This window comes from Paenibacillus sp. sgz302190 (assembly GCF_059820445.1).
The window spans coordinates 115,344-173,014 of sequence record NZ_JBZYAO010000015.1 but is presented as its reverse complement, the minus strand read 5'-3'; the positions used below and the strand labels follow the sequence as shown (position 1 = coordinate 173,014).

Annotated in this window: 40 protein-coding genes (2 of these 40 cut by a window edge); 33 read left to right on the top strand and 7 right to left on the bottom strand. The window is 52.5% G+C overall.

The annotated features are described in order from the left end of the window. Positions 1-1,316, top strand: partial view of a beta-N-acetylhexosaminidase gene (gene nagZ, locus AC6RNO_RS18285; RefSeq protein ID WP_497106285.1) — the 3' portion only. The gene continues 79 nt to the left of window position 1, outside the view; 1,316 of the gene's 1,395 nt are visible here — the last part of the coding sequence; its start codon lies off the left edge, out of view; the stop codon is at positions 1,314-1,316. 157 nt (positions 1,317-1,473) lie between these two features. On the opposite strand, the gene AC6RNO_RS18280 is transcribed toward nagZ, so the two are convergent. Beyond that, positions 1,474-2,571: a YheC/YheD family endospore coat-associated protein gene (locus AC6RNO_RS18280; protein ID WP_474680649.1), complete on the bottom strand. Its 1,098-nt coding sequence runs from the start codon at positions 2,569-2,571 to the stop codon at positions 1,474-1,476. Between the two features lie 213 nt (positions 2,572-2,784). Here AC6RNO_RS18280 and AC6RNO_RS18275 point away from each other — a divergent pair, with 213 nt between their 5' ends. From AC6RNO_RS18275 to AC6RNO_RS18240, 8 genes are all read left to right on the top strand, one after another. Then, the gene (locus AC6RNO_RS18275) at positions 2,785-3,966 is read left to right on the top strand and encodes a glycosyltransferase (RefSeq protein WP_497106284.1); all 1,182 of its coding nucleotides are present in this window, start codon (positions 2,785-2,787) and stop codon (positions 3,964-3,966) included. Positions 3,967-4,052: 86 nt separating this feature from the next. After that, entirely contained in the window at positions 4,053-12,557 is an 8,505-nt protein-coding gene (locus tag AC6RNO_RS18270; protein WP_497106283.1) for a WIAG-tail domain, read from the top strand. A gap of 177 nt (positions 12,558-12,734) precedes the next feature. Continuing rightward, positions 12,735-13,781 (top strand): mannose-1-phosphate guanylyltransferase, encoded by a 1,047-nt coding sequence (locus tag AC6RNO_RS18265; RefSeq protein WP_488434718.1) that lies wholly within the window; start codon positions 12,735-12,737, stop codon positions 13,779-13,781. Between the two features lie 86 nt (positions 13,782-13,867). Next, positions 13,868-16,498 (top strand): glycosyltransferase, encoded by a 2,631-nt coding sequence (locus tag AC6RNO_RS18260; protein ID WP_488434717.1) that lies wholly within the window; start codon positions 13,868-13,870, stop codon positions 16,496-16,498. A gap of 47 nt (positions 16,499-16,545) precedes the next feature. After that, complete coding sequence (gene galU / locus AC6RNO_RS18255; RefSeq protein ID WP_474680644.1) at positions 16,546-17,424, top strand: UTP--glucose-1-phosphate uridylyltransferase GalU; 879 nt, start codon at positions 16,546-16,548, stop codon at positions 17,422-17,424. Beyond that, the gene (locus AC6RNO_RS18250) at positions 17,421-18,377 is read left to right on the top strand and encodes an NAD-dependent epimerase/dehydratase family protein (protein WP_488434716.1); all 957 of its coding nucleotides are present in this window, start codon (positions 17,421-17,423) and stop codon (positions 18,375-18,377) included. The genes galU and AC6RNO_RS18250 overlap by 4 nt, the downstream gene beginning before the upstream one ends. A gap of 20 nt (positions 18,378-18,397) precedes the next feature. Further along, entirely contained in the window at positions 18,398-19,807 is a 1,410-nt protein-coding gene (locus tag AC6RNO_RS18245; RefSeq protein WP_488434715.1) for a UDP-glucose dehydrogenase family protein, read from the top strand. After that, positions 19,795-20,571: a HipA family kinase gene (locus AC6RNO_RS18240; protein WP_488434714.1), complete on the top strand. Its 777-nt coding sequence runs from the start codon at positions 19,795-19,797 to the stop codon at positions 20,569-20,571. Before AC6RNO_RS18245 ends, AC6RNO_RS18240 begins: the two co-directional genes overlap by 13 nt. Positions 20,572-20,642: 71 nt before the next feature. Here AC6RNO_RS18240 and AC6RNO_RS18235 read toward each other — a convergent pair whose 3' ends face one another. The 3 genes from AC6RNO_RS18235 to AC6RNO_RS18225 are packed head-to-tail and all read right to left on the bottom strand — an operon-like array spanning position 20,643 to position 23,599. Continuing rightward, positions 20,643-21,758 (bottom strand): glycosyltransferase family 61 protein, encoded by a 1,116-nt coding sequence (locus AC6RNO_RS18235; RefSeq protein ID WP_488434713.1) that lies wholly within the window; start codon positions 21,756-21,758, stop codon positions 20,643-20,645. A 12-nt stretch (positions 21,759-21,770) separates the two neighbouring features. Continuing rightward, entirely contained in the window at positions 21,771-22,901 is a 1,131-nt protein-coding gene (locus AC6RNO_RS18230) for a glycosyltransferase family 61 protein (protein WP_488434736.1), read from the bottom strand. A gap of 5 nt (positions 22,902-22,906) precedes the next feature. Next, complete coding sequence (locus AC6RNO_RS18225; RefSeq protein ID WP_497106282.1) at positions 22,907-23,599, bottom strand: galactosyltransferase-related protein; 693 nt, start codon at positions 23,597-23,599, stop codon at positions 22,907-22,909. A gap of 93 nt (positions 23,600-23,692) precedes the next feature. On the opposite strand from AC6RNO_RS18225, the gene AC6RNO_RS18220 reads away from it, so the two are divergent. From AC6RNO_RS18220 to AC6RNO_RS18165, 12 genes are all read left to right on the top strand, one after another. Further along, positions 23,693-24,904 (top strand): glycosyltransferase, encoded by a 1,212-nt coding sequence (locus AC6RNO_RS18220; protein WP_497106281.1) that lies wholly within the window; start codon positions 23,693-23,695, stop codon positions 24,902-24,904. 62 nt (positions 24,905-24,966) lie between these two features. After that, on the top strand, positions 24,967-26,055 hold the full coding sequence (locus AC6RNO_RS18215; protein WP_497106280.1) for a glycosyltransferase: 1,089 nt from the start codon (positions 24,967-24,969) through the stop codon (positions 26,053-26,055). Positions 26,056-26,081: 26 nt separating this feature from the next. After that, a complete protein-coding gene (locus AC6RNO_RS18210) occupies positions 26,082-27,197 on the top strand; it encodes a glycosyltransferase family 4 protein (RefSeq protein ID WP_474680636.1) in 1,116 nt (371 codons plus the stop codon). Next, positions 27,194-28,312 (top strand): glycosyltransferase, encoded by a 1,119-nt coding sequence (locus AC6RNO_RS18205; RefSeq protein ID WP_474680635.1) that lies wholly within the window; start codon positions 27,194-27,196, stop codon positions 28,310-28,312. Before AC6RNO_RS18210 ends, AC6RNO_RS18205 begins: the two co-directional genes overlap by 4 nt. 10 nt (positions 28,313-28,322) lie before the next feature. Next, complete coding sequence (locus AC6RNO_RS18200) at positions 28,323-29,657, top strand: nucleotide sugar dehydrogenase (RefSeq protein ID WP_497106279.1); 1,335 nt, start codon at positions 28,323-28,325, stop codon at positions 29,655-29,657. A gap of 123 nt (positions 29,658-29,780) precedes the next feature. Then, on the top strand, positions 29,781-31,217 hold the full coding sequence (locus AC6RNO_RS18195) for a glycosyltransferase (protein ID WP_497106278.1): 1,437 nt from the start codon (positions 29,781-29,783) through the stop codon (positions 31,215-31,217). Positions 31,218-31,245: 28 nt separating this feature from the next. Further along, the gene (locus tag AC6RNO_RS18190) at positions 31,246-32,061 is read left to right on the top strand and encodes a glycosyltransferase (protein WP_497106277.1); all 816 of its coding nucleotides are present in this window, start codon (positions 31,246-31,248) and stop codon (positions 32,059-32,061) included. A gap of 4 nt (positions 32,062-32,065) precedes the next feature. Continuing rightward, positions 32,066-33,139 (top strand): glycosyltransferase, encoded by a 1,074-nt coding sequence (locus AC6RNO_RS18185; protein ID WP_497106276.1) that lies wholly within the window; start codon positions 32,066-32,068, stop codon positions 33,137-33,139. Next, positions 33,136-33,864 carry a glycosyltransferase gene (locus tag AC6RNO_RS18180; RefSeq protein ID WP_497106275.1) on the top strand — a complete coding sequence of 243 codons (729 nt, stop codon included), beginning with the start codon at positions 33,136-33,138 and terminating at the stop codon, positions 33,862-33,864. The genes AC6RNO_RS18185 and AC6RNO_RS18180 overlap by 4 nt, the downstream gene beginning before the upstream one ends. Before the next feature lie 90 nt (positions 33,865-33,954). Continuing rightward, a complete protein-coding gene (gene rfbD, locus AC6RNO_RS18175; protein ID WP_497106274.1) occupies positions 33,955-34,848 on the top strand; it encodes a dTDP-4-dehydrorhamnose reductase in 894 nt (297 codons plus the stop codon). Continuing rightward, positions 34,845-36,002, top strand: a complete 1,158-nt coding sequence (locus AC6RNO_RS18170; RefSeq protein ID WP_497106273.1) for a glycosyltransferase family protein — start codon at positions 34,845-34,847, stop codon at positions 36,000-36,002. Before rfbD ends, AC6RNO_RS18170 begins: the two co-directional genes overlap by 4 nt. A 17-nt stretch (positions 36,003-36,019) precedes the next feature. Next, on the top strand, positions 36,020-36,361 hold the full coding sequence (locus AC6RNO_RS18165; RefSeq protein WP_474680627.1) for a hypothetical protein: 342 nt from the start codon (positions 36,020-36,022) through the stop codon (positions 36,359-36,361). Here the strand turns inward: AC6RNO_RS18165 and AC6RNO_RS18160 are convergent. The 3 genes from AC6RNO_RS18160 to AC6RNO_RS18150 form a co-directional block, all read right to left on the bottom strand. After that, positions 36,358-37,353, bottom strand: coding sequence for a beta-ketoacyl-ACP synthase 3 (locus tag AC6RNO_RS18160; protein ID WP_497106272.1), 996 nt, complete (start codon positions 37,351-37,353; stop codon positions 36,358-36,360). The two genes, AC6RNO_RS18165 and AC6RNO_RS18160, sit on opposite strands and share 4 nt — an antisense overlap. 174 nt (positions 37,354-37,527) lie before the next feature. Next, on the bottom strand, positions 37,528-39,525 hold the full coding sequence (locus AC6RNO_RS18155) for a beta-galactosidase trimerization domain-containing protein (RefSeq protein ID WP_497106271.1): 1,998 nt from the start codon (positions 39,523-39,525) through the stop codon (positions 37,528-37,530). A 140-nt stretch (positions 39,526-39,665) separates the two neighbouring features. Next, a complete protein-coding gene (locus AC6RNO_RS18150) occupies positions 39,666-40,550 on the bottom strand; it encodes a helix-turn-helix domain-containing protein (protein ID WP_497106270.1) in 885 nt (294 codons plus the stop codon). A 454-nt stretch (positions 40,551-41,004) separates the two neighbouring features. On the opposite strand from AC6RNO_RS18150, the gene AC6RNO_RS18145 reads away from it, so the two are divergent. From AC6RNO_RS18145 to AC6RNO_RS18090, 12 genes are all read left to right on the top strand, one after another. Beyond that, positions 41,005-42,312, top strand: coding sequence for an extracellular solute-binding protein (locus tag AC6RNO_RS18145; RefSeq protein WP_497106269.1), 1,308 nt, complete (start codon positions 41,005-41,007; stop codon positions 42,310-42,312). An 87-nt stretch (positions 42,313-42,399) separates the two neighbouring features. Further along, on the top strand, positions 42,400-43,284 hold the full coding sequence (locus AC6RNO_RS18140) for a carbohydrate ABC transporter permease (protein WP_474680622.1): 885 nt from the start codon (positions 42,400-42,402) through the stop codon (positions 43,282-43,284). Between the two features lie 18 nt (positions 43,285-43,302). Next, complete coding sequence (locus AC6RNO_RS18135) at positions 43,303-44,130, top strand: carbohydrate ABC transporter permease (protein ID WP_474680621.1); 828 nt, start codon at positions 43,303-43,305, stop codon at positions 44,128-44,130. Between the two features lie 48 nt (positions 44,131-44,178). After that, positions 44,179-45,204, top strand: a complete 1,026-nt coding sequence (locus AC6RNO_RS18130; RefSeq protein WP_497106268.1) for a substrate-binding domain-containing protein — start codon at positions 44,179-44,181, stop codon at positions 45,202-45,204. A gap of 70 nt (positions 45,205-45,274) precedes the next feature. Further along, positions 45,275-46,228 carry a PfkB family carbohydrate kinase gene (locus tag AC6RNO_RS18125; RefSeq protein WP_497106267.1) on the top strand — a complete coding sequence of 318 codons (954 nt, stop codon included), beginning with the start codon at positions 45,275-45,277 and terminating at the stop codon, positions 46,226-46,228. Beyond that, positions 46,228-47,598, top strand: a complete 1,371-nt coding sequence (locus tag AC6RNO_RS18120) for a family 4 glycosyl hydrolase (protein ID WP_474680618.1) — start codon at positions 46,228-46,230, stop codon at positions 47,596-47,598. Before AC6RNO_RS18125 ends, AC6RNO_RS18120 begins: the two co-directional genes overlap by 1 nt. Then, positions 47,598-48,881, top strand: a complete 1,284-nt coding sequence (locus tag AC6RNO_RS18115; protein ID WP_497106266.1) for a glycoside hydrolase family 125 protein — start codon at positions 47,598-47,600, stop codon at positions 48,879-48,881. The genes AC6RNO_RS18120 and AC6RNO_RS18115 overlap by 1 nt, the downstream gene beginning before the upstream one ends. 19 nt (positions 48,882-48,900) lie before the next feature. Next, on the top strand, positions 48,901-51,939 hold the full coding sequence (locus tag AC6RNO_RS18110) for a glycoside hydrolase family 2 TIM barrel-domain containing protein (RefSeq protein ID WP_497106265.1): 3,039 nt from the start codon (positions 48,901-48,903) through the stop codon (positions 51,937-51,939). Between the two features lie 58 nt (positions 51,940-51,997). Continuing rightward, positions 51,998-52,939 carry an aldo/keto reductase gene (locus tag AC6RNO_RS18105; protein ID WP_497106264.1) on the top strand — a complete coding sequence of 314 codons (942 nt, stop codon included), beginning with the start codon at positions 51,998-52,000 and terminating at the stop codon, positions 52,937-52,939. After that, positions 52,936-53,691, top strand: coding sequence for a sugar phosphate isomerase/epimerase family protein (locus AC6RNO_RS18100; RefSeq protein WP_488434693.1), 756 nt, complete (start codon positions 52,936-52,938; stop codon positions 53,689-53,691). Before AC6RNO_RS18105 ends, AC6RNO_RS18100 begins: the two co-directional genes overlap by 4 nt. 24 nt (positions 53,692-53,715) lie before the next feature. Next, the gene (locus AC6RNO_RS18095) at positions 53,716-56,850 is read left to right on the top strand and encodes a glycoside hydrolase family 38 N-terminal domain-containing protein (protein ID WP_497106263.1); all 3,135 of its coding nucleotides are present in this window, start codon (positions 53,716-53,718) and stop codon (positions 56,848-56,850) included. 707 nt (positions 56,851-57,557) lie between these two features. Then, a protein-coding gene (locus AC6RNO_RS18090; RefSeq protein WP_474680612.1) for a hypothetical protein crosses the window boundary here: on the top strand, positions 57,558-57,671 show its beginning. It continues 429 nt past the right edge of the window; the window shows 114 of its 543 coding nt (coding positions 1-114); it begins with the start codon at positions 57,558-57,560; its stop codon lies beyond the right edge, outside the window.

Below are 57,671 nucleotides of genomic sequence, written 5' to 3'. Positions count from 1 at the left end.
TTAGTGTTATTTTAACTAGTGTTACTTTAATTAGCGTTACTTTAACTGGTGTTACTTTGAATGGCGTTACTTTGGCTGGTGCTGCTTTGACCCGATACGTTCGCGTGCTGAGCTGCATGACGATAAGCATGGTGCTCCTGACGGGTTGTCTGAAATCCGATCGTCCCGGCGGGACAGCGGCTTCCAGCCCGGTGGCGCTTCCTGCGCCCGGGACGGTCTCCGAGAAATTGGCCGCCATGAGCCCCGAAGAAAAAATCGGGCAAATGATCATCGCGGGCATTGACGGGCAGGACGTAAGCCGTTCTACGCAGGAATTGATCGGAACCTATCATGTAGGCGGCATTATTTTGTATAAAAATAATATTCAAAATTCGGCTCAGCTCGTGGGGCTTGTCAACAAACTGAAACAAGCGAATCAAGGCGGCAGCCAGACGCCTTTGTGGCTGAGCGTGGACGAAGAGGGCGGCAGGGTGACCCGGCTTCCCGATGAGCTGGTCAAGACGCCTTCGAACAAGGCGATCGGCCGAATCAACCGGAAACCTTTGGCATACGGGATCGGCGGGTTGTTGGGCAGCGAGCTGAAAGCATACGGCTTGAACATGGATTTTGCGCCGGTGCTCGATATTAACAGCAATCCGAACAATCCGGTCATCGGAGACCGGTCTTTTGGGGCGAATGCGGCTTTGGTGAGCGATTTGGGCATCCAAACGATGAAAGGGCTGCAGGCCCAGCATGTCGTGCCGGTCGTCAAGCATTTTCCCGGGCACGGGGATACGTCTGTCGATTCGCACGTCGGTTTGCCGGTCGTGCAGCATGATTTGGCTCGGCTGCGCCAGCTGGAGCTCGTCCCTTTTGCCGCAGCGGTGAAGGAACAGGCGGATGCGGTGATGGTCGCGCACATTTTGCTGCCCAAGGTGGATAAGCAGTATCCGGCTTCGATGTCCGGCAAAATCATTACGGATTTGCTGCGTAAGGAAATGGGGTTCAAAGGGCTTGTCATCACGGATGACATGACGATGGGGGCGGTCGTGAAAAATTATGAGATCGGCGAAGCGGCGGTGCGGTCGGTGCTTGCAGGCGCAAATGTGATCCTGGTAGGCCATGACTACGATAAAGTGGTGACCGTAATCGATGCTCTGCGCAAGGCTGTGAAAGAGCAGCGCATCCCGATGCGGACGATCGATCAAAGCGCCGCGCAGGTTATGGAACTGAAAGCCCGCTATCAGGTCAGCGACGAACAGGTGCCGGTGCCGGATGTAAAGGCGCTGAATGCGGCGGTCCGGAAGCTTTTGGAAGCTAACGGAGGAGGCTCTTGAGAGCACGGTCGGCTGCGCCGGGAAAATAAAAGCGTAAATTATCGTGGAAAACCGTTTCTGCCGGAGTCGGCATATGAAACGGTTTTTTGGCGTGCAATGAATGCGCCGGATTCGCGGCTTGGTAAACGCGGTCGCTCATCTTCGATAGAGGTTTATCTCATAGCGGAGTGCCCCCGTCCAGCAAAAATTTGGCGTAGGCGATCGGATTGTAGTAGGCCAATTTCCACTCTTCCATCATGCCTGCTTCCCGGAAGCTGTAGCGCTGATCTTTTCCATTGCATTCAATAAACATCGGGAAGCCGTCGGCCGTCATTCCGATGTCCAGTCCGATATCGGCCAAGTGCGGAAGTTCCCTGCCCAAATGGCGGGCGACCCGCAGCGTAAAATCGGCGATTTTCCGGTGGACGGCGGCCTGATTGAGAAGCGGGTATTCGCGTGACAAAATGTCGGATAACGTCATAACAGTCCCGCCTTGTGCCACATTGGTCACAAAAAGCTTGGGCGCAGCGACTTTGGCGACGATGCCCGTAATTCCCCAATTCCCATCCGCTCCGCGCTGCACGGATATGCGCAAATCGAACGGACGCCCTTCATAAGTGGCGAGCGGTAGACGCTGTTGGACGATGCAGGCGTGATTGTCGATCGTATTTTGCAGCAGCGGCGGAAGTTCGTTGCGAAATTTGGCAATTTGCCAGCCGGTGTTGCCGGTTTTTAAAGTTGTCGGATACGTAAGCCTCCACCCGGTTCGGGTGCGGTCCAGTTTCATGACGCCGCGGCCGATGCTGCCGTTCGCCGGTTTGACAATGAGAGAATCGTAAAATTTCATCATTCTGTTTATGCTCGCCTTGGTTGCGGGTTTGGTGCCTGGAAGATGGGGGCGGATCGTTTCGTCTTTCATAAGAAGCTGATGGATAAGCAGCTTGTTGTAACGGTTCCATCGATTGAACAAAATGGCGCCGCGCTCAACCCAGTTTTCCATCGTCTGATAGTTTTGGAGATTCCGGTAAATGGCGCGATTGTGAATGACTTTGGGCAGATCGATCGTTTCCCGGGTAATTTCCGTTCCTTTCTGGATATGCGCAATCACTTTCAAAGAATCGGCAGCTACATCCTGCAGACGGAAATAGGCAGGAACGATACCGTATTGTTTGGCGGCATCGCTGTAATAGGAGATCTCTTCATAAGTCGTTTTGCCTTGGGGAATGCCTTCGTACAAGGTGTCATTGACGAGGATGCCGACATAAGGATCTCCCATAAGCTTCACTCCTTTAGCAGGTGCCGGGTAGTGTATTACGGTTATGGCTGCGCTTGAATCAGTATATGAAAAAGCACTCATGCTTGTTTGTGCTGGTGCCGTGGATTCATGAATTCCAGAGACGGCATTTGTCTCGGATTTCCGGGATATACACCCAGTCTTTGCCTGTATTTCCGCATATGAATAAAGTATAGGCTGAAAAGGAGCTGGATCATGTTGAACACAAAATCCGTGAGTGTGGCTATTGTTACATCCGGTATTGGTCCCGTGCCGTCAAAATCGGGAGGCCCGATCGATCAGGCGATTTGCGAATCGGCCCGGCAGTTGGCGAAACGGATGACGGTCTGCGTTTTAGGACGTAAGGCGGGTCTGCAGCCGGAAAGCGAAGAACAGGAAGGAGTGAACTATGTTCGGGTTCCTTATGCGAATCCTGTCGCTTATTTGGAAAAAATCAGCAAGAAAATCGCAGGGCTGCGGCCATCCGTCATTCAGATCGAGAACCGGCCGAGGCTCGTCCGCCAACTGCGCAACAGGCACCCTGGGGCCAAGATCAGCCTCGTGCTGCATTCCGCATCGGCGATCGCGCCATCCCGCATCTCCTCCAAGGAGCTTGCCGCATGTCTGCGCGCCGCGAATACAATTTTAGTGAACGGCGAGTTTCTGGGAAAAACGCTGCGGCGCAAAGTGCCCCAGATCGCCCATAAGCTGGTTGTCCAGCATTGGGGAGCGGACCCTATGCGGTTCATGTCCAAATGGTCCCCTCAAGCGAAAGAATCCCGTTCGCAGCTGCTGCAGGAGCTTGGACTCGAAAAGCGCAAAATCATCTTGTTTGCCGGCAGACTTATTCCGGAAACAGGAGCGCATCATCTCCTGGATGCGATGATCCAGGTGGTTCCGAAGGAGCCCGATGCCGTCCTGCTTATTGTCGGAAGCGCGCTCAACGGTGCGGACCGTCAGACGGACTATGTCCGCAAGCTTTACGAATCGGGCGGCGCGATACCGCAGTATGTCCGTTTCGTTCCTGATGTTTCCCGGGACGAAATGTCCAAATGGTACCGGATCGCGGATATCGTCGCTATCCCGTCGGCTTCGCACGAAGGGTTCGATCCGGTCTGTATCGGGGCGATGGCGTCGGGCGTGCCGGTCGTGGTGCCGCGGTCGGTCGAGATGCGGGAGCTGATCGAGGACGGGACAACCGGGTATTTGATGGATACCGGCTATTTAGCCGAAGAACTGCCCCGCTATTTGCTGCGGCTGCTTGGAAGCCCCGAGCTGCAATACGCAATGGGAGAGCTGGCGGCGCAAAAAGTGCGGCAGAAGTTCGCCTTGGAGCGGAGTGCCGAACGGCGTCACGAGCTGTACCAGTCATTGGCAAAACGGGGTTTGAATAGGTAAGCGCACATTTTATAAGGGCGAACGTACATCTTTTTGCGGAGATGAATATACAAATGACTAGATCGCGTACGAATGGAGAGGAGTCTATGAACAAACGGAAAGGCGGCCGGGGAGCAATCCGGAAACCGCAAGTGCAGAGAGTGAATGCCAATACGAACGAGCTTCAATGGTTAGATGAAACCGAACAGGTATCGATCAAAAAAAAGCAAGTTTCCGATTTATTGGATCAACCTCAAACAGACATTGACGACAATGAGACGAAAGATGCCGTCAAGCCGCGGAAAACAGATTCGTCAGCTGCGGACAAAAATCAGCCTTTCGCGGCTGAGCCATCCGGCAACGCTGCAAAGTCTGCGCCTCCATTGATCCTGTTTTCGGAGCGCAAAGGCAGAGATTTTTCAACGAACCCTGTCATTTATACGGACGATATCGTTGAGGAAGCCGTCACGGGAGAAAAGATTGCCAATCGGGCTATCGATGAAACGAAAATTAAGCCGCAGAGTATCGTCGGCAAATTGATCAAAGATTTTTCTATTGATCACACGAAGTTGGCTTCCTCAAGCGTAACGAAAGAAAAACTTTCCCCTGGCGCCGTTCACGACGAACACATTGCGCCGCAAGCGATCTCCGGCTACAAAATCCAGGACATGTCCATTTCCGGAAGCAAACTGCTCAACAACAGCATTACAGCGGACAAATTGTCGGATCAGGCGATTGATTCGTTAAAAATTGCGGACGGTTCGATTTTCCCGCATCACCTGGCCGAGATGATTGTTTCCACAGAATTGATCGACGATCAGGCCGTAACATCGGAAAAAATACGCAGCGGAGCCATACAAGCGAAGCATCTTTCCAACTATATCATCGATGCGGCTAAAATTGCCGATACGGCAATTACAACGGAGAAACTGAGAGATCAATCGGTCACTGCGAAAATAATTGCAGATGGGAGCGTCGGCTCCGCCCATCTGCAGCCTGAAAGCGTCCTGTACGAACATTTGTCGCCAGGCAGCGTGCAAAGCGAAAGCATAGCCCCCGGTCAAGTGAACGGCGATCATCTTATGGATGATTCGATTTGCGAGCATCATTTGCAGAACGATTCCATTACGGCCGACAAACTCGTCAATCAATCGGTAATGGAAGAAAAGCTTGCCGATCAGGCGGTCAGCGGCCGCAAAATAGCGTACGGCTCCATCGAATCCTTTCACATCACGGAATCCGCAGTTCAACCGGAGCACATCGCCAAATGGGCAATTGCCGACAAGCATATAGGGACGGGACAAATCGGCCCCGATCATATCCGCCCCGGCTCCATTCATGAGGATCTGCTCCAGGATGCATCCGTTGCCCCCGGGAAACTGCAGGATGGCTCGGTTCATTCCCGGCACATTCAAGATCATGCCATACTCGGCGAACACTTGGCAGATGCGGCCGTAACTTCTTCCAAGCTTGCGCCGGAGTCGGTTGCCTCCGAACAATTAGCCGACTGGAGCGTTGGTACGGATAAGCTCGCGGATGAAAGTGTCTCATCGGCCAAAATTGCCCCCGGAGCCGTCCATGGCGGCCATTTGCAGCAAGGCACCTTATCCGGGGAACATCTGGCGGACCATTCGGTCGGAGAAGAGCAAATCGGCTTGCTGGCCATTCACCGCGAACATATCGCCGGCGAAGAGGTTATTACCAGACATTTGCAAGATGAGGTCGTGACGACGAGCAAAATAGCCGAAGAAGCGGTAACAGGCAGCAAAATAGCTCCGCTTACGATTGAAATGCGCCATCTTCAGGAAGGCATCATCGAAGGCTTCCATATTAAACCCGGATCGATTACATCGGACCATCTGGGCGAAAATTCCATCAGGCTCGATGTGTTCGCCGATCGAAGCCTTAGCGGCAAGAAACTGATCGAACGGTCTGTCTCGGAGGAGACGCTGACCGACGGCGCAGTTACGGAGCAAAAGATCGCATATGGCAGCATAGGAGCGCAGCATATGCAAGCCGGTTCGATTCTTGCTTCGGCGCTCGGCGATCAGGTCGTAACTGAAGCCAAAATCGCAGACGGAGCTGTCGGGCTGGCAAAGCTGGCGGACTCTAGCGTAACGTCCGACAAGCTTGCCCTCAAGGCCGTATCCAGTGAACATATCGCCGACGGCAGCATCACCGCGGCCAAGCTTGCGAATGAAAGCATTCACGGAAGCAAGATTGTTCCCGGAGTGATCCATGCGCGTCATCTGGCCGACGGCGCCGTGAATGGAGCGAAGCTGGCCTCGGGAAGCGTAGACGCGGAAAAGCTGGCAAGCGGCGCTGTGCAGAGCGAGCATCTCGCCGATCGAAGCGTAAGCGGAGCGAAGCTGGCTCCGGGCAGTGTGGACGGAGGCATACTGGCGGCGGAAGCCGTAGGTGCAAGCCACCTTGCGGAAGCTTCGGTCAACGCGGAACACATTGTCCCCGGCTCGATTGCCGCCGATCATATCGGCGCGGGCGAGATCGGAGCCGTGCATTTGCGCGCGAACTCGATTTATACGGATTTGCTGCAGGACGGCTCTGTCACCTCCGGCAAGCTGGCGGCCGGCAGCATCGAATCCGAGCACGTCCGCGAGGGGACGATACTTGACGAGCACTTGGCAAATGGGGCCGTCACCACCTCCAAGCTGGCGCCGGGCTCCGTAACTGCCGGGCAGTTGGCGGACGGGAGCGTGGGCGCGGCGAAGCTGGAGGACGAAAGCGTAACGTCGGCGAAAATTGCTCCCGGAGCCATCCAAGGCGGACATTTGCAGTCCGGATCGATTCACGCGGTCCATTTGAGCGGGCGCTCGGTTGCCGAAGAGCAGCTCGGTTTGTCCGCAGTGCGTCGCGAGCACATCGCCGATGAGGAAGTGATCACGCAAAAGCTGCACGATCAGGCCGTGACGACGAACAAAATTGCCGAGGAAGCCGTTACAAGCAGCAAAATCGCGCCTTTGGCCATCGAATCCAGCCATCTTCAAGAAAATACGATTGACGGCGCGCATATTAAGCAGGGGTCGATCACTTTTGAGCATTTGGCCGAACAATCGATTAAGTTTGATGCGGTGGCCGACCGAAGCTTGGACGGGGGTAAAAAGCTGATCGAACGATCCGTCACGCAGGAGACTTTGGCCGACGGTGCGGTAACGGAAACAAAACTGGCGGAAGCCAGCGTAACGTCCGGCAAGCTTGCCGCTAACGCTGTAAACGGCGAGCATGTGGCGGACGACGCCATTACCGGGGCAAAGCTGGCGGACGAAAGCATCCACGGGGGCAAGCTGGCGGCAGGAGCGATCCAAACGCGCAATCTCATGGATGGAGCGGTTAGCGGAGCGAAGCTGGCTCCGGGCAGTGTGGACGGCAGCAAGCTGGCGGCAAACGCTGTGAGCGGCGAGCACATCGCCGATGGGGAAGTGATCACCCAAAAGCTGCACGATCAAGCGGTGACGACAAGCAAAATCGCCGAGGAAGCCGTTACAAGCAGCAAAATCGCACCTCTGGCCATCGAAACCTGCCATCTCCAGGAAAATACGATTGATGGTGCCCATATTAAGCAGGGGTCGATCACTTTTGAGCATTTGGCCGAACATTCGATCAAGTTTGATGCGGTAGCCGATCGAAGCCTGGACGGCGGCAAAAAGCTGATCGAACGTTCCGTTACGAAGGAGACGCTGGCCGACGGCGCGGTAACGGAAGCCAAACTGGCGGATGCGAGCGTAACGACCGGCAAGTTGGCCGCTAACGCTGTAAGCTGCGAGCATCTGGCGGACGGCGCTATTACCGGGGCAAAGCTGGCGAACGAAAGCATCCACGGCGGCAAGCTGGTAGCCGGGGCGATCCAAACGCGCAATCTCATGGATGGAGCGGTTAGCGGAGCGAAGCTGGCCCCGGGCAGCGTGGACGGCAGCAAGCTGGCGGCAAACGCCGTGAGCGGCGAGCATTTGGCGGACGGCGCCGTGAGCGGAGCGAAGCTGTCTGACGGCAGTGTCGATGCCGGCAAACTGGCAAGCGGGGCTGTGCAGAGTGAGCATCTCGCCGATCAAAGCGTAAGCGGAGCGAAGCTGGCGCCGGGCAGCGTGGGCGGAGACGTATTGGCGGCGGAGTCCGTAAGTTCAAGCCACCTGGCGCAAGCTTCGGTCAACGCGGAACACATTGTCCCGGGCTCGATTGCCGCCTGGCATATCGGCGCGGGCGAGATCGGAGCCGAGCATTTGCACGCAAATTCGATTTATACGGATTTGCTGCAGGACGGCTCTGTCACCTCCGGCAAGCTGGCGGTCGGCAGCATCGATTACGAGCACGTCCGCGAGGGGACGATACGGGGCGAACATCTGGCAGACCGGACCGTCACCAGCTCCAAGCTGGCGCCGGGCTCCGTAACCGCCGAGCAGTTGGCGGACGGGAGCGTGGGCGGGGCGAAGCTGGAGGACGAAAGCATAACATCGGCGAAAATCGCTCCGGGCGCCATTCATGGCGGACATTTGCAGTCCGGATCGATTCACGCGGTTCACTTGAGCGGGCGCTCGGTCGAAGAAGAGCATCTCGGTTTGTCCGCAGTGCGTCGCGAGCACATCGCCGATGAGGAAGTGATCACCCAAAAGCTGCACGATCAAGCCGTGACGGCGAACAAAATTGCCGAGGAGGCCGTTATAAGCAGCAAAATCGCACCTCTGGCCATCGAAGCTCGTCATCTTCAAGAAAATACGATCGATGGCGCCCATATTAAGCAGGGGTCGATCACTTTTGAGCATTTGGCCGAACATTCGATCAAGTTTGATGCGGTAGCTGATCGAAGCCTGGACGGCGGCAAAAAGCTGATCGAACGTTCCGTCACGAAGGAGACGCTGGCTGACGGTGCGGTAACGGAAGCCAAACTGGCGGATGCGAGCGTAACGACCGGCAAGCTTGCCGCTAACGCTGTAAACTGCGAGCATCTGGCGGACGGCGCTATTACCGGGGCAAAGCTGGCGAACGAAAGCATCCACGGCGGCAAGCTGGTAGCCGGGGCGATCCAAACGCGCAATCTCATGGATGGAGCGGTTAGCGGAGCGAAGCTGGCCCCGGGCAGCGTAGACGGCAGCAAGCTGGCGGCAAACGCCGTGAGCGGCGAGCATTTGGCGGACGGCGCCGTGAGCGGAGCGAAGCTGGCCTGGGGAAGCGTGGACGCAGGCAAGCTGGCAGGCGGGGCTGTGCAGAGTGAGCATCTCGCCGATCGCAGCGTAAGCGGAGCGAAGCTGGCTCCAGGCAGCGTGGACGGAGGCATATTGGCGACAGAGTCCGTAGGTTCAAGCCACCTAGCGCAAGCTTCGGTCAACGCAGAGCATATTGTTCCGGGCTCGATTGCCGCCTGGCATATCGGCGCGGGCGAGATCGGAGCCGAGCATTTGCGGGCAAATTCGATTTATCCGGATTTGCTGCAGGATGGCTCTATCACCTCCGGCAAGCTGGCGGCCGGCAGCATCGATTACGAGCACGTCCGCGAGGGGGCGATACGGGGCGAACATCTGGCAGACCGGACCGTCACCAGCTCCAAGCTGTCGCCGGGCTCCGTAACCGCCGAGCAGTTGGCGGACGGGAGCGTAGGTGCGGTGAAGCTTGAGGATGCGAGCGTCGTCTCGGCGAAAATCGCTCCGGGCGCTATCCATGGTGGACATTTGCAGTCCGGATCGATTCACGCGATCCATTTGAACGAGCGTTCGATTACAGAAATGCATCTCGGTTTGTCCGCAGTGCGTCGCGAGCACATCGCTGATGAGGAAGTGATCACCCAAAAGCTGCACGATCAGGCGGTGACGACGAGCAAAATCGCCGAAGAAGCCGTTACAAGCAGCAAAATCGCGCCTCTGGCCATCGATTCCGGCCATCTCCAGGAAAATGCGATCGGCGGTGCCCATATTAAGCGGGGGTCCATCACTTACGAGCATTTGGCTGAACATTCCATCAAGCTGGAGTCTATCGCCGACCGAAGCCTGGACGGCAGCAAGCTGATCGAACGTTCCGTCACGAAGGAGACGCTGGCCGACAGTGCGGTAACGGAAGCCAAACTGGCGGATGCGAGCGTAACGAACGGCAAGCTGGCCGCTAACGCTGTAAACTCCGAGCATCTGGCGGACGGCGCTATTACCGGGGCAAAGCTGGCGAACGAAAGCATCCACGGCGGCAAGCTGGTAGCCGGAGCGATCCAAACGCGCAATCTCATGGATGGAGCGGTTAGCGGAGCGAAGCTGGCCCCGGGCAGCGTGGACGGCAGCAAGCTGGCGGCCAACGCCGTGAGCGGCGAGCATTTGGCGGACGGCGCCGTGAGCGGAGCGAAGCTGGCCTGGGGAAGCGTAGACGCTGGCAAGCTGGCAGACGGCGCTGTGCAGAGTGAGCATCTCGCCGATCGCAGCGTAAGCGGAGCGAAACTGGCTCCAGGCAGTGTGGATGGAGACGTATTGGCGGCGGAAGCCGTGGGTTCAAGCCACCTTGCGGAAGCTTCGGTCAACGCAGGGCATATTGTTCCGGGCTCGATTGCCGCCTGGCATATCGGCGCAGGCGAGATCGGAGCCGAGCATCTGCGCGCGAATTCGATTTATGCAGATTTGCTGCAGGACGGCTCTATCACCTCCGGCAAGCTGGCGGCCGGCAGCATCGATCACGAGCACGTCCGCGAGGGGACGATACGGGGCGAACATCTGGCAGATCGGACCGTCACCACCTCCAAGCTGGCGCCGGGCTCCGTAACCGCCGAGCAGTTGGCGGACGGGAGCATCGACTCGGCGAAGCTTGAGGATGCGAGCGTCGTCTCGGCGAAAATCGCTCCGGGCGCCATCCATGGCGGACATTTGCAGTCCGGATCGATTCACGCGGTCCATTTGAACGAGCGCTCGGTTGCAGAAAGGCAGCTCGGTTTGTCCGCAGTGCATCGCGAGCACATCGCCGATGAGGAAGTGATCACCCAAAAGCTGCACGATCAGGCGGTGACGACGAGCAAAATCGCCGAGGAAGCCGTTACAAGCAGCAAAATCGCGCCCCTGACCATCGAATCCCGCCATCTCCAGGAAAATGTGATTGACGGCATCCATATTAAGCGGGGGTCCATCACTTTTGAGCATTTGGCTGAACATTGCATCAAGTTGGAGTCTAACACCGACCGAAGCCTGGACGGCTACAAGCTGAATGAACGGTCCGTCACAAAGGAGGCGCTGGCTGACGGCTCGGTGACGGAAGCGAAGCTGGCGGATGCCAGCGTGACGTCCGGCAAGCTGATAGCCGGGGCGATCCAAACGCGCAATCTCATGGATGGAGCGGTTAGCGGAGCGAAGCTGGCCTCGGGAAGCGTGGACGGCAGCAAGCTGGCGGCAAACGCTGTGAGCGGCGAGCATCTGGCGGACGGCGCCGTGAGCGGAGCGAAGCTGGCTCCAAGCAGCGTGGATGGAGACGTATTGGCGGCGAAAGCCGTAGGTTCAAGCCACCTTGCGGAAGCTTCGGTCAACGCAGGGCATATTGTCCCGGGCTCGATTGCCGCCTGGCATATCGGCGCAGGCGAGATCGGAGCCGAGCATTTGCGGGCAAATTCGATTTATACGGATTTGTTTCAGGACGGCTCCGTCACCTCCGGCAAGCTGGCGGTCGGCAGCATCGATTACGAGCACGTCCGCGAGGGGGCGATACGGGGCGAACATCTGGCAGACCGGACCGTTACCACCTCCAAGCTGGCGCCGGGTGCCGTAACCGCCGAGCAGTTGGCGGACGGGGGCGTCGACGCGGCAAAGCTTAGGGACGAAAGCGTAACTTCGGCGAAAATCGCTTCGGGCGCCATCCATGGCGGACATTTGCAGTCCGGATCGATTCACGGGGACCACTTGAGCAGGCGCTCGGTTGCAGAAGAGCAGCTCGGTTTGTCCGCAGTACGTCGCGAACACATCGCCGACGAGGAAGTGCTTACCCAAAAGCTGCACGATCAGGCGGTGACGACGAGCAAAATTGCCGAGGAAGCCGTTACTAGCAGCAAAATCGCGCCTCTGGCCATCGAATCCGGCCATCTCCAGGAAAATGCGATTGACGGCACCCATATTAAGCGGGGTTCCATCACTTTTGAGCATTTGGCTGATCATTGCATCAAGTTGGAATCGATCGCCGACCGAAGCCTGGCCGGCAGCAAGCTGACCGAACGTTCCGTTACGCAGGAGACGCTGGCCGACGGCGCGGTAACGGAAGCCAAACTGGCGGACGCCAGCGTCACGTCCGGCAAATTAGCCGCTAACGCCGTAAGCGGTGAGCATCTGGCGGATGGCAGCGTGGACGAACAAAAATTGTCCTTCCGCACGATGCGGATTCCGGCTTCAAAACCGTCTTCGATCCAGCAGTTCGGCCTCATGCCGTTCGAATTTAAAGTGCAGGACGAAATTGTCGAAGTGCAAATTTATTTCGACGAGCCGTTTGAAGATATGAATTACGTCCTGGTCGCCATGACCAATCATACGGCGTGCTATGCCGTACTCAAGCAAAAACAGGCGAATTCCGCCACTTTGTCGGTCGTCCGGACCCGGTTCTCGGCCGACGTATACGGCGTGATCAACTGGATGGCTGCAGGGACGAAGGCGTAATGGTATGCAAACGGGACCGTGCGGAAGCGCACGGTCCCGTTTGCTGTCTCCGCTCGTACCGAAGCATACGGCAGCAACCTATTTTTCCCTTCCCCCGTTATTCGTCCACGTCCGGAAAAGGGCCGCAGGAATATGATACAGGAAGAATTTTTGACGCTGCGAAGGAGATGAGCTTGCATGAAAGTGGCGATTATGGCCGGAGGGAAGGGGTTGCGTTTTTGGCCGCGAAGCGTTGAAACCAGGCCGAAGCAATTTCTGGCGCTGACCTCCCGCGAAAGCATGCTCCAGCAAACTTACCGCAGGTTTAATAAGTATTTGGATGCTGCGGATATATATATCGTTGCGCCCGGCTCGTACGAAGCGTTAATTCGCGAGCAGCTTCCCGACCTCGACCCGAGCCGCTTCATTGTGGAGCCCGATCAGCGGGATACGGGACCGTGCATCGCACTGACTTCGCGCTTCTTTTTGCGGCAAGGGCTGGACGATGTGCTCGTAACGGCACCTTCCGATCAATATATTCCCGACGACGAAGCGCTGATGAAAGCTTTGCAGGAAGCGGAACGCACCGCGCAAAACAACAAAACGATCGTCACATTGGGAATCGTGCCTACGCGGCCCGAGACCGGGTACGGATACATCCGGGCTGCAGCCGGAGCAGGGACAGGCCAAGCCAAGCGGGTATTGAAATTTGTGGAAAAGCCGGGCGAGCAGCGGGCGCGCGAATTAATAGCGGAGCCGGATACGTATTGGAACAGCGGCATATTCGTTTGGAAGCCGTCGACGATTCGCTATTATATGAATCTTTACCAGCGCGAGATGTGGAATAAGCTTTGGTTTTCGGGCGATTCCGCGGAAAGCGTGTATGCATCGCTGCCCAAAATATCCGTGGATTACGCCATTTTGGAAAAGGCGGAGAACGTATACATGGTCCCTGTCGATTTCGCATGGGACGACGTCGGTTCATGGACGTCTCTGGAGCGGGTTTTTCCGGCGGATGAGCAGGGAAACCTGTTTTTCGGCGAAGTGCATGCGCTTCGCACCGGCAGCTCCATCGTTTATGCGGAGGATCTCAAGGTGATCGCCATCGGAGTTGACGATCTGATCATCGTCCAGACGAAAAACGGCTTGTTAGTTTGCCGAAAATCGGAAGAACAGCACATAAAAACGGTTTTGGACTCCATGCATGCACCGCTTGGCAAACCCCGGGACACCCAATTTCCGTGACATCAGGTTAGTGGTCTATATGGGCGTTCTTATGCGCGCATACACTGGGAAAATACAAGTCCCAAGTTCAATCAGGTGGTGAATGTATGAACATCGCATTCGATATGTCCTTTACGCTGTCGAAGTCCGGCAATCGGACCGGCGCCCAGTTTGCCAAGCGGCTCGTCCGCGCGGTCGGAAAGGAAAGGCCGAACTGCCGCTGCCACTTTTTTTACCCGGATCGGGCGCCTGATGCTTTACCCCTGCAAATGCAGCTGGAACGGTTTTTATCCGAGCGCCAAATCGACATATACCAAATCCTCTGCCCTTACGATATGATCCATTCTCCCCTCAGCAAGGCATGGTTCGGAAAGACGAAAGTGGCCGTGCTTCTGCAAGATTTGTTTCCGAAAATTTTTTTCGATACGGCGCAGGTTTATGACGATATTCACGCCAGGCATGCGGCAGTGCTCGAATTTGTAAAAAATTGCGATCTGCTGATCGCCCATTCGGAGGCGTCGAAGGAGGAAACGATCCGCACGCTCGGAGCGGCACCGCAATCGGTGAAGGTAGTGCCCGGCAGCGCCGGCAAACAATTTCGGCATGTGCCGGTCGACCGGGCGGAGCTTGACAAATACGGCATCGTGAAAAAGTTTGTGGTCGCTATAGCCGACGTCCCCGATGAGCATCATCTTCCCGCTTTCGTTCAAGCGTTCGGCATCATGAATGCCGCGAACGACCGCTGCTTTCAGCTTGTGATGATCGGCAAAACGAGCGAAGCCGGGAAGGCCGCAATTCTCCATGCGGCGGCGGCGGTCGATACGTTGAGCGATATCGTATGGATTCGGCATTTGCGCGATTCTTCGCTGATGAAGCTCTATAACGGAGCGGAACTGTTCATATATCCGTCATTTTACGAGGGCAGCGGCATGCAGGTGTTGGACGCCATGGCATGCGGCACGCCGGTGCTGACCTTCGATCAGGCGGCAGGCAGCTCCGCATCCGGCGACGCCGCCTACCGGGTCCATCCGGGAAATTTCGCCGACCTGCAGCAGGCGCTGACCCGTTGCTTGTTGGATAAGGAATTGAGAAGCGGTTTGCGCAGCAAAGGCTACGACCGTACGGATCCTTACGACTGGCAGGGGACGGCGTCCAAGGTTCTGGACGCGTACCAATATGTGCTGCGCCGCAAACTGGCCATTTTCGCGCCGCTAGCGCCGCTGCAAACGGAAATTGCCGACTACGTGAACCTCATTTTACCCTCCTTGCATGAGCATTACGATTGCGATCTGTTTATCGATAAAGGGTACACGCCTTCATTGCCTCCCGAACTTGAGGGAACCGTGACGAATCATATTTTCCATCACCGCGATTTTCGGACAAAAGAGGGCCAGTACGATGAAGTCGTATTTCAGTTTGGCAATACTCCCTATCACGCTTATATGGTGCCGTATTTGCTGCAAACCGGGGGGATCGTCGTGCTTCACGATTTGCGAACGGACCGGCTCACCCGCGCATGGTCAGGCGGGGAAGGCGCTAAAAGAGCTTACGTTTTGGACGATTATTTGAAAAAAGCCAAAGTCGTTATCGTTCACAGCCGTTTTGCGAAATCGTATTTGAACCGCCATGGATACCGCAACGTCGGGCTGATCCGGCTGCCGCAAAAGCTGCCGGTCATGATTTCCTTGATCATGCACCGCGATTTTGTGTTTTCCAGCTTTGGCCCGGTGGATAAAGACAGGCATTTGGAGACTGCTCTCCGCTGCTTGAAGAAGCTTTACGCCGCCGGCAACAAAAATATCCGGTACGTCATTGTCGGCCGCGGAACGCCGGAATATTGGAACGAATTGAAGGCGCTGATCCGCAGGCTGGGGCTTACGGCAATCGTGGAGTTGAAGCCGGACACCGATAAGAGGGAGTATCAGACCCGGCTCAGCCATTCGGACGTATGCATCCAGTTGTCCGATACTGCCGATGGAGGAGCCTCGGGAGCGCTGCTTGACGTCATGTCTCACGGGAAAGCGGCGATTGTATCGAATCGCCACGCCCATGCCGAGCTGCCGAATGAAGCGGTATACAAAATCCGCCACGACGGCCGGCTGGAGGAGCGGCTGTACACCGCCATGCAGCGGCTTTACAAAAATAAGGAGCTGCGCAAGCAGATGCGGCAGCATTCGCGCAAGTACGTAGCGGAGAACCATCGTGTATCGATATATGCGGACAGATTCAAGGGAATTGTGGAGGACGGCTTGTACGACGAGGTGAAGGGCGCGTTTGAGGAGGGGCAGGGGAATGCCGGTCAGAACGTTCCTGCGGCCGAGGCCGACGGCCGTATACGCACGGTATACTTGCGGCCGAACCGGTATCGCCGTATTTTGCAGGACGGTATGCCCGCTGCGTATTTCTCGTTTAACTTAAGCGAGCTGCCCCAAGGCTGCACGATCCAAAAAGCGGTGATGCACATTCAAGCGGTTACGAAGCAGCTGCTCGTGTACCGGATTCGCTCGTCCTGGTCGGGCAAAAGCGCGTCGAACCCGTCTGTGCGCCAATATCCGTTTTACAAAAAAACGGCGTCGAACGCAACCAAGCTTCCCGCCGACAAACTGTTTGCGTTGGATTGCACGCAGCTGGCCCAAAGCTGGCGGGACGGCCCATCGAACAACCACGGCGTTTATGTGCCCAGGGTATCCGCCGCAAAAATGCCGCGACTCCAGGTGGTGATTCAGGAGCAAGGTTAGCGCCCATGCAACTGGCTCGAAAATGGGATAGAAAGAGGGAAAATGTGATGAAAAAGGTCAAAAAAGCAATTATCCCTGCCGCTGGCCTAGGTACCAGATTTCTTCCCGCAACGAAAGCGATGCCTAAGGAAATGCTGCCGATCGTGGATAAGCCGACCATTCAATACATTGTGGAGGAAGCGGTTCAATCGGGCATTGAAGATATTATCATCGTGACCGGACGCAGCAAAAGGTCGATTGAGGATCATTTCGATACGAACTACGAGCTGGAATACAATTTGCGGGAAAAGAACAAGCAGACTCTGCTCAAGATGGTGGATGATATTACGAATCTGGTGGACATTCATTACGTCCGGCAAAAGCAGGCGCTCGGTCTGGGCCATGCGATCTGGTGCGCCCGGAAATTTATCGGCCACGAGCCGTTCGCCGTGCTGCTCGGGGACATGATTATCGACAGCGATATTCCGTGTTTGCAGCAATTAATGCAAATATACGAAGAGCGGCAGGAATCCGTTATTGCGGTAGATACCGTCGAGTGGGCGGAAGTGAGCAAGTACGGCGTCGTCGACGGGGAGCTCGTAGGAGAGCGGCTGTACCTGGTGGACAATTTGGTGGAGAAGCCGGTTGTTAATCCGCCCTCCAATGCCGCTATTGTGGGCCGATACATTTTGGAGCCGGACATTTTCGACATTCTGGAGCACGTTCCGGTTGGCGTAGGCGGAGAAATTCAGCTAACGGACGCGCTGCAAACGCTGCTTCAGTTCCGCCCCTTGTACGCTTACAAGTTGACCGGCAAATTGTACGACGTTGGGGATAAGCTCGGTTTTTTGAAAGCGACGGTCGAGCTGGCCTGCAAGGATGAGATGCTGAAAGGGGAATTTCGGCAGTATTTGAAGCGGATCGTTCCGGGAGGGGAGTCGACGTGAACAAAGTTTTGATCACCGGCGCCGCCGGTTTTTTGGGATTCCATCTGGCCGAGCGGCTGCTGGCCCGGAACGTCCGGGTCGTCGGGCTGGATAACTTTTCTTCGGGCACCGCCGATCGTATTCGCGCGTTATCCGGTTCCGGCCGATTCGAATTTATAGAGCGGGACGCCACAGACGAGTCCGTGCTCGCGCTAGAGCCGCTGAAGGACGTTGCGGAAATTTATCATCTGGCTTCCCCGGCCTCTCCGAAATTTTACCAGGCCGATCCGTTCGCGACGATTGCCGTCAATACGATCGGCACGCAGCGGATGCTCGACCTGGCGCTGCGCAACAAAGCGAAGCTTGTGTACACCAGCACGAGCGAAGCTTACGGCGACCCGGACGTTCATCCCCAGGATGAAACCTACCGGGGCAATGTGAACACATGGGGGCCGCGGGCTTGCTACGATGAAGCGAAACGGCTGGGCGAAGTGTTTTGCTACGAATACGCCCGGCGCTGCGGCGTGAAAGTGAAGGTGGCCCGGATCTTCAACACTTACTCGGCAGGCTTGCGCAACGATGACGGCCGGGTTATTTCCAATTTTGTCACCCAGGCGTTGAAAGGACACGATATTACCGTGTACGGCGACGGTTCGCAGACACGGTCGTTCTGTTATGTCGACGATACGGTCAGGGCGCTGCAGCTGATGATGGATGCCGATCAGGCCGACGGGGAACTGATCAATATCGGAAACCCTGCGGAAATTACGATTCTGGAGCTGGCGAAGCTGGTCAAAAGCATGACTACATCCGCAAGCGCCATCGTGTTCCGCCCGCTGCCCAAGGACGATCCCAAGGTGAGGCGGCCGGTGATCGATAAAGCGAAGAGAATATTGGGCTGGGAACCCCGCATGGACTTGCGGCAGGGATTGGTCCGCACCATAGAGGAGTACCGGAAGCGGCTGTCAGAGTAACTTTCGTGGGGGGATCGGGAATGGAGGTAGTTTGCGTAGGTTCCGGGTATGTGGGGAGCGTGACCGGGACCGCTTTGGCCGTGCTGGGGCATAGGGTGACGATTATAGATACGGATTCGCGCAAAGTGAAGGCGATCAATGCCGGCGCCAGTCCGATCTATGAGCCCGGTCTGGCGGCGCTGATCTCGCGTATGGTGAACGCCGGCAGGCTGTCGGCTTCGCAGACGTTTGACGCCGTGCACGAGGCCGACGTTGTGTTTATCGCCGTAGGCACGCCTGCGGGCGAAGACGGGACGGCGGATTTGACCTACATCCGGGCGGCGGCACGGAGCGTCGGGGAGCATCTGGACGCCGCGAAATTTACGGTGATCGCGGGCAAATCGACGGTCCCGGCCGGCACGGCGGATCTGGTCGCTTCGATCATCGAAGAAGCGTCCGGTTTGGAAAACAACCGGCATTTTGCGGTTGTCAGCAATCCCGAGTTTTTACGGGAAGGCTATGCGCTTGAGGATGTGTTTTTTCCCGACCGAATCGTGGTCGGCGCCGCTTCGCACAGGGCGAAAAAGGTCATGAAATCGCTGTACGCGCCTTTGCTGGAACGGAGCTTCGAAGCGGAGCTGAAGGGGCTGGACGCAGTTGCGGATCGAGCCGGTGCGCCCGTTCCGGTCTATTTTGAAACCGATACAAAAAGCGCGGAGCTGATTAAATACGTATCAAACGCTTTTTTGGCCGTGAAGATCAGCTATATTAACGAAGTCGCCAGGCTGTGCGATACGTTGGGCGCGAACGTGCTGGATGTCGCCCACGGCATGGGGCTGGATTCGCGCATCGGACATAAATTTCTGCAAGCTTCCAGCGGCTGGAGCGGGAGCTGCTTTCCGAAAGATACGGCGGAAATTGTAGCCGCCGGCCGCAAGCTCGGCAGCGAGATGTCGATCATCAGGGCGGCTATAGACGCCAATACCGCCATGCACGACTACTGCATGGATAAAATCCGCAAACATGTCGGCTCCCTGGAAGGCAAAAATATCGGCATTCTGGGCTTGACCTTTAAGCCCAACACGGACGATGCGCGCCATACGCAAGCCGCATACATGATCGGCAAGCTGGCGGATCAGGGGGCGAACGTGGCGGTTCATGACCCGCAGGGAATGAAGATGTTCCGGGAAATGAACGCTCATCTGCCTGTCCGCTACTGCGGGCGGCCGGAAGAAACGGCGACAGACGCGGATGCGCTGGTGCTGCTGACGCACTGGGATGCGTACATGGCGCTGGATTGGCAGCAGATATACGGAACCATGAAGGGCACCCGGTACATTTTGGATACGCGAAACTTTTGGCGGGGTCTGAAGCTGGAGGGCAGGGGATTCGCATATGAGGGGCTGGGCACTTCAACGGATCGAAGAGGGGAAAGCGTATGGGAAGAATAAAGCCTGTATCCTATATACAACCGATGAGCAAAGGGCGATCTTCTCCGCAGCTCATTCGCTTTAACGATCAGTGCGAATACGTGGTCAAGTTCAAAAATAACCCGCAGGGCAATTGGGTAGTGGCTTACGAGTACCTTGTGAACAGTCTTGCTACACTCCTGCACTTGCCCGTTCCCGAATTCAAAATCGTGCGAATCCGCTCGAAATTTATTAAAGAATACAAGGAATTGAAGGGAAAAGAGTTCAAATCGGGCAACCAATTCGCCAGCAAATATATGAAAGATACGGTCTTATTCAGCGATTTGCCGAAGCTTTTGTCCAAAGATCAGGTCGTCAACCGGGATCAGGCGGCAGGCATGATCGTATTCGACCATTGGGTCAGCAATTCCGACCGCAACATAAAAAACTTGCTGTTTAAGCCGGAGGCGGGCCGTAAGGATAAATACACGTTTTGGATGATCGACCAAGCGAACTGCTTTAACATTACGACGACCAATCCGGAAAGGAAGTTTTTGCCTTTGAAAGTAAGAAATAAGGAAGTGTACCGGTGGTGCAATACGCTGGTGGATCACAAGAAGCAGCTGACCTCTTTCAGAGACCGGATTTTGGACATCAAAAACGAAAAAATTCACGAGCTTATTTATGCGATGCCTGAAGATTGGGATTTATCGGACAGGAAAAAGGAAGAGTTGTACAACCACATCAAATATGCCAAAAAAGCTTTGCCCAAAATCGTCGATAAGTATATCAAACGCTTTTTTTAGCGGAAACAGCGCCTTGAAGCCAAATATCCGGCATGCATCCTTTGCGGAGGAATGTGCACGCCGGATATTTGTCATTTGATGCCGGCAAGCGCCAATATGCGCTTTACGTCTTTAAGGCCGACCGTAATATCCGCCTTATGCTCGTGGGGATCGACGAACTCGGGCGGACGCTCTCCTTTTCCGATTACATAATAATGCCGGTGCTTCATCAAGCTGCTCAAAATCGGGTAGCAGTTGTGCACAAGGGTTGGAGCGAAAAATTCGATAACCTTCGTCCCCGGCTGGCTGAACAATATGTTCGTTAGTCCTGCGCCGTGCGGAGCGGCGATGACTTTGGCGGCAGCGAAAACTTCAATCTGCCTGGCAACAGGCAAATCCTCCAGTATCATTTTCTCGAATCCGAATCGCTCCAAATATCCGAAAATTTCATCCTCGTTAAGCAAATGGCGTCTGCCGGCCTTGGAGCGGCTTATAAAAATTTTTTCCGGCCCCTCGCCCGCCTGCAATTTGGTCTCGTCCATCAGCTCTTGCCGCAAATAGTCGCAAACCCATCTGGGCCGGATGCCGTTCGAAAAATGCGGGATAACGAGCTTCTTCGCCCGGAGGTGGAACTGATCGTGGCTTTCGATCACTTGCTCTTGCGGGATGCCGAGCATCGCTAATGTTTCATACTGGAAAGGCGCCAGCTTGTTTCCGTTGATGACGTATTTATCGGGTTTGATTCCGCATAAATCCAGCATGTGCAGGCGGGGCAGCACATCCAGCATCCAGTGATAGTACACTCCGCTGTCCGCGATGCTCAGCAGGGCTACCGTCTCCGAAGTTTTCTCCAGCGGGGGCAGGCGCTCCAACTGGAAGATGGAATGCTCCTGCGGCAGCTTTTGCTTTTCGCGGGAATGCTTCCACACCAATTTGCCGTCCGGAGTCAAAATATCCGGCTTGGCGCCGCAGATGCGCCCTTTGGGGATCATATCGACGATGCCGTTTCGCTGTTTGAACAGCGTGTCGGACGAGGAAAAACGAACTGTCCAGAAGACGGGGTCCTCCAGGCCGACAGGCTCCGTAAGTTCAACGGGATCGTTGAAATGCAGTTTTTTGATCAGTTCGCGCTTTTTGAGCTGAGCTGCGGCAATCCAGTCGGCGACAACTTCGTAATAGCCGTCGGGGACTTTCGTTTTTCCTCCCATGCGCGTGTCCTCCTAAATCCTTGGGATGTCGGCTTTTTGCAAAATCTGTTTTAAAGCTTCCAGATCGACCGTGATATCTTCATATAGCGCTTTTGTATAGCGGTGCTCCCGGGGCGGACGTTTGCCGGTACCGATCAAATAATAGTAATCGAGCTTCATATGGCTGCTGAGGCCGAGGTAATAGTCCCTGACATAGTTGGGGGAAAAGATTTCAATCAGCTTCGTGCCCGGATTGGCGAACACCAGATTGGCCAGGGAAGCGCCGTGCGGGGAAACGATTGCGCGCGCCGACTGAAAGGCGCGAATTTGTTCCGCAAACGGCATCGATTCCGGATGGATGCGGCGAAACCCGTATTTGTCAAGGAGCTTGACGACTTCTTTCTCATTCCGAACCCTGCGTCCGCCGGCATGGGCGCGGCTTACATAAATGCGTTCGTATTTGGGCGAAGGCGGCTTCTTGTTGCAGGGGGACAGCTGCTCTCTGAGAAAGCGGCTTGCCCATTGCGGATACACATGCTGGTAAGGCTTCCATCTGCTGAACTTTTCGGCGACAACGAGCCGCTTGGCTTTGATATGAAAATCTTTGCCGGCAACGATTACTTTGCTTTCGGGAATACCCAGGGCGGACAGCATTTCCTTGTAGGGGAACCGGCCCGGCGGGCTGATTACGTATTTATCGATGTGCAGTTTGCATTTACGTATCAAAGCGATGCGGGGCAGGACGTCGAACATCCAGTGAAAATAGTTTTCCGGGTAGCGGAAGGACAGCACGGCGACTGTCTTATTCGTATAGCGGGGAGGCGGAAGCGATGTTTTGCCGTCAAGTATATCTTTGAACGAAACATGCTTGATCATTTTGTTCTCGGGAGTCAGAACGACTCCCCGGTCCCCGTACAGTCTGCCGTTTTCGATGACGGCAACGGAAAGAGCGGGAAAGAGCGTATTCGCTTTCCAGATCGCTGCGCACCTTCGAAAGTACCAATGCAGTTTTTTTTCAACCGTCTTCGGCTGCGGGAACGGTACGGATTGATGAAAGTGAAAGGTGTGCAGTTGACTGCGCTGTCCGGCCCGGCCGTGAAGTTTGAACCAGTCGTGGAGCGAGATATGGTTGTTTTCCTTGGGAATGGCGAGATCGGGTGGCATATCTTTCAAACGTATCTACCCCGTTTATCGATCAGTTTTTTCATCTGTTCCTTCGTAGCCGCCTTCTGATACTGTTTCAGCAGCTCGATGTTCGCGTCATGGTTCGGATTCCCTTTTGTCCCTACATAAGGATGCCAGAGGTGGTACACGTCTTTGTCAAGCCTTTTATGTTTGCCGCATATGGCGTCCATCGATAAGCCGAAAGCAGTGTCTTCCGCGCCCCAGCCGATGAATCTTTGGTCGAATCCGCCGACCTTTTTGAAAGCTTCCCGGTACATAATGTTCATTTTTCCGGTCCAGCGCGAAAAGTCCTTGAACCGGTAATCCTTGATTTTCTCGTTTAAAGGCCAGTCGGCTTTGCTATCGTAAATTTTTTTGGAGTTAGACTCCGAGATGTTCAGCACATTGCGGAAGGGGACGACCCAGCCGTATTTTGGCAGCAGCTTGATCGATTTGGTAACGATCTTCGGATCGAAAATCGTATCGTTATCGACTATGACAATCACATTTCTTGTAGATTTTTTGAACGCCCTGTTTATGGCTTTGGATCGGTTGAAGAGCTCGCCGTTGTCTTTGCCGACGACGATTTCCGCCCCTGGCAGCGCATTTTTGTAAAATTTTTTCGACCATTTGAATGCAGCGTCTCTTGGGCCTTTGTCCGACTTGTAGGGGATAAGCACAGACACGTCTTCAAACATAGGATAACCTCCTTTAGATGACTGCTATTTACAGGTTATGCGAATGTTCCTGTGCGGGTTGGGGCGAATAGACCAGTCCAATCACATAGATTTTTGGCGGAAGCGGATGAAATTGGATGGCTGAAGGGGGATACGCCCAACACGGGCGCAGACAGGGATAAATATACTGGAGAAAGAGGCTGGAAAGGACGGTGGGCGCGCCTGAATATTTTGTTCAAGGGGTTCTTCTATACCGGGAGCGGGTATGCCGAAGGCAACCGGGCTTTGCTGCGTATTTTGCATGGGTGCGGCTATCGCGTGCGGATTGCGCCGAGGGACAAGGAGTCCGAGAGGACGATCGCCCTGACGCCGGAAGAAATCGGCTACCTTTCTTCATTCGAACGGACGAAGCTGTCGTCCAACGATATTTTTCTGTTCCGCGGTTCCGGCGGTGCGCTTCATACGAATCCCGATTTTCGCGTAAATATCGCGCATACGACGTTCGAGACCGACAGGCTGCCTGCGGCATGGGTTCCGGTTTTAAACCGGTTTAACGAGGTTTGGGTGCAGTGCAGGTTCAATCTGGAGACGTTCGGCGCTTCCGGAGTGAAGGTTCCCATGCGGTTTATTCCATATTTTTTCAACGATTCCGCGTACGACCCGCAGGGGCCGAAGCTGGCGCTGCCTTTGTCCCGGTCGTACACCTTTTTGTCGGTGTTCGATTTGATCGAGCGCAAAGGATACGATGTGCTGCTGCGCGGTTATTTGAACGAATTTTCGGCGGCGGACGACGTCGCTCTGGTCATCAAGGTCAGAAACCGCGAAGGCACGGAGAAGCTGAAAAGCATCATACGCGCCCACCCCAAACCGGCGAAGGAACGCCCGGCCGTCCATATCATCGACAGGATGCTGCCGACGCCGGAACTGCACAGCCTGTACCGGGCTTGCAGCGCCTTCGTGCTGCCGACGCGCGGAGAAGGCTGGGGGAGGCCGTTTTTCGAAGCGATGCTGATGGAAATGCCTGTTATCGGCACGAATTGGAGCGGGCAGACGGAATATATGAACGAGGGGAACTCTTATCCGGTTCGTGTCAAGAAATTGGTGCCGGTGCGCTTGACCGATCATCCCGATCCCGCCAAGTACAGCGGGCATTATTGGGCGGAGCCGTCGACGAAAGATTTGCAGCGGAGAATGAGGCATGTGTTCGAGCATCGGCATGAAGCCAAAGCGCTCGGCCAAAAAGCCCGCCGCGAGCTTTTGAGCAAGTACAGCCTCCGGGAAGTAGCCGGGCAGGTAGCCAGGGAAATCGGCAAATTCGCGCAGTAAACCGGGAACTGCTTGCTCCTCGTGCGCCTGTGACGGATCGGCAATAAGGATGGTGTCCTGGTATGAACATTTTGCTGGAGGGAATCTTCTATAACGGACACGGCTTTGCGGAAGGAAACCGCATCTTGCTGCGGATTCTCGACCGGGCCGGTTTCCGGGTGCGGATTGCCGCCAGAGATTCCCATGAGAAGCACCTCGTCCTCGATCAAAAAGAGATGGAGTACATCTCTTCGTTTGAAACGAACACATTGACTTCCAACGACGTGTACATTTGCAATTTCGTAGGATCGGCCGTCCGCTACCATTCCGAGTTCCGCGTGAACATCGCCCGCACGACGTTTGAGACGGACCGGATTCCGGCCCAATGGGTGCCGGAGCTGAACAAATTCGCGGAGGTGTGGGTGCAGAGCACGTTCAACGTCCGCACCTTCGCCGAATCCGGCGTCAAGGTGCCGCTCAGGCTGATCCCGAACTTTTTCGACATCGGGCAGTATGATCCGAAAGTGCCGAAGCTGTCCCTTCCTTTGGCAAAATCTTATTTGTTCCTGGCCGTCTTTGACCTGCAGCACCGCAAGGGCTACGACCTGCTGCTGCGCGCCTTTCTCAATGAGTTCTCGTCTGACGACGATACGGCGCTGGTCCTGAAAATACGCAGCGGCGACGGCGTGTACAAATTGGAGAAGGTCATGAAGGAGCACCCCAAGCCGGTAAAACAGCGTCCGGCCGTATATATCATCGACCAGATGCTGTCAACACAGGAACTGCTCGGGTTGTACCGGGCGTGCGACGCTTTCGTGCTGCCCACGCGGGGCGAAGGCTGGGGCAGGCCGTTTTTCGAAGCGATGCTGATGGAAATGCCGGTGATCGGGACGAATTGGAGCGGGCAGACGGATTTTATGGACCACAGCAATTCGTACCTGATCCGGGTCGATCGTCTGCAGCGCATACAGGGCAACGAGTTCCGGCTGTTCAACGGCCATCGCTGGGCGGAGCCTTCCGTCGCCGATTTGCAAGCCAAAATGAGACATGTATTCGAGCACCGGCAGGAGGCCAAAGCGGTGGGCTGCAAAGCCCGCGAACATCTGCTGCGAAGCTACGATATGGACCGGATCGCGAAGAAAGTGGCGGAAGAGATTCGGAAGTACCAGTGAACGGATTTGAAGGAAGGTGGACGTAAGTGAACATCTTGCTGGACGGGAAATTTTACAACGGGCACGGGTTGGCCGAAGGAAACCGCATGCTGCTGCGTATTCTTGACAAGGCCGGGTACCGCATTCGCATACTCGCCAGAGACAGCGCCGAGAAGCACAAAGTGCTGGCTGCGGAGGAGGTAGGCTACATCTCCGCTTTTGAGAATACGAAACTGACTTCGAACGACATTTATATATATAACTGGGTCGGCTCGAGTGTGCGCTACAATCCCGACTTCCGCGTCAACATCGCCCGCACGACGTTTGAAGCCGACCGCATCCCGCATGTTTGGACTGCGGAGCTCAACAAATTCAACGAAGTGTGGGTACAGAGCTCCTTCAACAAGCGCACCTTCGCTTCTTCCGGCGTCACGGTTCCGCTGCGCCAGATCCCCAACTTTTTCGACATGAACCGGTTTTCGCCCAAAGGCCCCCGGCTGGCCGGCGTTTTGCCGAAAACCTATTTATTTTTATCCGTATTCGATTTGAAAAAGCGCAAAGGCTACGACGTGCTGCTGCAGGCGTACCTGAACGAATTTTCCAGAGGGGAGCGCGTGGCGCTTGTCTTAAAAATTCGGGACGGCAGCAAAAGCGGAGCGATTGAACAGATCATCGCCCGCCATCCGAAACATCAGCGGCTGCGCCCTCCCGTTTACATCATCGATCAAATGCTGGGGACGGAGGAAATGCTCGCCTTGTACCGCAGCTGCAGCGCCTTTGTGCTGCCTACGCGGGGCGAGGGCTGGGGCAGACCGTTCTTTGAGGCGATGTTGATGGAGATGCCCGCGATCGGCACGAACTGGAGCGGTCATACCGAGTTTATGAACGCGGATAATTCCTTCCTCGTTCGCGTGAAGCGGATGGCCCGCATCGTGAACGAAGACGTCAACTTCAACGGGCACAGCTGGGCGGAACCGTCAGTGAAGGATCTGCAAAACAAAATGAGGCACGTGTTCGAGCATCAGGAGGAAGCCAAAGCTGTCGGGAAAAAGGCGCGCAAAGACCTGCTGGCCAAATACGGCATGCGCGGGGTCGCGAAAAAAGTCGTAAAGGAGATCGAGAAATACCGCTCGATGCCGGCCGTGAAGGCGGGAGGCGGATGAGCGCCAACATTTTGCTCGACGGCATTTTCTACAACGGGCATGGGCTTGCCGAAGGAAACCGGATGCTGCTGCGCATTTTGGACAGGGCGGGATTTCGCGTGAAAATTGCCGCTCGGGACCAAAGCGAGAAATATTCGGTTCTGCCTGCGAAAGACATCGGGTATATCGCTTCCTTCGAGACGACCCGGCTGCCGACGAACGACGTGTATTTGTACAACTGGGTGGGCTCGCATCTTCGGTTCAGACCCGATTATCGCATAAATATCGCCCGCACGACGTTCGAGACCGACCGCATTCCGCAAAAATGGGTGCCTGAACTGAACAAGTTTGATGAGGTTTGGGTGCAAAGCACGTTCAATCAAAAAACGTTCGCCTCCTCCGGGGTGAAGGCTCCGCTGCGGCTGATTCCGAATTTTTTCGATTTCAGCCAATTTTCCCCCGAAGGCGCCCCGCTGCCGCTTGCCGTACCGGAAAGCTTCAAATTTTTGTCTGTGTTCGATCTGAAGAAGCGCAAGGGCTACGATATTTTGTTAAACGCTTTTTTGAACGAATTCAGCGTACGGGACAATATCGCGCTGGTCATCAAGCTGCGGGAGACCGCACAGGCGGATGTCGTCGCCCGGTTCGTCGACGCCCACCCCAAACCGAAGCGCGAGCGGCCGTGCGTCTATGTCATCGACCATATGCTCGTTCCCGAGGAGATGGCCGCCTTGTACCGGATGTGCGACGCCTTCGTCCTGCCGACAAGGGGCGAGGGCTGGGGCAGGCCGTTCTTCGAAGCGATGCTGATGGAACTGCCGGTGATCGGAACTAATTGGAGCGGGCATACCGATTTTATGCATGCAAACAACGCTTATTTGGTTGATATCAAGGGGCTGACCCGCATCGCGAATAACGAAAATCCTTTGTTTAACGGGCACTGTTGGGCGGAACCGTCGCTCAAGGATTTGCAAAAGAAAATGCGGCTTGTTGCAGGCCGCCGGGCCGAAGCCAAGGAAATGGCCAAAGCGGCAAGGAAGGAGCTGCTGCAAACGTACGATGCGAAAGAAACGGCCCGCAAAGTCGTTCAGGCTATCGTAAGGTGCGCCGAGCAGCCGAAACGAGCACACCCATAAGGAGATGGTCATGCATATGACGAGCCCCGGACCTTTTTATACGATCGCTGTCTTTGGCCTCGGTTACGTCGGGTGCGTATCGGCGGCCTGTCTGGCCGGGATGGGCAACCGCGTCATCGGCGTAGACGTGAACCGCCATAAGGTCGAGCTGGTCGGTTCGGGCAAGCCGACGATCGTCGAAACCGGCATCGCCGCCCTGGTGGAGGAGCAGCACCGCGCAGGCAGGCTGACGGCTACAAGCGACATCCAAAGCGCGGTCCGGCAGGCCGATATTTGCCTCGTCTGCGTCGGCACGCCTTCCGACAAATACGGCTACCCGGATCTTTCCTACATTTGGCATGTAGCTGAGCAAATCAGCGATGCGATCCGGGCCCGGGAAGGGTTTCAAACGATCGTGATCCGCTCCACCGTGCCTCCCGGAACGTGCCGGGACATCGAACAGATCATCGCGCGGTCGGGCAAGCGGATCGATGCCGATTTTGCCGTCGTCAGTAATCCGGAATTTTTGCGCGAAGGGACCAGCATCGACGATTATTTTCACCCGCCGTATACGCTGATCGGCACGAAACACGAACGGGCGCTGCAGATGTTGCGGCATATTTACGCTCCTATACAGGCGGAAGTACTGGAAACCGACCGCGAAGTCGCGGAGATGATCAAATACGTCAACAACTCGTTTCACGCGTTGAAAGTCGTTTTTGCCGGGGAGGTCGGCGCGCTCTGTCAATCGATGGGGGTAGATCCGCACAAGCTGATGAACCTGTTCTGCCAGGACCGCCAACTGAACATTTCACCGGCGTATTTGAAGCCGGGCTTTGCCTACGGGGGCTCCTGCCTGCCAAAGGATCTCAAGGCGCTCAACGCGATGGCCCGGGCGAGGAACGTGGAGCTGGCGGTGCTGTCCGCGGTCGAACGCAGCAATTCGCTGCTGATTGAGCGGGCTCTGGAGATGATTTTGGCGGAGGGCAAGGTCCGCATCGGCGTGCTCGGTCTGGCTTTCAAGCCGGGAACCGACGATTTGCGGGAAAGTCCGGTCGTCAAGCTGCTGGAACGGTTAATCGGCAAAGGCTATGAGATCAAAATATACGATGACAATGTGCTCGCTTCCCAACTGATCGGCGCGAACAAGCAGTATATGGAAGCTACCGTGCCCCATCTGGCGGCTCTGCTGGCTTCCGATCTGAACAGCGTCGGCGAGTTCGCCGACCTTATCGTCGTCACGCAAAAAAGCAAGGAGTATGCCGCTTTCGCTGCGGGATTTTTGCGCACAAAGCCGGTCATCGATCTGGTGCGCCTTACCGACGAACTGCCTGAGGACGGCCACTATAAAGGGCTCCTCTGGTAACTGGTCATTCGCCAATTTCCAGCCAAGCTGGGTTAACGCGGATGAATCTGCAAATAGGTATTCATAGTATGGAAGCAGACGAATGCAATCAGGTGGTCATACGAGAAAGGAGTCGGGAACGGCATGAAGAAACCGTCAGCCCTCCGCATAACTACGAAAGCTCTGAAGTCTTCCCGGAAACTGCCGGCAGCAGGCGGACAAAAGCTTAAGCCCGCAAAGCGCAAGGTCAATGCCGGCATAGGGAAAAAGCGGCCTGCCCGCTCCGGGCAAGCGGCGGGCGCTGCAAAAAGGGGGAAGCATCGGCGTTCTGCCGCAGCAGGCCTTGCGCTTCGCAAGCCGGGAACCCGCATCAGGAACAGGGAAGCTTTGATCCCGCTCCTCCCGCCGCCGGAGGCGGAAGGAGCGCACGCCGAATCCGTTCCGGATCCGCCGGACCTGCAGGCCGGGGTGAATTTGATCGGCTTTATCCGCACGGAGATCGGTGTGGGGGAAGCGTGCCGTTCTATGGCCGAGACGTTGGAAATCGCAGGAGTGCCTTTCGGAATTATGAATTATAAGGATCCGGGAGCCGGGGCGGCAAGAAATAAAGATACGCGCTGGATTCATAAGGAGAGGGAAGATACTCCGTACAGGATCAACCTTTTCCATATGAATGCGGACAGCTTGAAGCAGGCTTATGATCGCCCGATTCGCCCGTTAAACCGCGACGTGTTCCGCAACCGGTTCAACATCGGCTATTGGGCATGGGAACTGCCGGAATTCCCCGACAAATGGCTCGACAGCTTCAAGCTGGTCGACGAGGTATGGGTGCCGTCCCGATTCGTCGAAGATGCCCTGCAGCCAAAATCTCCGGTGCCTGTCGTTAAAATTCCTCATGCTGTGTTCGTGAAGCATGCGGACGCTTACGACCGGAGTTTCTTCGGGCTGCCGGAGAAACCGTTTCTGTTCTTGACGATGTACGACACCCACAGCACGAAGGAGCGGAAAAATCCGCTGGCTGTCATCCGAGCATTCAAGAAGGCGTTCCCGGAAGGCAGCTCGAACGCCGCTCTGGTAATCAAAATCAACAATTCCAAAACGAATCCGGAAGATGTTCAGGCGATCAGGCAGCAGGCCGAAGGCTATTCCAACATCCATATCATCGACCGTATTTTGAGCCGCGATCAAGTGAACGCATTGCTCCAATCCGCGGATTGCCTGGTTTCTCTTCACCGTTCCGAAGGGTTCGGACTTGTGCTGGCCGAAGCGATGTATTTGGGCAAACCCGTCATCGGCACCAACTGGTCGGGAAATACCGATTTTATGAACAAGGATAATTCGTGTCCGGTAAATTACAAACTGGTTCAGGTTGGACAGGATGCGGGCCCGTATCAAGCGGATCAGCTTTGGGCGGAGCCGGATATCGAGCATGCCGCGTATTACATGCGCAAACTGGCCGCATATCCGTCCTGGGGCAAGTCGCTTGGCGTCAGCGCTATGCAGACGATCCGCGAGGAATACTCGCCGGAGGCGGTCGGGCGGCAAGTTATGCAAAGGCTGACCGATCTCGAATTGTTATAAAATTTAGATCGTACGGGAGGAAGCGGACATGGAGCAGCGGTCAAAGCGAGCAGGGGGCAAGCCGAACGCGGCATCCCGCCATGTGGCTGCGCCTGCGCCTGCTTCCGATAACGCATTTCCGAAAGTATCCGTCATCATACCGGCGATGAACGAGCAAAAAACGATCGCCGCCGTCATCGCCCAGGCACAGCGGGTCCATCCTGCGACAGAGGTCATTGTCATCGTAAACGGCTCTGCGGACGAGACCGAACAAATCGCCCGCAGCACGGGCGCAAAGGTATTCGTATTCGGCGAGCCGTTAGGCCATGACGTGGGGCGCGGGATTGGCGCGATGCACGCGCAAGGAGAAGTTTTGCTGTTTATTGATTCCGATATGGTCATACCTTTCGCAGAGCTGGAACCGTTTGTCAGCGCCGTGGAAAGAGGCGTCGATGTGGCGTTGAACAAGTACTCGGGGCCTACGCTTACGAAGCGGGTTCACCCTGTCGTGTTGGCTAAGCACACCTTGAATCTTGCGCTGTCCCGCCCGGATCTTCGGGGAGCTTCGATGACGGCGGTTCCCCATGCGATCAGCAGAAGAGCTCTGGAGCTGATTGGAGTCAGGAGCCTGGCGGTGCCTCCGCTGGCCCAGACGATTGCGGCCCGCAGAGGACTTACCCTGCAGACGGTGCATAAAGTCGATGTCGGCCGTCTGAATCCTAAGAAAAGGAAGTCGTTCCGGGTAGATCCGCTGCAGGATCTTATCGTAGGAGATCACCTGGAAGCTATCGAATGGCTGCTCGCGGAGGCTGGGGAGCGGGGCCAACAGACGGATTTGTCCCGGGATCGATCTTTTGTGGGGTGAAACTATGAAGCGCACAGCCGACGGCCGGCCATCAGGCAAAAAACAGCCGGTCAAACAGGAAGCCGGCAGCAGCAAGCGGCGGGTCATCCGCCCGTCTTCACCGGCATTCCTGCAAAAGTTCCAGCGGTCCGGGAGCAGATATGCCACCGATCATCCGCTGCCGAAAGGCGCGCCGCCAAACGCATTTATCAATTCGCTCTGGTACTCGTGCTACATTCACGAAGGAGAACAAATACTGGCTCCGCAATATGCCCCATGCATGAAGGCGTTCCTCAAAGGGTACTGTCTGGGCGCGGGCATGAAGAAGCCGGACTGGGTGCTCATGCCGACCTTGAAAAGCGTCGCAGCAGTCATTACGGTGCGCAATGAAGGAGCGACGGTATCGAAAGTGCTTGCGGAGCTGAGCCGGCTGCCGCTGAAAGAAATCATTGCCGTCGTCAACGGATCGGCGGACAACAGCTTTTCCGAAGCCAGAAAATGCCCGTCCGCCACGATCGTCCATATCCCGGAAGCGTTGGGGTATGACGTAGGCCGCTCGATCGGGGCTAAGCTGTCGACCGCGGATATGGTGATGTTCCTTGACGGCGATATCCCCATTCAGGCGGAACGGCTGATACCGTTCATTCTCGCTGTAGAGCGGGGAGCCGATGTGGCGCTTAACGACGTGACTCCGTTCATCGGTTCTTTCGCGGGCAGGGATAGCGTGACGATGATGAAAGAGTTTTTGAACATCGTCCAGGACAGGCGCGATTTGAACGCGAACTCGATGACGGCGGTTCCTCACATGCTCTCGCGCAAAGCGATCGAACGCATCGGGACGGGCAACCTGGCCGTTCCGCCCAAAGCCCAGTCGCTCGCCATCCGGCACGGTCTCTCCGTTTGCGCTCCCGCGAGCGTCGATGTCTTTAAAGCGAATAAAGCGACCGGGTTCAACAAAGGGGCGGCGAATCCGGTTTCCAAGCTGATTCTCGGCGATCATCTGGAGGCTTTGCACATGTTAATGGAGAAAAACGGCAGCCGGCTCCGCTACGAGGACGATATCAGGCAGCGGTCCGCATTTGCGGAGGGAACGACATGAGCATGACGAGCATTATCATCCCCACCTACAATGCCCAAAAACTGCTTGGGGACTGCATCGCTTCCATCCGACAGCATACGGATACCCCCTACGAAATTATCGTAGTCGATAACGGATCGACAGACGGAACGATTCCGTTCTTGCTCAAGGAAGCCGTTCCTTTCATCTCGTTCCATGAAAATAAAGGCTTCCCGATTGCCTGCAATGCAGGACTTAGGCTTGCGAAGGGCAGCGAGCTGCTGCTGCTCAACAATGACGTGCTGCTGACTCCGGGCTGGCTCCGCAATATGCTGGATTGTCTGTACCATCGGGAGGATGTGGGGCTCGTCGGGCCGATGACCAATTATGCCAGCGGCCGGCAGATGATGGGCGATTCGTACACAACTTTGGAAGAAATGACGCAGACATACAACGTCGGCAAAAAAGGAACGTATACGGAGGTCATGCGGCTGATCGGCTTCTGCCTTTTGTTCCGGCGCTCGGTGTCGGACGCAGTCGGTCAGCTCGATGAGCGGTTCAGTCCGGGCCATTACGAGGACGACGACTTTTGTTACCGCGCGAGGCAGGCAGGCTACCGGCTAATGATCGCGGAGGATACGTTCGTGTTTCATTACGGCAGCGCCAGCTTCAATAAAAAAGGCAAGGAGCGGTTTCAAAAGATCGTGGACCGTTCGAGGCAGCTTTTTTTGGAAAAATGGGGAGTCGATCCGGCCGCTTTCATATGATGGAAAGGATGCAAGGCCGATGCCATTTTCACGAGGAGGATTGCGCATGAGTACGACCAGGATAGCGGGAGCCGAAGGAACGAACGCGCCATGAAACGGATTGCGCTGCTGGGCGCTAACGGACAATTGGGAACCGACATCAGCCGCGTATTTGCCGGCAATCCGGCGTACGAAATCGTCCCGGTCACCCGCAAGGAGTTGAATCTGGAAAACACGGAAACGATTATCCCGTATCTGGAAAAGCTGGAGCCCCTCGATGCCGTGATCAACTGCACGGCTTTTACCAACACGGAAGCATGCCAAAAGGACCCGCTGAAGGCGCTGGTCGTCAATTCGATCGCGCTGCACCGGATTGCCGTGTTTTGCAAACAGGCGGATGCCGCCTTGTTCCACTTTAGCACGGATTACGTCTTTGACGGCATGAAGGAAACGCCTTATGCGGAAGACGACGCGACGTATCCGCTCAATGTGTACGGCAGCACGAAGGCGGCGGGGGAAAAAGTGGTTGCCGCTTATATGGACCGCTATTTTATTTTTCGCGTGTCCTCCTTGTTCGGCGCTGCGGGTTCGAGCGGTAAGGGCGGCAATTTTGTCGAAACGATGATCCGTCAAGTCCGGCAGGGCAAGCCGGTTTCCGTCGTTGATGATATCATCATGTCGCCGACGCATACGATGGACGTGGCCAAGGCGGTCTACGCGTTTTTCGAGCGCGATGTGAGCGAATACGGCATTTATCACTGCTCCTCGGAAGGGGCTTGCAGCTGGTATGAGTTTGCCGTCACTGCGTTCGGCTTGTATGGCATCGATTTTGAAGCGAAGCCGATTCCGTCCGGCCTCTACGAAAGCACATGCAAAAGGCCCGCCTACAGTGTGCTGGATTCCGCGAAACTGGGCCGTTACTACCGGATGCCGCACTGGAAAAGCGCGCTGGAGCAGTATTTGCTGCTGAAAGGGCATGTGGCGGAAAGCGGCGGACAGCCATGAAGACCGCAAAAGCGCGGCCGGGCGGCGGTGCACAGCCGAAGGCCGCTGCGACCGGCCCGGATAGCGGCTGGGAAGCCGGGAACCGGGCCGGTTACCGGCAGGGCTGGGAGCACGGATTCCATATGGGCCGCTGCCAGCGGATCATCCGGGATTTTCCCCGGGAAGAGGGCATTCTTTGGGATTTGAAGATTATGTATGTCAAAGCCTCCGGCCCCCCTTATGCCTCGATGGACGAAGGCATTGCGGACGGCCTGCGCAAGCTGGTGCGCGAGACGATCGCCGTAGGCCCTCGCGACAACGTCGTTTCCATCGCCAAGGCGACCGGGCCCGATCTCGTCCTTGTGCTGGACACCGCCGGCAAATCGCTGGCGATCGACAAGGTGAAGGCTATCCGCTCGGCGGGGATACGGACGGCGGTATGGCTGCCGGACGATCCTTACCATACGGATCTGACGATGCTGCTCGCGCCTCATTACGACTACGTTTTCACGCTGGAGAGCAGCTGTGTCGACGTATACCGGTCGCTTGGATGCAAGCATGTGCATGATTTGCCGTTCGGCATTAACCCGGACGCGGTCAATCCGGCCTTTGTGCCCGCCTCGTACCGCAAAGACATTTGCTTCATCGGCTCCGCTTTCTGGAACCGGGTCGCGTTCATGGACGAAATGGCGGGTTACCTCGCCAATAAAAATGTTTGGATCAACGGACTTTGGTGGAACCGGATGAAATCCTACCGCAAGCTCGCCTCCAAAATCCACAACGTCTGGCTCACTCCGGAGGAAACCGCGAAATATTACGCGGCTTCGAAAATCGTCATCAACCTGCACCGCTCGATCGACGACTCTCACAACTGCAACAGCAGGGGCATTCCCGCCTATTCGCCCAATCCCCGGGTGATGAGCATTGCGGCATGCGGCACGCTGCAGCTTACGGATATGCGCCGAGAGCTGGCAAGCTTGTATACGCCGGGCCAAGAGCTGGATACTTTCGATTCTCCCGGCGGGCTGATCGAGAAGATTGAATACTATTTGAGCCATGAAGAGGAGCGGCAGCGCATCGCGCTAAACGGATTGTCCCGAACGCTGCGGGAGCACACGTACCGGAGGCGGCTGCAGCAGCTTTTAACGATAACGAACGGGGACTCCGCGAAATGAGGAAGGTGAGGAATGCGATGAAAACGAAACAAACTGACAGGCCCAAGCGGAAAAAGCCGCTGGCCCAGGCGGGGAAGACGGCCGCGGCCGGGACCATCGCCAAGGAGGGCAACCCGCGCGGGCGCGGTTCGAACCGGCAGGGGCCGAGCGGGCACAGCCGCGTCCATGGAACTTACCGGCAAGGCTTCGACCACGGATACGACAGGGGGTATGCCGAAGGATTCGGCAAAGGCTTTAAGGCGGGCCAGGACTTTGCCGATCCGGCTCCGCCCGCGCCGGGAGATGCACTGGGGGGTGCACTGGGAGATGCATCGGGGGATGCGCCTGTGAATGCACCCGGGATTGAACCTGCCTTTTAGCGCAAGTCCCACTTCATGAGCAGTCCCGCATGCGTCAGGCCGCCGCCAAAGCCGTACAGCAGCAGCGTATCGCCGGCTTTCACCTTGCCTTCCTTGACGCCGAGATCGAGTGCCAGCGGAATGGAAGCCGCGGAAGTGTTGCCGTAGTATACGAGGCTGTACAGCGCTTTTTCGAACGGAATGCCGCTCTTGTCGCAGATCGACTCGATAATGCGGAGATTGGCGCTGTGCGGGACGAACCAATCGATGTCTTCCAAGCCGAGCCCGCTTTTCTCAAGCAGGGCGGCGATGCCTTGCGGCACCGTGGTCACGGCGAATTTGTACACCTCGCGCCCGTTCTGCACGAGCTTGCCGTCGCCGGCAAGCCGGATGCCGTGCAGCTCGGAGGCCAGCCCCGTGCGGTACACATGCTTGCCTCCGGTGCCGTCGGAACCGAGATGATGAGCGAGGAACGACGGCTGCTGATCGTCTTTTTCCACCAGTACGGCGCCTGCCCCGTCGCCGAATAAAATACAGGTGGAACGGTCGGTATAATCCGTTATTTTGGACAAGCTGTCGCCGCCGACGATGAGAATTTTGCGGTGGACGCCCGCCGAGATCAGCCCGCTTGCCGTATGCAGCGCGTATGTAAATCCGGCGCAGGTGGCGTTCAGATCGTACGCGCCGGTCGCGGGAATGCCGAAATGCGCCTGAATCAGGCACGAGGTCGAAGGGAACGGCAGATCGGGCGTATGCGTAGCGACGATGATCAACTCGACGTCGTCCAGCCGCGAGCCGTATCGGGAAGTCATGTCCTCGACGGCACGGATGCAAAGATGGCTCGTATATTGCTCGGCGGCCGCAATCCGGCGTTCCCGGATGCTGGTCCGCTGGACGATCCATTCGTCGTTCGTGTCGACCAGCGCTTCCAGGTCGGCGTTGCTCAGCACTTTATCCGGCACATAACTGCCGATTGCCGTAATTCGGGCATGCAATGAAGGGGCTGTGTGCATAACGTTCACTCTCCAATGGTAAAGTATATAGTATCAGATATTAGTACCAGGTGCTAATTTATAGTTTTACTCTAAATCAAGCTAGTCGAAAAGTCAATTGTTGTTTCCTTTAAGAACAATAAAAGACGATTCCTTATTCAAAAAAATGAATTAGAATCGTCTTTTAAACGAACTTTAAGTTTGAAATAAGATCATTTGGTGACCTGTAAGACTCACGGACACGCAAGTATAGCCTTCTTCGTTCGTCATATGAGGTATAGTTATCATCTCGGGCAGCAGCATGGCTTGTTTTACCGACTCGTCCAATTTGATCTGCACGGAGATGTCTTTTAATGTAACCACATCTTCGATGATCTGGGTATCTCCACGCAAGATGGGAACGGCATAGAGCAAATGCAGCACGTATTCAGTCCCATTGGATTGACGGGTCAGGTTTACTCTACCAGCGGAAGGCAGATCGGTTTTCACTGTTGGTGCTGAGATAAACTGCTTAACACACGCAAGGAATAAGTCTCTATATAGCTGCACGCCGTGTTTCCGATACAACCTGAATAGAGGTTGAGCGATATAGATGATATTGCCGTGTTTAATAACGGCCGGATAATCCGCTTCTTCTTTGGCCGGAGCATGGAGATGCGAACAGAAATGCCCGTATCTACGGTTGAAATAAGGCCTGTAGGACTGGGCCAACACTTCAGCTTTGTTCACCTGAACTTGATAACCCGATTCATAATTGAGAAAAGGGGATCTCACTAGTGAACCAGTTAGTTGATGAGTGACTAAGGTGTAATCCACATCCCACTCTGATTTCCCTTTAAATTCAACGCCTAGATCTAGCGCGAATTCAGGGCGGTCAACCCAAAGTCCACTTTCTGCGCTCAAAATCACATTTCCGCCGCTAGCTATATAATCTTCAAGTTTGTACTGTAAGGTATCAGATACTCGAATGCAGTCGGGCAGTACGATAATTCGATAGACGGAGAAGTCCATCGAGTCATCAATGATATCGAACAAATAGTGGCCCTCTTCCAGCATCATATAAGCACCCATGTCACTTGTTCGGCTATCATCGGCATCCATGAGAGCATTGGCTGAAAGGATGGCAATCTCGGCTATGCTGGTCGTATCCATACACCATGGTTCTTTGGCCGCAATCCCATCGAAAGCTTCCCCAATAATCCGGTAGGTTTCTTCGTCCATTCGTCCGTCTGGATGGAGCTGATCCCCGATACAAATTCTTGCGCCGAAAGCTAGCATTTGCTGGCATTCATACTTCAGAGCAGCCGGATTTTTGAATCCGCCGAATTCTCCCCACGATTTGTGGAATTTCCCTGTCATTCCAAGATACTGGAAGTCTTGTTTGCGAATGTACCGAACCATGCTGGTGAAGTAATCATAACCCCATCCGCCTGTTGGCAGCGATTCGATGTCGTAATGTGAATAGTAAGGGTAGTATTGTTTTTCGCCCATTTTTTCCGTGCAGCAGTTATGATACAGTCTGGTTCCCGGGTTAAGGGACCAGATTAGTTCGGAGGTCTTCTGCAAGTAATTCAAGTACACTTGTTTGGCCAATTGCTTGCGGTGATCCGCGTTGTTTGCATCAAGACCCATTTCTTTGAGGCTAGCGCGGCAGTAAGAACATACGCAAGGATATTCTCCTACAATATCGTAAAAGATGCCGACTGGCTGGAATCTCTCCATAACTTCCTTCGTATAGTCCAGAAGATACTGTAAGTACGGTGTGTTCAGACACAGCATATGCCAACCGTCAAAGCCGGTCGAACGGGGGGCCTCTGGATCCGATTTCGGTGGACCGTAAGGGTCATCACCTTCGGGGGCGATCGCCACCCAATCAGGGTGCTCGCGGGCAGAAAGTTCATTAAATCCAACCGTAATATATATTGGAGCTTCGATGTCATTTTTGGCGCAAGCATCTAGCATGCGCGGCAACATATTCGTTTCCAAATGAGGGTGTGGCTTCCCGACCTTCGTGTCAAAATAACTCCATCCATGATGGCACATCGCGAAGACGTTGATTGTATCTACTTGAGCACTTTGCAAAACAGAGATGAATTGTTCTTCATCGAAATTTCTGCCAACGCCGGTAATGTGCTCGGACGTATGGAAGTCCAGGTGGACTTGGCGGTAACGAATAGATGTAAATGACTTCATAGATTCACATTCTTTCTACGTGTATTGTTATTTCTTGTGAACCGTCAATCCGGATGGAAACTCACATTTAGAATAACAAAAGCGCTGTGAACTGTCTTTGAAGGAATGTGCGATATTTGTACAAAACTATCCTAATCTTTTTAATATCCCTTCCTTAATCGTTTGCGATATGCGGAGGGTGACTCGCCGTAATTTTGCGTAAATAATCGCGAGAAGTAATGTATGGAACCAAAACCAAGGTCTTCGGTGATATCGGTGATAGACAGATTGGTCTCACGCAGAATCTTTTTGGCTCTCTCCAGCTTGCATTTAATCGCATAAGAATGAGGGCTCATGCCTATTTCCTGGATAAATAACTTATGCAGATACGATGTGCTTATCCCTAGTTGTGAAGCCCATTGCTCAATAGAAATATTATGTTGAGGAAATTCCTTCATTTGCTTCATGATCGATTGCATTCTTCTGTCACTTTTAAGGATGGGATTCCGCCAGAGGTTCGCCAATTCTGAAACGAATTGCTCAAAAGCAGCCCTTCTGAAAAGCTTGGCATCTTCCTGTGTCTGCTCGATATTTTCAATGACATGCAGATATAATTCCATCCATCTCATCTGTTTGGGGGCGTGCATTTTGGTAGGAATCGTAGGCAAATCGTGAAATACGACGTTAGGTGAGCACTCGGAAGTATCACAGATCTGGTCTCCGAAATGAAACAAAGACATATCTCCCGCTCGGGGTCTCGTGTTGATCCAATCAAAGTAAATCGAAGCATGAACCATCGGATGCTGGTGATCTGAATGAAAAGAGTGGGGCAGGCCCGGCGGAATGTAAAATAGCTCTTCTCTGGTACAGGAATACATAGATGTTCCAATGGATATTGAACCCTTGCCTTCATAAATGTATACAAATGAATGCACGAACGATGTGCGCGGACCAATTTGCTCATTGGGACGAAACGGAAAATAATCGGCACGAAATATTTGCGGCACAATGTCCGAAAGTTGTATCGTTTTCACTTCTAGATTCATATTGTAGTGTCACCTCGATAACCTTAATATTTGTATAATACAATACTTTATGAATGAGATTTGCAGGATAAAAAAATAAAATATTTGTAAATTTATGCCATTGTCAAAAGAAGATAATCGATTTATACTTTGAACCAGAAGCATAGTAAACCTTCTGGTATCGATACCAGAAAACGCTTTATGTATTCGGATATAAATTATTTGGGTATTTAACGCTGAAGTTGGTATCGATACCAGATTGTAATCTTATACAGGAAGGTGGTTAGCCCCTGCGGATGTTTTGCCCGTCATTCTGGAATCGATACCAGAAATAATTCTTCGACGAAATGTTTATGCTAATGGAAAACGTGAAATCAAGAGGGCGTCGTATGTGGTTGGGGAAAGCTGAAATGAGCCTTGGAGTTACAAATGTCTGATGTGATATCAAATTTCTCTAAATCGGAGGAACAAAATTATGAAATTTAAAGCATTGTATAGTGTGCCACTAGCTCTTAGTTTGATTCTTGTCGTTTCTGCCTGTGGTGACCAGAATAATACGAGTGCTTCGACGCAAAAACCAACAACGACCGGTTCTAATCAAAATGAAAGCGCTTCTAACCAGAAGATTTCGTTAACGATGTGGTATTGGAACGGTGCGATATCCGATTCAACCATTGAAGCAGCGAAGAAAAAATTTCCGAATATTGATTTGCAAGCACAGAAACTTCCGTCCGGGGGTGACTATGCTACCAAGTTAAAAACAACCATCTCAGGTGGAGGAAGCGGGCCGGACATCGTAGCGATGGATAGCTGGATTTCTTCCATGCTGCCTTACAAAGAAAAATTCGTCAATCTATACGACCAAGGCGCTAAGGACATTCAGCCTCAGTATTTGGACTGGAAATGGAAAATGGCCGCGTCAGCAGATAACAAATATTTGATCGGCTTGCCGATCGACGTCGCTCCTGTAGTTATGTACTACCGCAAAGATTTGTTTGAGAAGGCGGGAGTGCCAAGCACGCCGGAAGCTATTAAGAGCCAAGTGAAGACATGGGGAGATTATTTCAATCTTCAGCAGAAAGTGAAAGACGCAACTGGATCGCAATTGCTATCCATTGTGGATGTTTTCAGAAACATCATAGGCCAGAATAGCCAAGGTTATTTTACGGAAGATGGGAAATATATTGGTGATCAGGCCCATATCAAAGGTGCTTGGGATTTGGCTGTGAAAGCATACCAATCCGGCTTAACGTACCCGAATGTTAGTGATGCTGAGAAAAATGCTGCCATGAACAACAGCAAAGTTTCTTCTTTTATCGGGGCGTCTTGGGCCGTTGGTGATTTGATTGGCGCAGCTCCTGACACGAAAGGGAAATGGGAGATTGCCTACCCGCCTGGTGGCGTGGGCAATCAAGGAGGATCATTCTTCGGATTGTTGAAAACAACGAAAAATCCGAAAGAAGCTTATGAAGTGATTAAATTCCTTACAAGCCCTGACAATCTGGTTGCTGGATACAAGGAATTCGGTAACTATCCGTCTACGCCGGAAGTTTACACGAAGCCTGAAATGGTCAATAAAAATGAGTTCTTCGGAAATCAAGATTTGAGCCCGATATTCGCTGACGCGGCAAAAGATGTAAAAATCGCACTTGTCGATGCAAGAGACGATATGGTCGGTACTTCTTTGACCGATGAAATTGGATTAATTGACACGCAGAAGAAAGACCCGGAAAAAGCTTGGAAAGACGCGCAGGAGAAAATTAAAAGGCAGCTTTCACGATAAACTGGATTTGGCAAGAAAATGAATGAAATAATGGATGCAGGTGAGGAAAGGGACTTCCTCGCCTTATCCAATTAGCGGAGGAATAGCATGGGAGGTCTTTTTAAAGAAATTTATAAGAGCAGAACACTGTATCTATTTATTTCTCCATTTTATCTTTTGTTCCTGATCTTTTCTGTATTTCCCATTTTGTTCTCGATGTACTTAGCCGTACATAAATGGGATGGAATCGGGGAAATGAAATATGTTGGATTCAAGAATTTTGATTATATGCTCCATGATCCGACTTTTTGGAAGGTGTTAGTCAACAATATCGCACTTTGGATATTGGGGAACGCCCCGCAGCTTCTATGTGCATTGGTCGTCGCCTATATCATCAATTTATCCATCGTAAGATTCAAAGGCTTTTATAGAATTGCTTATTTTCTTCCGAATGTAACGGCTATGGTGGCTGTTGTCATTATCTTTCAGTCTTTGTTCGGCAACGAATACGGGTTGATTAACTATTTGATGGAAAAAATCGGCTTTCATAAGATCGCGTGGTTAAATTCTGAATTTGGGGCCAGAGTCGTGATTGCCGCCATGATTTCATGGAGATATATGGGGTATAACGCAGTTATTTATTTATCGGGCTTGCAAAGAATTCCAAAAGATCTGTACGAAGCAGCAGAGCTGGATGGCGCTACATTATTTCAAACTTTCACCCAAATTACGATACCCATGCTCAGACCCATCATCTTGTTCTCAGTGATGATGTCGACCATCGGCGGGTTTCAAATTTTCACGGAACCTCAAGTATTAGCTGGAAATCAAGCACCATACCCAGGTACCGATACGATCGTTCTTTATATGTTCCGGGAAGGTTTTAATTATCAGAATTATGGTTATGCAGCTGCGGTATCTTGGGTGTTATTCATCATCATCGGCTTATTATCCGTCCTCAATTGGAAGTTTTTCAACAGATCGGATGATTGATAAAAAGGAGAATACAAGATGATTGTTGAAGTATTGACCAAAAAAGTAATCGTAAATAGTTTATTGTTGATCGGTGTCGCGATTTCCATATTTCCGTTTTACTGGCTTATTGTCATGTCTACGAATGAGACAAGTGCAATCTTTGCTTTTCCTCCGAAGTTAACGTTCGGAACTAATTTTATGAATAACTTTCATCATGTATTGGAGAAAAGCAATTTTATTCGTGCCTTCTTCAACACAGTTTCCATTGCCTTAATGAGCTGCACGCTTCAGCTATTTTTCAATTCATTGACGGGATTTGCGTTTGCCAAATTTAAGTTTCCAGGTTCTAAATTGCTCTTTTTTGCCATGATGGCTACGATGATGATTCCTGCGCAAATGCTGCTTGTCCCGCAATTCATCATCATTAAGGAGTTCGGGTGGTTGGGAAGTTATAAGGCCTTGATTATCCCGGGCATGGCAAGTGCATTCGGAATTTTCTGGATCAGGCAATATGCGCTTGCGATTCATGATGATTTGCTTGAGGCTGCGAGAATCGATGGCTGTAATAAATTTGGACAGTATTGGCATGTTGCTTTGCCGATTCTAAGACCTGCACTAGCCTTTCTCGCTATCACGACGTTTATGGGAGTTTGGGAAGATTACTTATGGCCATTGATCGTATTGACGGATACATCCAAATTCACATTGATGTTGGCCTTGCAGCAGTTAAAATCGGCTCATTCGGCAGACTATTCCATGGTCATGACTGGAGCTCTTATGGCTACCCTTCCATTGATTGTCTTCTTCCTTATTGTGAGCAGACAATTCATCGCTGGGATCACAGAGGGGGCAGTAAAAAGCTAAGATATACGTTGGAAGAGAACACGTTTTTCGGAAGGTAGGGTGACAAAGTTGGCTCCAAAGATTAAAGATGTCGCCAAACAAGCGGGCGTTTCCGTGACTACGGTTTCGCGGGTGCTTAATGGAGAGAAGTACGTAAAGGACGATCTAAAAGCTAAAGTGAAGAGAGCTATCGACGAGCTCGGGTACGCGCCTAGTCATATCGCAAGGAGTCTGGTACGGAAAAAGACGAACCTTATCGGTGTCATTGTCCCAGACCTCACGTCAAGCTTTTACTCGACTATTCTAAGCAGTATTGAAGAAACAGCAAGTCGGAATGATTACAATCTTTTGGTGTGTAACATTATTGAGGATACCGATAAGGAATTCAAATATTTGAAAGTATTTCATGAAATGCGCGTTGATGGCATTATCATTATGCATGAGAAATTGAATGATGAAATCCGGGCATTTTTGAATAAACTGGACATTCCGATTATTTTCTCAAGTGTAAGACCAACTGATCAAACGTTCCTTTCTGTGATCATTGATGATTACGCGGCAGCCTTCGATGCAACCCATTATTTGATAGAGCTTGGACATCAACGAATTGGCTTTATTGGCGGGGACATGAGAGATGTGACCTCCGGCCAAAATCGCTATATCGGGTACCGCGATGCTCTATCCGAGCGCAGCATCCCCATCGTAGATGAGCACATTCGGTTCGGCGATTATAAAATACAAAGCGGATACAATCTGATGAAAGAGATTCTGGCTTGCGGTACCCATCCAACCGCTGTATTTGCTGTGAGTGATGATATGGCTGTAGGGGCTATGAATTGCATTCATGATCATCAGTTGCAAGTTCCTGAAGACATTTCGGTCATTGGATTTGACGGAAGTCAGTTGACGGAGTTGGTTCGACCACAGTTATCCTCGATGGAGCAGCCTATTCAAGAAATGGGGAAAGTTACGGTGGAAACGCTGCTTGATTTGATTACAGGAGAAACGGAAACGCCAAAGGCAGATATCATTTTGAAACACAAGCTTGTTGTCCGTGATAGCTGTGGGCCTTATCGTGAAGACAAAAAGGCATAGAAAAACGTAGATATAGAGAAACGTAAACGCATAGATATTTATTTATCTGGATTGAGAGAGGGAGAGTATATTGAAAAAATTTGATGCGGTGGTCATCGGTGACGCCAATATCGATCTCGTTGTGGCAGGACTTACTCAAATTCCTCAGCCTGGGCAAGAGATTTTCGTTAATAATATGACGATGCATGTTGGCGGGGGAGCGGCTTTGTTCGCGATTTCACTCGCTAAGCTTGGGCTTGATGTAGCTTTTAACGGTGTTCTTGGAGATGATAGCTACGGCCATTATGTTCGAGACGAGTTCGGTCGATATGGTATCGATACCAGTTTGATAAGAACGAGTAAAACGAGTAATACCGGTATTACGATAGCGATTAATCCCGAGGCGGATCGGTCATTTATTACTTATGGGGGATCCAATATGGAGCTTCATATAAAGGATTTGGACCTGTCACAAATCGCTCAAGGGAAACATGTCCACGTAACCGGATATAGAGGAAGACGCAACCACGAAGAATTCATCGCGATGGCCAAACTACTCAAGGAGATGGGTATGACTCTTTCCTGTGATGTAGGCTGGGATGATTCCGGCGAGTGGTTTAAGGGTGTTTTCGATTTAATGACTTACTTTGATGTGTTTCTAATGAACGAAACGGAAGCTTTTCATTACACAGGCTTCGATGATATAGAAGAAAGTTTACGTTTTATGGCGAATTACTCCAATCATATTGTAGTTAAACTTGGTCCAAAAGGGGCCGCAGCCATGAAGGAGGGCCGGATAACGTATCACTCGGCTTTTCCTGCCGAGACTGTAGATACAACCGGCGCAGGGGATTCATTTAACGCTGGCTATATTTATGGATATTTGACGGGTCAACAAGTAGAAACATGCTTGCAGTACGGAAATGTTTGCGGAGCACTATCTGTCGGCGCTCACGGCGGCAGCACGGGCACACCGGACAAGGATGGGCTTGATGCCTTTATCCTTCAATTCGGAGATCATATCAAAGAACGTATGGAGGCGTAATGATGAAATTGACCTTAATTGGAGGCGGCGGGGTTCGCGCCGTGTTATTTACCAAAAGCTTAACGTTAAAAGCAGAAGATGCCGGAATTACTAAGCTTGTTCTTCACGATACGGATGAGGAGCAGCTTGCTGTTATATCCAAATTATGCCAAATCGTCATCGATCGTAGCGGAATCAACCTTCAATTGGAAACGACGACAGATAGCCGCGAAGCCATTAAGGGTGCCGACTACATTGTAACTACGGTACGTGTAGGTAAGGAATGGTCACGGTATGTAGATGAGCAGATCGCTCTAAAGCATGGCGTGATCGGTCAAGAAACGACGGGGCCAGCCGGGTTCTCGATGGCGATTCGTACGATTCCAGTTCTCATGGAATATTGCGAGATTGCTAAGGAGCTTGCGCCGCAAGCCTGGATCTTTAATTTCTCGAACCCGTCTGGACTCGTAACGCAATCCTTGCGAAATGCGGGTTACGATCGGGTGATCGGAATCTGCGATTCGCCAAGCCATACGAAGCTGAGAATGGCGGAGCAGCTAGAGATCGATCCGAAGGAGCTTGAAGTTGAATTTTTCGGACTCAATCATTTGTCATGGATGACCAAAGTGATTTACCAAGGCAAGGACATTATGGCGGAGCTTAAGAATGATCCTGATTTTACAAGTCGGGTGGACGAATTCAAAATGTTCGACAGCGATTTGCTGAAATCACTTCCTTTTCTGCCGAATGAATATTTGTACTATTACTACCACCGCGAAAAGGCCTTCGCCAATATTGTCAAATCAGGCATGACGCGCGGCCAAATGATCGCTGAGAATAATAAGGAAATGCTGGGTATCTTACGTGAGATGGATATTGAAAGCAACCCGGATGAAGCCATTCAAACCTATCTGTACTATACGCAAAAAAGGGAAGCTTCTTACATGGCGATTGAAACTAATTCGGCGTCGAAGCCAGTGTTACCGACAGATCAGCTGGAATTGCCTAACTCCCTTGGATATGCAGGTGTCATGCTGGATTTCGTGGAGTCGCTGCAAACGGGTGCGACCCATAATATCGTCCTATCCGTACCGAATGAAGGCAGTATCGAAGGGTTCGCGGACGATGACGTCGTTGAAATTTCTTGTGTTATTACGAAAGACGGAGCAAAGCCAGTTCACATCGGTTCCGTGCCAGAGGAAATGAGCCTGTTGATGAAAAATGTGAAACTGTTCGAACGGCTTACCGTTGAAGCTGTTAAACATAAGTCGCGTGATTTGGCTATCCAGGCACTCACGGTTCACCCGCTTGTTAATTCCTATTCCATTGCTAAGCTGCTTGTCGATGATTATTTGGAAGCCTATAAGGATATTCTGGGGGATTGGAAATAATGAACTTGCCTGATGCTGTCACGTCCTTGCTTGAAGAAGCGGAGATTAAGCTTGCTGGGCACCCGAAATTGCTTGCCATGTTCAAGAACTGCTACCCGAATACGCTTGAAACGACAACTAAAATCATGAACGATAATACCGCCTTTGTATTCACTGGGGATATCCCAGCGATGTGGTTAAGGGATTCCAGCGCGCAGGTAAGGCATTATATACCGCTTACGGTCGGAGATAAAGAACTGCAGGACATCGTTGCGGGCTTGATTCGCAGGCAAATCGCCTATATTCATATCGATCCTTATGCAAATGCGTTCAATGAGGAAGCGAACGATAACCGGTACGATCAGGATCTGACCGAGCTGAATCCGTGGATTTGGGAACGCAAATACGAAATTGATTCGCTCTGTTACCCGATCCAACTGTCTTATTTGTTTTGGAAGGCGACGGGACGGACGGATATGTTCGACGATTCCTTCCGGACAGCGGTTCATATCATTATCTCGCTATGGAAAACGGAACAAAGACACGCCGAACAATCTCCTTACCGGTTCGCCCGAGTAGCTTGTCCGCCAAGTGACACGCTGCGTAATAATCGGATGGGGATGCCCGTAAATTATACAGGGATGACTTGGTCTGGATTCCGGCCAAGCGACGATGCCTGTACGTTCGGCTATTTGATTCCAGCTAATATGTTTGCGGTCGTGGTACTCCGATACATCGAGGAAATTGCCTGGATTGTATGGGACGATCAGGAGTGTGTACAGCTTGCGGCGGAGCTTCGCGAAGAGATAGACTGTGGCATTCAAACCTACGGCACTTATCTTCATCCTAAGTACGGAAAGATCTATGCGTATGAAACAGACGGATTCGGCAATTACAACCTGATGGATGACGCCAATGTTCCCAGCTTGCTGTCGATTCCTTATTTGGGTTACACGACCTTTGAGGATCCAGTCTATCAGAATACGCGTAGATTTGTTCTAAGCAGTGACAATTCATACTTCTTTGAGGGGAAATATGCGAAGGGGATCGGAAGTCCGCATACACCGGCTGGCTACATTTGGCCGATCAGCCTGGCAATGCAGGCCCTTACCTCAGAGGATGAAACCGAAGTAAGTGAGCTTCTGGAGATGCTGCTGAGGACGGATGCGGATACGGGGTACATGCATGAAGGGTTTGATCCGAATTCCCCGACCGATTATACGCGTCCATGGTTCGCTTGGGCCAACAGCTTATTCGGTGAGTTGATCCACCGTCTGATGGTAAAAGGTTACTTTAATTCATAATGCCTTGACGAAGGAGAGAGTGGTCACATTGATTCACATCAATCGATATTGGGAAGACTTAAGCGTTTTGCAGGTGAACAGGGAGATTCCCCGAGCCCATTATATCCCTTATGCGGATGCGGGATCTGCGAAATCCGGTAAACGCGCGCGTTCCCCTTTTTATCAGACATTGAATGGAAGTTGGAAGTTCCAATATCATCGCAGTGTTAGGGATGTAGAAGAAGCTTTCTACGAGGAATCGGCGAATGTCAGCGCTTGGGACGAATTAATCGTTCCTTCTTGCTGGCAGGTGAATGGCTATGATCAGCTTCAATACACCAATATCAATTATCCTTTTCCTTGCGATCCTCCTTATGTACCGGATAACAACCCAGCCGGACTGTATGTGAGAGAGTTCAACCTTTCGGGTCACTGGGACAAAAAGGACAAATATATCGTCTTTGAAGGGGTTAATTCTTGCTTTTACCTATGGGTAAACGGCAAGTTTGCCGGTTACAGTCAAGGCAGCCGAGTACCTGCGGAATTCAACGTATCTTCCTTGCTCCGCGAAGGGAAAAACCGTATTGCCGTCATGGTGTTGAAATGGTGCGACGGTTCTTATCTGGAAGACCAAGATGCGTGGCGGTATTCCGGAATCTTCCGGGATGTATATTTACTTGCACGCGATTCTGTCCATGTTCGAGATGTGTTCAATAAACAAACGTTCGAAGACGGTTTCCGGAAGGTGACCCTGCTATCAGAACTGGAAACGACGGGTCAGGTTACGATCCGAGCCGAATTAAAGGATGCGGAAGGCAACATTGTGGGTACGGATGAAGCTGCTGTCGACGGAAAAGGCACGCTTCGTTTCGAGGTGACGGATCCGGTCTTATGGAATGCCGAGAAACCGAATCTGTACCAACTCTATGTTCATAGCGGCAATGAGGTGCTTCATTTTCCAGTCGGATTCAGGCAAATAACAATTACAGATGGTGTTTTCCAGATCAATGGACAGGCGGTCAAGCTAAAAGGCGTCAATCGCCACGATTCCCATCCTGAGCTCGGACAAACGATTCCGCTGAATCATATGATCAAAGATCTCGTTCTGATGAAGAAGCATAACATCAACACGATCCGTACTTCCCATTATCCGAATGATTCCCGATTTATGGATCTATGCGACGAGTACGGTTTCTATGTCATTGATGAAGCTGACTTGGAATGCCATGGCATGGGGACGGCCAGCGAGGAATGGAATGATACGAATATCCATCTGCTTTCTCAGAAACCTGAATGGAAAGCCTCGTTTCTAGATCGGGCTATTCGTATGGTGGAACGGGATAAGAATCATCCGTCGATCGTGATGTGGTCATTGGGCAACGAATCTGGTTACGATGTTAACCATATCGCGATGGCTGAATGGACCCAATCGCGTGATGCGTCCATACCGGTTCATTATGAAGGTGCTGCTTCAAATCAAGCTAATTCCGACGTGGAGAGTCTCGATATGGTAAGCCGAATGTATGCTTCCGTGCAAGAAATTGAAGCATATGCCCAGGACGAGAAACAGAAGAAGCCGCTGTTCCTGTGCGAATACAGCCATGCAATGGGCAATGGTCCAGGCGATTTGAAGGATTATTGGGATGCCATTTACAAATATCCGAAGCTCATGGGCGGCTGTGTGTGGGAGTGGTGCGATCACGGCATCAAAACCGTGTCGAAAGATGGTACGCCTTTCTTTGCTTATGGGGGCGATTTTGGAGATAAGCCTAACGACGGCAATTTCTGTATCGATGGTCTGGTTACGCCGGATAGGAAACCGCATACGGGGCTGCTGGAGCTCAAAAAGGTGATCGCACCCATTCGCATTGAAGCGCAGGATTTGCGAAAAGGTACGATCAAGGTAACGAACCTTTACGACTTCATCGATTTATCCCATTTGGGGCTTCATTGGAAGGTAGAAATGGACGGACAGATCGTCCAGCAGGGACAGCTTTCGTCTATTGATGCCGCACCGCATAGTCATCAAATGGTGACAATTCCTTATGATTTGCCGGAAACCTCAGCGGGAACCTATATGCTGACCTTATCCTGTTGGTTGAAGGAACAGATGAATTGGGCGGAAGCCGGTTACGAAATCACATTTGAACAGTTTGGATTGCCCGTGGAGCAGGTGAAAGAATCTGGTGATAGCTTACGGCAGATGTTCCCTCTTCAAACTTATCAGGAGGGAGATATCCTGACGATCGAAGGTTTTGATTTCTGCCATTCCTTTGATTTGTATAACGGAACGATACAGAAGATGTCCAAGCAGGGAGTGAATATGCTCCAGGCTCCGGCTGGGCTTACAATTTGGCGCGCTCCAACGGATAATGACATGCATGTGAAGGAAAGATGGTTGAACGCAGGTTATGACCGAACGGCAATGAAGATCTACCGCTGTAATTGGACAAAAATTGACGAAACAACTGTTGAAATCCAGAGTGATTTCTCCCTAGGCAGTGATAGCCGGTTTACCGTCCTTCAAGGAGAAGCAATATGGAGAGTAGATGGCAATGGCGAGATTTCAGTCAAGCTGCAAGTAAAAGTGGGAGAAAAGCAGGACTATCTTCCTCGTTTTGGCCTTCTGCTTACGATGCCTCAAGGTATGGAGGAAGTCGAATACTTAGGCTTCGGACCGCATGAGAGTTATATCGACAAGCGTCAAAGCGTGAAAAAAGGCAGATACCTGATGACCGTCGATCAGATGTTTGAAGATTACATTATGCCTCAGGAAAATGGGTCCAGGTATGGAACAGAGTGGGCTATTGTTTCCAATGAGCAAGGGATGGGCATCAAGTTTTCCTCACCAGAGGATTTCTCTTTGAATGTGGCCCATTTTACGCCAGAGGATTTGACAAGAGCGGGTCATAACTACGAGCTTGAGAAGAGGAAGGAAACGATCGTCCATCTGGATTATAAGATGAGCGGGGTAGGATCCAATTCTTGCGGACCGCAGCTTCTTGAGCCATACCGTCTTGATGAGAAAGAATTCGCGTTTGAACTCCGATTAATGCCGGTGTTTAAAGAGGATGAATAGATTGCCGCAGCCGTACTCTCTTTGATTGGTCGATCAGATGTTTGAAGGAGGATTCAGGATGAGATATATGAATATCAAGGGCGTAGACAAACCCATTTCTCGATTGTTCATGGGAACGGGAGATTTGAGAAAATTGGAAGAGCCGGAACGGATGATGCTGGATGCTTACATCCGCGAAGGCGGCAATGCCTTCGATACCGCTCATCAATATCGGGGCAAAGAGCTGGTTCTCGGTCAATGGCTTGCGGAGCAGAAGAATCGGGAGAAGTTGGTCATTCTAACGAAGGGTGCTCATCACGATGACGGCAGCCCGGGTCCACGGGTAAATCCGCAAGCGATCCGCAAGGATTTAACGGAGAGTCTAGAAAGGCTGGGAACGGAGTATGTCGATCTATATGCGCTGCATCGGGACGATCCGAACGTAGCGGTCGGACCGATCATCGAGGAGCTGAATGTACACCTTGAGGCCAAGCGAATCCGGGCAATTGGAGCTTCCAACTGGTTGCATAAGCGCATCCAGGAAGCGAATGAGTACGCGGCTGCCCATAACCTCACAGGATTTTCATTCAGCAGTCCGAATCTCAGTCTTGCTAAGCCTAACGAACCCCGCTGGGAGGGCTGCGTTTCGGCAGATGAGGATACCTGCGATTGGCATTCGGTCAATCAGCTGCCATTACTGGCATGGTCCGCCCAAGCTGGTGGATTTTTCTCGGGAAATTTCACACCAGACAATCGTGCGGATGAGGAAATGGTACGCGTGTACTACAGCGAAAACAACTGGGAACGTTATCGTCGTGCCACAAAGCTGGCTGAAGAAAAGCAGGTTACACCGATTCAAATTGCCTTATCCTACGTTCTTAATCAGTCTTTCCCGACTTGTGCAATCATTGGGCCTCGAAACCCGGAGGAGCTGGATTCCTCTATACAAGCTATGAATCTGCCGTTAACTGAGCAAGAGGTCGAATGGTTGGAGTTGAAAAGGGAGGAGCTGGCGGAATGATCCAACATAAATTGGCTGCGCAATTGTACACCTTGAGAAACGAATTGAAAAAAGATTTCCCAAGCGTACTGAGAGAGCTGAAAAAGATGGGGTGGGCGGCCGTCCAGATCGATGGGCTGCATGGAAATCCAGCGAAAGATATCGCTGCGGTTATGAAAGAACTCGGATTGCAAACGGCTGGCATGCATGTCGGTTTGGAGCGATTGAAGAATGATATGGACGCCGTATTGGAGGAGGCTCGCCTTTTCGATACGAAGGATCTGATCTGTCACTCACTCCCTGATGGGCTGCAGAATCCAGAGGGGTATGCTAGTGTGCGTCACGATTTGCTGCAGGCAGCTTCCAGAGTCAGCGGCATGGGATACCGCGTAGGGTATCATAATCACGATTTTGAATTTCATACGACAATCGATGGGAAATTTGCCCTGGAATACTTGCTTGAAGATCCGGCTATTTATGCTGAGATTGACACCTACTGGGTAAAAAAGGCGGATCAAGATCCGCTATCCTTCATTCAAAATTATGCTTTTCGTATGCCGATCCTTCATCTGAAGGATATTACTGCAGACGAAAGAAAATATTTCGCTGAAATCGGAACTGGATCGATTGATTTCGCACCTATCCTGAAGTGGGGATTGCAAAGTGGTGTAGAATGGTTCGCTGTTGAGCAAGATTATTGCCAGGGAAACCCGATGGATAGTTTGGCGTTAAGTTATACCAATTTGCTCAAGCTAGAGAAATTGATTCATTGAAATCGATAGGAGGAGAGATTCGATATGTTTTTTACAGAATCGAAGCTGGAAGCGAGATTGCGCGAATTAAGCGAAACCCGGTATCGCGATGCGGTGCCTTTGGAGCGATTTTCAGCTACGGAAGATGAGGATGGAGCGAATGGAGCAAGACCGCCAGTTACGCAGCCTGCATTTGAACTGAAGACGGGTGAGACTTGGAAAGGGCGCGACCGCTACGTGTGGTTATCGCGCATAATTGATATTCCAAAGGAATGGGCCGACAAAACCATTTTGGGGCGCTTCGATTTCGGTGAAACGGGCGGAGGCAACAATGACGGATTCGAATCCTTATTATATTGGAACGGTTCCCCTTTTCAGGGTGTCGATTCGAACCATCAAGAAGTATTTTTACCGGAAGATGCTGCAGGCACGCAGGGGCGGATGGATATCCGCCTGTGGTCAGGACTCGAAGGAGGCGGAAAACCGCGCGAGAAGAAGCATACGGTGAATCTTGCTGAAATCTGCTGGTTGGATGAGCGGGTTGACGATTTCTACTACACTGGACGCGCTGTGCTGGAAACCATCCGCAGTCTGGATGCTAACCATCCTGAACGTACGCAGTTAGTTAAAGCGATCGATCGCTCTTTTAAGCTGGTGGATTGGTCGAATCCGCTCTCGGAAGCCTACTATGACTCCGTATATCGTTCCCGCGAACTGCTGCTTGAGGAATTAAATCAGATGGAGAAGAAGCATCCCGTTACGATTACTTGTATTGGGCATACCCACATTGACGTGGCTTGGTTGTGGAGACTTAAGCATACTCGGGAAAAATGCGCTCGTTCGTTCTCCACGGTACTACGCCTAATGGAACGATTCCCGGACTATGTGTTTTTGCAGACGCAGCCTCAACTATACGCCTATATCAAGCAAGATTATCCTGATATTTACGAGCAAATTCTTGAGCGTGTACGTGAGGGTCGATGGGAAGTTGGCGGAGGCATGTGGCTGGAAGCCGATTGCAACCTAACCTCAGGTGAATCGCTGGTGAGACAATTTTTACATGGAACCCGATTTATTCGTGAGGAGTTCGGGGTGGAAAGCACTTATTTATGGCTTCCCGACGTATTCGGGTACAGCTGGGCGCTGCCGCAAATTTTGCTGAAATCAGGGTTCGATACGTTCATGACGACCAAAATCAGCTGGAACCAGTTCAATCGTATGCCTCACGATACCTTCAAATGGCGGGGAATTGATGGCACCGAAGTTTTGACGCATTTCATTACCACACCTGGCGACTGGGAAGAAGCTAACTCGTTCTTCTATACGTATAACGGCATGGTAACGCCAATGACGGTCAAGGGAACCTGGGATGCCTACCGTGATAAAGAAGTGAATCAAGAGCTTCTGCTTTCTTATGGGTATGGAGATGGCGGCGGCGGTGTCAATCGAGAGATGCTGGAGATGCGCCGTCGTTTGGAAGACATGCCTGGCCTGCCTAAAGTGAAAACTGGACGCGCAGACGAATACTTTGAGCGGTTACACGAAACTGTTGAAGCAACGGACCGTTATGTGCATACATGGGACGGTGAGCTGTATCTCGAATATCATCGCGGTACTTATACAAGCCAAGCCTACATCAAACGGATGAATCGTAAGCTGGAGCTTCTATATCGTGAAACGGAATATGTCAGTGCTTTGGCTGCTTTGTTGAAATCCGATTGGAGCGTTTATCCACAGGAGATGTTAAACAAGGGTTGGACCATCATTTTACGCAATCAGTTCCATGATATCATTCCCGGTTCTTCGATTACTGAGGTCTACGAAGATAGTCGTGAGGAATATGCGGAAGCTATGTCTATAGGGACATCTGTGTGGAATGAAGCTGCAGCACGAATTGGAACACAGCAGGAAAAAGGTGCGGTAACGGTTCTGAACAGCGCCTCATGGGAACGAAGTGATCTTGTTATTATCCCTGGGGAAAAAGCTGTGATTGGCAGCGTTTGGACTGATCGGGAAGGCAACCAATTGAAATCGCAATACACGGATGGCCGATGGATCATCGATGCACCTAAAATACCGTCTTTAGGTATGACGACGATTCACTTTACAGAACCATCTCAATCTACTGCTGCAGCTGAAGAGATTCCTTTCCAATTGAAAGGACGCACGCTAAAAACACCTCATTATGAAATCGAATGGAACGAATCCGGCCAGTTGGTCCGCGTATTCGACCTGGATAATCGCCGGAACGTGCTTGCTGCAAGCTCGCGAGGCAACGTTCTACAGGTGTTTGAAGATAAGCCGATTGATTTCGACGCTTGGGATATCGATATTTTCTACCAAGAAAAAATGCGCGAAATTACTGATCTTATATCGGTCGAGCTTGTTGAAGAGGGACCATTAGCCGCAACAGTTGCATTCAAATGGAACTTTGCGAAGTCTACGATTTCGCAATGGATGACTGTCTATGCAGACAGCCGACGCATTGATTTCCGTACCCATATCGACTGGCAGGAACGTCAGCAGCTGTTGAAGGTTGCTTTCCCGGTTGACGTGCGTTCTACGGAGGCTACTTACGATATTCAGTTCGGTAACGTTAAGCGTCCGACGCATTGGAACACGAGCTGGGATTGGGCGCGTTTTGAATCCGTCGGGCACCAATGGGCGGACTTGTCCGAACGAGGATACGGCGTAAGCTTACTGAATGATTGTAAGTATGGCTACGACATTAAGGATAACGTCATGCGCTTGTCACTCATTAAATCCGCGATTCATCCGGACCCGATAGCTGATCTCGGGGAACATTCCTTTGTGTATGCTCTTCTCCCGCATGCGGGGGATTGGTATGCAGGCGGTACGGTACAGGAAGCATGGGAGCTTAATAATCCGCTGACGAGTTATGCAGGTGTTCCAACGCAAGGCACACTTTCCATGTTTGAATTCTCTGCTCCGAATGTGATGGCGGATGCAATTAAAAAAGCTGAGGATGGAGAGAGACTTGTTCTTCGTATTCATGAGTTTGCCGGGGTCCGTACTCATGTGGATATCAAGAGCGATTTTAGGATTCAATCGATGCAGGAATGTGATTTAATGGAGCGTCTAATCGGAGACGTTGAGGCTTCAAATATTGAGCTTAAGCCTTATGAAATTAAAACATTTCTTGTCACTCTCGAAGTTTAATCAACAAAAGTACGGAGCCCACTGCGGGCTCCGTTTTCACTTAGATAAGGCATACTTACATTTGCTCTTTTATTGACAGGACTTATGCAGTTCGTGGTAATGCCTGGTAAATCTGAGGTTTAGGTGTAACCCAAAGAAGCATGAAATAATGCGATGGCCAAAATAATCGAATAAGTCTATGGCCGCCTATATCGAGCAAAACTATAACGACCCGAATTTTACGGTCCAAAATATGGCGGATTCGTTCAACATGTCATAGCCGAAATCGGATACTGAGACGTATCGAGTTTCGTGCGCAAGTTCAAAAAGGGAAGTCGGCACGACGCCGGGGAGTTTCCGCAAAATTACGTATAAAGGCATTTAACGGTCTGCAATAACCGAATAAATGGCGATTCATTCAGCCGGTTTTCGATAACAGCGCGTCACAGATGCGTTCATATCGGAGGCCGGCTTTTTTGCCGGGCTGCACATGATTGGAGGCTGGCATATGCCAGTGCCAAGGAAACGGCTCGTGCGGCTGAAAGCCTTGCGGCGCCCGGGTTTCCGGGCGATGGAAGAAACGCATACCGCCAATTTAACGACATATTTACGTTTCCGCGGCACATCTGCTAGCCTGAAGAAGCGGTCGCACCGCACATGGCCATATGTAATCGATTACAAGCCAGCAGTATGCAGGGGAATACAGATGATAGGGAAGATGGGCAGGCTTGTTGCTGGAAGTCAATATATGGACAACGGGCAACTCGACAGGCGTCGGTTTCGGCAAAAATGGCACCATTCGCGATTCAAGCGGCTTGTTCCGTTGCGAGACGCCGCCGGAG

What these genes read in the sequence shown, in the direction of transcription:
- AC6RNO_RS18165 (WP_474680627.1), top strand. Translation starts at nt 36,020, where the DNA reads ATGAAAACGAAACAAACTGACAGGCCCAAGCGGAAAAAGCCGCTGGCC.
- AC6RNO_RS18190 (WP_497106277.1), top strand. Translation starts at nt 31,246, where the DNA reads ATGGAGCAGCGGTCAAAGCGAGCAGGGGGCAAGCCGAACGCGGCATCC.
- AC6RNO_RS18240 (WP_488434714.1), top strand. Translation starts at nt 19,795, where the DNA reads ATGGGAAGAATAAAGCCTGTATCCTATATACAACCGATGAGCAAAGGG.
- AC6RNO_RS18280 (WP_474680649.1), bottom strand. Translation starts at nt 2,571, where the DNA reads ATGGGAGATCCTTATGTCGGCATCCTCGTCAATGACACCTTGTACGAA.
- AC6RNO_RS18135 (WP_474680621.1), top strand. Translation starts at nt 43,303, where the DNA reads ATGATTGTTGAAGTATTGACCAAAAAAGTAATCGTAAATAGTTTATTG.
- AC6RNO_RS18205 (WP_474680635.1), top strand. Translation starts at nt 27,194, where the DNA reads ATGAGCGCCAACATTTTGCTCGACGGCATTTTCTACAACGGGCATGGG.
- AC6RNO_RS18270 (WP_497106283.1), top strand. Translation starts at nt 4,053, where the DNA reads ATGAACAAACGGAAAGGCGGCCGGGGAGCAATCCGGAAACCGCAAGTG.
- AC6RNO_RS18115 (WP_497106266.1), top strand. Translation starts at nt 47,598, where the DNA reads ATGAACTTGCCTGATGCTGTCACGTCCTTGCTTGAAGAAGCGGAGATT.
- AC6RNO_RS18275 (WP_497106284.1), top strand. Translation starts at nt 2,785, where the DNA reads ATGTTGAACACAAAATCCGTGAGTGTGGCTATTGTTACATCCGGTATT.
- AC6RNO_RS18185 (WP_497106276.1), top strand. Translation starts at nt 32,066, where the DNA reads ATGAAGCGCACAGCCGACGGCCGGCCATCAGGCAAAAAACAGCCGGTC.
- AC6RNO_RS18230 (WP_488434736.1), bottom strand. Translation starts at nt 22,901, where the DNA reads ATGCCACCCGATCTCGCCATTCCCAAGGAAAACAACCATATCTCGCTC.
- AC6RNO_RS18140 (WP_474680622.1), top strand. Translation starts at nt 42,400, where the DNA reads ATGGGAGGTCTTTTTAAAGAAATTTATAAGAGCAGAACACTGTATCTA.
- AC6RNO_RS18155 (WP_497106271.1), bottom strand. Translation starts at nt 39,525, where the DNA reads ATGAAGTCATTTACATCTATTCGTTACCGCCAAGTCCACCTGGACTTC.
- AC6RNO_RS18145 (WP_497106269.1), top strand. Translation starts at nt 41,005, where the DNA reads ATGAAATTTAAAGCATTGTATAGTGTGCCACTAGCTCTTAGTTTGATT.
- AC6RNO_RS18200 (WP_497106279.1), top strand. Translation starts at nt 28,323, where the DNA reads ATGCATATGACGAGCCCCGGACCTTTTTATACGATCGCTGTCTTTGGC.
- AC6RNO_RS18100 (WP_488434693.1), top strand. Translation starts at nt 52,936, where the DNA reads ATGATCCAACATAAATTGGCTGCGCAATTGTACACCTTGAGAAACGAA.
- AC6RNO_RS18260 (WP_488434717.1), top strand. Translation starts at nt 13,868, where the DNA reads ATGAACATCGCATTCGATATGTCCTTTACGCTGTCGAAGTCCGGCAAT.
- AC6RNO_RS18195 (WP_497106278.1), top strand. Translation starts at nt 29,781, where the DNA reads ATGAAGAAACCGTCAGCCCTCCGCATAACTACGAAAGCTCTGAAGTCT.
- AC6RNO_RS18215 (WP_497106280.1), top strand. Translation starts at nt 24,967, where the DNA reads ATGAACATTTTGCTGGAGGGAATCTTCTATAACGGACACGGCTTTGCG.
- AC6RNO_RS18170 (WP_497106273.1), top strand. Translation starts at nt 34,845, where the DNA reads ATGAAGACCGCAAAAGCGCGGCCGGGCGGCGGTGCACAGCCGAAGGCC.
- galU (WP_474680644.1), top strand. Translation starts at nt 16,546, where the DNA reads ATGAAAAAGGTCAAAAAAGCAATTATCCCTGCCGCTGGCCTAGGTACC.
- AC6RNO_RS18150 (WP_497106270.1), bottom strand. Translation starts at nt 40,550, where the DNA reads ATGAATCTAGAAGTGAAAACGATACAACTTTCGGACATTGTGCCGCAA.
- AC6RNO_RS18225 (WP_497106282.1), bottom strand. Translation starts at nt 23,599, where the DNA reads ATGTTTGAAGACGTGTCTGTGCTTATCCCCTACAAGTCGGACAAAGGC.
- AC6RNO_RS18245 (WP_488434715.1), top strand. Translation starts at nt 18,398, where the DNA reads ATGGAGGTAGTTTGCGTAGGTTCCGGGTATGTGGGGAGCGTGACCGGG.
- AC6RNO_RS18105 (WP_497106264.1), top strand. Translation starts at nt 51,998, where the DNA reads ATGAGATATATGAATATCAAGGGCGTAGACAAACCCATTTCTCGATTG.
- AC6RNO_RS18265 (WP_488434718.1), top strand. Translation starts at nt 12,735, where the DNA reads ATGAAAGTGGCGATTATGGCCGGAGGGAAGGGGTTGCGTTTTTGGCCG.
- AC6RNO_RS18160 (WP_497106272.1), bottom strand. Translation starts at nt 37,353, where the DNA reads ATGCACACAGCCCCTTCATTGCATGCCCGAATTACGGCAATCGGCAGT.
- AC6RNO_RS18235 (WP_488434713.1), bottom strand. Translation starts at nt 21,758, where the DNA reads ATGGGAGGAAAAACGAAAGTCCCCGACGGCTATTACGAAGTTGTCGCC.
- AC6RNO_RS18120 (WP_474680618.1), top strand. Translation starts at nt 46,228, where the DNA reads ATGATGAAATTGACCTTAATTGGAGGCGGCGGGGTTCGCGCCGTGTTA.
- rfbD (WP_497106274.1), top strand. Translation starts at nt 33,955, where the DNA reads ATGAAACGGATTGCGCTGCTGGGCGCTAACGGACAATTGGGAACCGAC.
- AC6RNO_RS18180 (WP_497106275.1), top strand. Translation starts at nt 33,136, where the DNA reads ATGAGCATGACGAGCATTATCATCCCCACCTACAATGCCCAAAAACTG.
- AC6RNO_RS18095 (WP_497106263.1), top strand. Translation starts at nt 53,716, where the DNA reads ATGTTTTTTACAGAATCGAAGCTGGAAGCGAGATTGCGCGAATTAAGC.